Source organism: Cohnella fermenti (assembly GCF_004801405.1).
GTDB lineage: Bacteria > Bacillota > Bacilli > Paenibacillales > Paenibacillaceae > Cohnella > Cohnella fermenti.
The window spans coordinates 57,672-115,342 of the sequence record NZ_SSOB01000026.1 but is presented as its reverse complement, the minus strand read 5'-3'; the positions used below and the strand labels follow the sequence as shown (position 1 = coordinate 115,342).

The 57,671-nt window shown below is 58.9% G+C and carries 43 protein-coding genes and 1 pseudogene (1 of these 44 only partly in view); 18 read left to right on the top strand and 26 right to left on the bottom strand.

From position 1 onward, the window contains the following. Positions 1–332: 332 nt before the first annotated feature. The 5 genes from E6C55_RS19820 to E6C55_RS19800 form a co-directional block, all read right to left on the bottom strand. Positions 333–557 (bottom strand): hypothetical protein, encoded by a 225-nt coding sequence (locus tag E6C55_RS19820; RefSeq protein WP_136371552.1) that lies wholly within the window; start codon positions 555–557, stop codon positions 333–335. Further along, entirely contained in the window at positions 541–2,451 is a 1,911-nt protein-coding gene (locus E6C55_RS19815) for a methyl-accepting chemotaxis protein (protein WP_168735765.1), read from the bottom strand. Before E6C55_RS19815 ends, E6C55_RS19820 begins: the two co-directional genes overlap by 17 nt. 267 nt (positions 2,452–2,718) lie before the next feature. Further along, positions 2,719–4,923, bottom strand: coding sequence for a carbohydrate-binding domain-containing protein (locus E6C55_RS19810; RefSeq protein ID WP_136371550.1), 2,205 nt, complete (start codon positions 4,921–4,923; stop codon positions 2,719–2,721). A gap of 136 nt (positions 4,924–5,059) precedes the next feature. Next, on the bottom strand, positions 5,060–5,974 hold the full coding sequence (hprK, locus tag E6C55_RS19805) for an HPr(Ser) kinase/phosphatase (protein WP_136371549.1): 915 nt from the start codon (positions 5,972–5,974) through the stop codon (positions 5,060–5,062). A 64-nt stretch (positions 5,975–6,038) separates the two neighbouring features. Then, on the bottom strand, positions 6,039–7,982 hold the full coding sequence (locus E6C55_RS19800; protein ID WP_168735764.1) for a clostripain-related cysteine peptidase: 1,944 nt from the start codon (positions 7,980–7,982) through the stop codon (positions 6,039–6,041). A 190-nt stretch (positions 7,983–8,172) separates the two neighbouring features. Here E6C55_RS19800 and E6C55_RS19795 point away from each other — a divergent pair, with 190 nt between their 5' ends. Further along, on the top strand, positions 8,173–9,009 hold the full coding sequence (locus E6C55_RS19795) for an RMD1 family protein (RefSeq protein ID WP_136371547.1): 837 nt from the start codon (positions 8,173–8,175) through the stop codon (positions 9,007–9,009). Positions 9,010–9,295: 286 nt separating this feature from the next. Beyond that, the gene (locus tag E6C55_RS19790; RefSeq protein ID WP_230986766.1) at positions 9,296–9,775 is read left to right on the top strand and encodes a CAP domain-containing protein; all 480 of its coding nucleotides are present in this window, start codon (positions 9,296–9,298) and stop codon (positions 9,773–9,775) included. 117 nt (positions 9,776–9,892) lie between these two features. On the opposite strand, the gene E6C55_RS19785 is transcribed toward E6C55_RS19790, so the two are convergent. The 8 genes from E6C55_RS19785 to E6C55_RS19750 form a co-directional block, all read right to left on the bottom strand. Then, complete coding sequence (locus E6C55_RS19785; RefSeq protein WP_136371545.1) at positions 9,893–10,444, bottom strand: DUF1697 domain-containing protein; 552 nt, start codon at positions 10,442–10,444, stop codon at positions 9,893–9,895. Positions 10,445–10,547: 103 nt separating this feature from the next. Then, complete coding sequence (locus E6C55_RS19780; protein ID WP_136371544.1) at positions 10,548–13,022, bottom strand: family 16 glycosylhydrolase; 2,475 nt, start codon at positions 13,020–13,022, stop codon at positions 10,548–10,550. 103 nt (positions 13,023–13,125) lie between these two features. Beyond that, positions 13,126–15,330 carry a family 20 glycosylhydrolase gene (locus E6C55_RS19775; RefSeq protein ID WP_168735763.1) on the bottom strand — a complete coding sequence of 735 codons (2,205 nt, stop codon included), beginning with the start codon at positions 15,328–15,330 and terminating at the stop codon, positions 13,126–13,128. Next, a complete protein-coding gene (locus tag E6C55_RS19770; protein ID WP_136371542.1) occupies positions 15,323–17,671 on the bottom strand; it encodes a helix-turn-helix domain-containing protein in 2,349 nt (782 codons plus the stop codon). The genes E6C55_RS19775 and E6C55_RS19770 overlap by 8 nt, the downstream gene beginning before the upstream one ends. Before the next feature lie 16 nt (positions 17,672–17,687). After that, the gene (locus tag E6C55_RS19765; RefSeq protein ID WP_136371541.1) at positions 17,688–19,274 is read right to left on the bottom strand and encodes an extracellular solute-binding protein; all 1,587 of its coding nucleotides are present in this window, start codon (positions 19,272–19,274) and stop codon (positions 17,688–17,690) included. Between the two features lie 106 nt (positions 19,275–19,380). Further along, the gene (locus E6C55_RS19760) at positions 19,381–21,021 is read right to left on the bottom strand and encodes a type 2 periplasmic-binding domain-containing protein (protein WP_168735762.1); all 1,641 of its coding nucleotides are present in this window, start codon (positions 21,019–21,021) and stop codon (positions 19,381–19,383) included. A gap of 59 nt (positions 21,022–21,080) precedes the next feature. Further along, positions 21,081–21,932 (bottom strand): carbohydrate ABC transporter permease, encoded by an 852-nt coding sequence (locus E6C55_RS19755; RefSeq protein ID WP_136371539.1) that lies wholly within the window; start codon positions 21,930–21,932, stop codon positions 21,081–21,083. A gap of 62 nt (positions 21,933–21,994) precedes the next feature. Continuing rightward, the gene (locus tag E6C55_RS19750; protein ID WP_168735761.1) at positions 21,995–22,903 is read right to left on the bottom strand and encodes an ABC transporter permease; all 909 of its coding nucleotides are present in this window, start codon (positions 22,901–22,903) and stop codon (positions 21,995–21,997) included. Positions 22,904–23,257: 354 nt separating this feature from the next. On the opposite strand from E6C55_RS19750, the gene E6C55_RS19745 reads away from it, so the two are divergent. From E6C55_RS19745 to E6C55_RS19735, 3 genes are all read left to right on the top strand, one after another. Then, positions 23,258–23,746, top strand: coding sequence for an HPP family protein (locus tag E6C55_RS19745; protein ID WP_136371537.1), 489 nt, complete (start codon positions 23,258–23,260; stop codon positions 23,744–23,746). Between the two features lie 186 nt (positions 23,747–23,932). Then, positions 23,933–24,520 carry a DoxX family membrane protein gene (locus tag E6C55_RS19740; RefSeq protein ID WP_136371536.1) on the top strand — a complete coding sequence of 196 codons (588 nt, stop codon included), beginning with the start codon at positions 23,933–23,935 and terminating at the stop codon, positions 24,518–24,520. Between the two features lie 582 nt (positions 24,521–25,102). Next, complete coding sequence (locus E6C55_RS19735; protein ID WP_136371535.1) at positions 25,103–25,339, top strand: hypothetical protein; 237 nt, start codon at positions 25,103–25,105, stop codon at positions 25,337–25,339. A 41-nt stretch (positions 25,340–25,380) separates the two neighbouring features. On the opposite strand, the gene E6C55_RS19730 is transcribed toward E6C55_RS19735, so the two are convergent. The 4 genes from E6C55_RS19730 to E6C55_RS19710 all read right to left on the bottom strand — a co-directional run bounded on the left by E6C55_RS19730 (position 25,381) and on the right by E6C55_RS19710 (position 29,171). Then, entirely contained in the window at positions 25,381–26,064 is a 684-nt protein-coding gene (locus E6C55_RS19730) for a hypothetical protein (RefSeq protein ID WP_136371534.1), read from the bottom strand. 427 nt (positions 26,065–26,491) lie between these two features. Beyond that, positions 26,492–27,178 carry a response regulator transcription factor gene (locus E6C55_RS19720; RefSeq protein WP_230986765.1) on the bottom strand — a complete coding sequence of 229 codons (687 nt, stop codon included), beginning with the start codon at positions 27,176–27,178 and terminating at the stop codon, positions 26,492–26,494. After that, positions 27,175–28,335 (bottom strand): sensor histidine kinase, encoded by a 1,161-nt coding sequence (locus E6C55_RS19715; RefSeq protein ID WP_136371532.1) that lies wholly within the window; start codon positions 28,333–28,335, stop codon positions 27,175–27,177. The genes E6C55_RS19720 and E6C55_RS19715 overlap by 4 nt, the downstream gene beginning before the upstream one ends. 23 nt (positions 28,336–28,358) lie before the next feature. Next, positions 28,359–29,171, bottom strand: coding sequence for a CPBP family intramembrane glutamic endopeptidase (locus E6C55_RS19710; protein WP_168735760.1), 813 nt, complete (start codon positions 29,169–29,171; stop codon positions 28,359–28,361). 247 nt (positions 29,172–29,418) lie between these two features. Here E6C55_RS19710 and E6C55_RS19705 point away from each other — a divergent pair, with 247 nt between their 5' ends. Then, on the top strand, positions 29,419–29,703 hold the full coding sequence (locus E6C55_RS19705) for a type II toxin-antitoxin system Phd/YefM family antitoxin (protein WP_136371530.1): 285 nt from the start codon (positions 29,419–29,421) through the stop codon (positions 29,701–29,703). Next, entirely contained in the window at positions 29,681–29,986 is a 306-nt protein-coding gene (locus E6C55_RS19700) for a type II toxin-antitoxin system RelE/ParE family toxin (protein ID WP_136371529.1), read from the top strand. The genes E6C55_RS19705 and E6C55_RS19700 overlap by 23 nt, the downstream gene beginning before the upstream one ends. Before the next feature lie 10 nt (positions 29,987–29,996). Here the strand turns inward: E6C55_RS19700 and E6C55_RS35455 are convergent, their stop codons facing one another. From E6C55_RS35455 to E6C55_RS19685, 3 genes are all read right to left on the bottom strand, one after another. Further along, complete coding sequence (locus E6C55_RS35455) at positions 29,997–30,158, bottom strand: type II toxin-antitoxin system RelE/ParE family toxin (protein ID WP_136371528.1); 162 nt, start codon at positions 30,156–30,158, stop codon at positions 29,997–29,999. Next, positions 30,146–30,328 (bottom strand): hypothetical protein, encoded by a 183-nt coding sequence (locus tag E6C55_RS19690; RefSeq protein WP_136371527.1) that lies wholly within the window; start codon positions 30,326–30,328, stop codon positions 30,146–30,148. The genes E6C55_RS35455 and E6C55_RS19690 overlap by 13 nt, the downstream gene beginning before the upstream one ends. Before the next feature lie 360 nt (positions 30,329–30,688). Beyond that, positions 30,689–32,401 carry an AIPR family protein gene (locus E6C55_RS19685; RefSeq protein ID WP_136371526.1) on the bottom strand — a complete coding sequence of 571 codons (1,713 nt, stop codon included), beginning with the start codon at positions 32,399–32,401 and terminating at the stop codon, positions 30,689–30,691. A gap of 365 nt (positions 32,402–32,766) precedes the next feature. Here E6C55_RS19685 and E6C55_RS19680 point away from each other — a divergent pair, with 365 nt between their 5' ends. The 3 genes from E6C55_RS19680 to E6C55_RS19670 all read left to right on the top strand — a co-directional run bounded on the left by E6C55_RS19680 (position 32,767) and on the right by E6C55_RS19670 (position 37,090). After that, complete coding sequence (locus E6C55_RS19680) at positions 32,767–33,900, top strand: undecaprenyldiphospho-muramoylpentapeptide beta-N-acetylglucosaminyltransferase (protein WP_136371525.1); 1,134 nt, start codon at positions 32,767–32,769, stop codon at positions 33,898–33,900. 150 nt (positions 33,901–34,050) lie between these two features. Then, positions 34,051–35,292, top strand: a complete 1,242-nt coding sequence (locus E6C55_RS19675; RefSeq protein ID WP_136371524.1) for a mechanosensitive ion channel family protein — start codon at positions 34,051–34,053, stop codon at positions 35,290–35,292. An 82-nt stretch (positions 35,293–35,374) separates the two neighbouring features. After that, entirely contained in the window at positions 35,375–37,090 is a 1,716-nt protein-coding gene (locus E6C55_RS19670) for a hypothetical protein (protein WP_136371523.1), read from the top strand. Positions 37,091–37,539: 449 nt separating this feature from the next. Here the strand turns inward: E6C55_RS19670 and E6C55_RS19665 are convergent, their stop codons facing one another. Together E6C55_RS19665 and E6C55_RS19660 are read right to left on the bottom strand one after the other, a co-directional pair. Then, positions 37,540–38,403, bottom strand: coding sequence for an SDR family oxidoreductase (locus E6C55_RS19665; protein WP_136371522.1), 864 nt, complete (start codon positions 38,401–38,403; stop codon positions 37,540–37,542). Between the two features lie 23 nt (positions 38,404–38,426). Further along, positions 38,427–40,220: a glycerophosphodiester phosphodiesterase gene (locus E6C55_RS19660; RefSeq protein ID WP_136371521.1), complete on the bottom strand. Its 1,794-nt coding sequence runs from the start codon at positions 40,218–40,220 to the stop codon at positions 38,427–38,429. A gap of 399 nt (positions 40,221–40,619) precedes the next feature. On the opposite strand from E6C55_RS19660, the pseudogene yidC reads away from it, so the two are divergent. After that, positions 40,620–41,552, top strand: a pseudogene (yidC, locus tag E6C55_RS34790) (membrane protein insertase YidC). A gap of 168 nt (positions 41,553–41,720) precedes the next feature. Next, the gene (gene cysC / locus E6C55_RS19650; RefSeq protein ID WP_136371520.1) at positions 41,721–42,236 is read left to right on the top strand and encodes an adenylyl-sulfate kinase; all 516 of its coding nucleotides are present in this window, start codon (positions 41,721–41,723) and stop codon (positions 42,234–42,236) included. A gap of 376 nt (positions 42,237–42,612) precedes the next feature. On the opposite strand, the gene E6C55_RS19645 is transcribed toward cysC, so the two are convergent. From E6C55_RS19645 to E6C55_RS19635, 3 genes are all read right to left on the bottom strand, one after another. After that, positions 42,613–45,003: a sialidase family protein gene (locus E6C55_RS19645; RefSeq protein ID WP_136371519.1), complete on the bottom strand. Its 2,391-nt coding sequence runs from the start codon at positions 45,001–45,003 to the stop codon at positions 42,613–42,615. A 263-nt stretch (positions 45,004–45,266) separates the two neighbouring features. After that, complete coding sequence (locus E6C55_RS19640; protein ID WP_136371518.1) at positions 45,267–46,862, bottom strand: response regulator; 1,596 nt, start codon at positions 46,860–46,862, stop codon at positions 45,267–45,269. Beyond that, a complete protein-coding gene (locus E6C55_RS19635) occupies positions 46,843–48,693 on the bottom strand; it encodes a cache domain-containing sensor histidine kinase (RefSeq protein WP_168735759.1) in 1,851 nt (616 codons plus the stop codon). Before E6C55_RS19635 ends, E6C55_RS19640 begins: the two co-directional genes overlap by 20 nt. A gap of 208 nt (positions 48,694–48,901) precedes the next feature. Here E6C55_RS19635 and E6C55_RS19630 point away from each other — a divergent pair, with 208 nt between their 5' ends. From E6C55_RS19630 to E6C55_RS19605, 6 genes are all read left to right on the top strand, one after another. Beyond that, positions 48,902–50,281, top strand: coding sequence for an ABC transporter substrate-binding protein (locus E6C55_RS19630; protein WP_168735758.1), 1,380 nt, complete (start codon positions 48,902–48,904; stop codon positions 50,279–50,281). 86 nt (positions 50,282–50,367) lie between these two features. Next, positions 50,368–51,312: a carbohydrate ABC transporter permease gene (locus tag E6C55_RS19625; protein ID WP_168735757.1), complete on the top strand. Its 945-nt coding sequence runs from the start codon at positions 50,368–50,370 to the stop codon at positions 51,310–51,312. A gap of 13 nt (positions 51,313–51,325) precedes the next feature. Beyond that, on the top strand, positions 51,326–52,165 hold the full coding sequence (locus E6C55_RS19620) for a carbohydrate ABC transporter permease (protein ID WP_168735756.1): 840 nt from the start codon (positions 51,326–51,328) through the stop codon (positions 52,163–52,165). A 90-nt stretch (positions 52,166–52,255) separates the two neighbouring features. Continuing rightward, positions 52,256–53,170, top strand: a complete 915-nt coding sequence (locus tag E6C55_RS19615) for a dihydrodipicolinate synthase family protein (RefSeq protein WP_136371513.1) — start codon at positions 52,256–52,258, stop codon at positions 53,168–53,170. Positions 53,171–53,609: 439 nt separating this feature from the next. Continuing rightward, positions 53,610–54,926: a proline--tRNA ligase gene (proS, locus tag E6C55_RS19610; protein WP_136371512.1), complete on the top strand. Its 1,317-nt coding sequence runs from the start codon at positions 53,610–53,612 to the stop codon at positions 54,924–54,926. Next, the gene (locus tag E6C55_RS19605) at positions 54,923–55,477 is read left to right on the top strand and encodes a cupin domain-containing protein (RefSeq protein ID WP_136371511.1); all 555 of its coding nucleotides are present in this window, start codon (positions 54,923–54,925) and stop codon (positions 55,475–55,477) included. The genes proS and E6C55_RS19605 overlap by 4 nt, the downstream gene beginning before the upstream one ends. Before the next feature lie 155 nt (positions 55,478–55,632). On the opposite strand, the gene E6C55_RS19600 is transcribed toward E6C55_RS19605, so the two are convergent. Continuing rightward, positions 55,633–57,671, bottom strand: the 3' portion of a protein-coding gene (locus E6C55_RS19600; RefSeq protein ID WP_136371510.1) for an S-layer homology domain-containing protein. The gene runs 574 nt beyond the window's last position; the window shows 2,039 of its 2,613 coding nt (coding positions 575–2,613); its start codon lies off the right edge, out of view; it ends in the stop codon at positions 55,633–55,635.

The window sequence follows — 57,671 nt, the reverse complement described above, 5'->3', positions numbered from 1 at the left end:
CTCATCTCGGTCCCTCCGCACGCCTATCGCCGCTTCAGTTGGGTCGTGGTTACTCATCTGCCCCCACCATGCCTGCTCGAACGCCTGCACTTGAGTAATGGTGACTCATCTCGGTCCCTCCGCACGCCTATCGCCGCTCCAGTTGACCCGTGGTTACTCTATCTGCACCCACCACGCCTGCTCGAACGCCGCACTTGAGTAATGGCGACTCATCTCGGTCCCTCCGCGCGCCTATCGCCGCTCCAGTTGACCCGTGGTGAGTAACCATGGCGACTCATCTCGGTATCACCACGCACCTATCGCCGCTAGGCATCACCAGAAGACATGCCGCGTCAACGGACGGTAAACCGAGCCAGCGATGTCTCCAGTTGCCTCGACACTTCTTCCAGCCGGCCAGAGAGCTGGACAAGCTGCTCGCCGAGCGCCAGTTGACCGTTGCTGACCGAGGAGACCTCCTGCGTGGAGGCCAGCATCTCCTCCGATACCGCACTGACATGGCTGACCGTCTCCGACAGCTTCACTTGGGATCGATCCAGTCCGTCAAGCGATTCCGTCATGGAGCGACTCGATGAACTGCTCCATGTGATCCTGCACCGTCTCGAAGATGCTCCCGGACTCCCGCACTGAGCCGATCTGGTGCTGCAGCAGCGGATATACCTCGGCGACGGATTGAACCGTGTCCTCGATCTCAAGCTGGATCGAATCGGTCAGCCGTCCGATGTCGTCGATCGACTTCCGGGACTGTTCCGCCAGATTGCGGATCTCGCCGGCCACGACCATGAACGAGCGGCCCGCCTCACCCGCCCGCGCCGCCTCGATGGAGGCATTAAGCGACAGGATGTTTGTCGTCTGGGCCAGTCCGTTGAGAATGTCCAGAATGCGGCGAACGGCGCCCGTGCTGTTCTTCAGATGGTCGATCTTCTCCGTCATGCTTCGGGCCACGCTCTCGGTCTGCCCGGTCCGTTCCAGCATGACGTCCACGGAGGATGCCCCCGCTTCGCTGGCCTCCTTCACGCCGGCGGCAGCCGCCTTCATCTGCGATCCGGCCTCAGCCACGAGGCTTCTCTGCCGGTCGATCGCGCCGACCTGCTCGCTGCCCTTCTCCGCCTCCGTCGCCAGACTGGATGCGCTGCCTGCGATCTCGCCGGTCGCAAGCGACAGCTCCCGCGCCGCGCCGGCCGTATGACTGGATGCGGCCGTCAGCGCCTCGGCCGTATTCAGCACCTCGCGGGCCGAAGCCCCCATCTGCTCGACCAGCGTGGTGATCTGCGCCATCATATCATTGAAGCTCCGGGAGAGCTGGCCGATCTCGTCCTCGGATGCCATGGGGGCCCGCACATGCAGCCGGCCGAGCTGGCCCTCCCGCATCAGGCCTTGAAGCCGACCCAAGGGAAGCGCGACGATCCGGATGACGAACAGGCCGATCCCGAGAGCCAGCAGCGCCGCCGCCGCGACAATTGCCCACGTGACGACGGAGATGCGGTCGGCATCCTTGACGAGGTTGCGGACGGGGACGGTCCCGATCAACTGCCAACCGTTCAGCGCGAACGTGTCGAAGAAGAGCATCGCTTCCCCGCCGTCCGAGCCCGCCGCTTGCAGACTGCCCGTCGCCCAGGCGTTCGGCGGCAACTGCACGTCCATCGCCTGGCCGATTCGCCCGCTATCGGGAGCGTAGACATACTGGCCGCTTCCGTCCGAGATGACGAGCTCGCTTCCCGGCCCCAAGTCGACCCTCTGGAACTGGTCCGCAACATCGCTTAAGCGGATTTGAAGCAGGAGCACGAAGGCATCCGCGTTCTGGGACTTGCTGACGAGCAGCCTGGCAACGCCGATGGTGGGGCCTGCCTGCGAGCTGCTGGACGCGCTCTCTGGTTCGACCGGGGTAGTCGCGATCCACACGGGTTCCCCCTTGGCCGCGAGCACGGCCTGGAACCACGGCTTGGCCGCCGCGTCGTCCCCGACTATGGAAGAGGTGCCGATGACCGAAGAGGAGGTGGCGGCGATCGACTTCTTGGCGTTCTCGTTCACCGGAATGAGATACCCGTCCGTAATCATCGAGTTGCTCGCCGCATAGGTCAGCAGCCTCTCCGTCAGCTTGCTGTAGACTTGATAGACATGGTAGGAACTAAGCTTCGGGGCGAGGAGCGCATCGACTTGCTCCTGCACGACCTGGTCCGTCAGGATCTGGTCCGTGATTCCCTCCAGGCCCGCCAGCAGCAGGTTCAGCTTCTCGGAGGTCTGCTGAACGGTTTGCAGACCGGCGTCCGATACCTTCTCCCGGATAATCTCCTTGGATATATGGCTGGACAGCAAGCCTCCGGCCAGCACGCATATGAGAATGCTGCTCCAAATGATCAGGAACAGCTTCATCCCGATCGATCTTCGCGGGTTTAGCAGCCGAAGCGTGAAGGAGCGGCTCTTGCCGAACAGAAGCAGCGGTGCAGCGAACATAGCAGTCATCACCCTCAAGAGTAGGAAGTTTAAACCAGCAGCGCTTCCAGTCTACCGAGCGAGTGTAAGGAGAGAGTCAGGCCAAGCCCCCGATTACGATAAAGTTTTATCCGTTTTATGATGGTTCGCATAGAGAATGTCTATTCTGCTCGGAAGGCGGGGAGCCTGTCGCATCTCCCTCCATCACGAACACAAAGGGAGCCGGAGCCGCAACAAGCCGGCACTCCCCTTCGCAGGGAAGCGCCGGCTTGCCAATGGTCAATCCGTTCAGAGCAGAGCGGCCAGAAGAACGGCCAGTTCTTTGCGAGTAAGGGCATGGTCTTCGCCAGCGGAAGCGGTGTACGTAATTCCGGTCAATGCCGCATAGCGGCTCAGAATCAAGTTCATCTGCGTGGATGTGATGCTGGCGCTCGGGAGGTAATTGCCGGCCCCATCTCCGAGCACGAGCCCATTATCCGAAGCCCAAGCGACATAACCGGAGTACCAACTGCCTTGCACAACGTCCTGGAACTTCGTCGTATCGGACTGTTCGACGCCAAGCAATCTTCCCAGAGCAGTAATAGCAGTAGCACGCGTTACCGAGCTGTTCGGGGAGAAGGAGGTCGCGCTGGTGCCGATCAAGATGCCTTTATCGTACAGAGCCTTCACCGCGCTATACGCGCTGTCGGAGGAACTGAGGTCGGTGAATGGCAAGGCTCCGATGGTGAATCGCCATTGCGAAGCGCCGGTGTAGTACTCATTATCCGATACCACGGCGACGACGAGCTGGTAGGTGCCGTCCTCCGTCGGCAGTTCAAGCGCGTCCAGTCCTTCGGACAGCAGGATCGAGGAGGAGAAGTTCTCGGATGGAACATCCGTAATGGTCAGTTGAATGTCTTCCTTCGGAATGCTCGCACTGGCTGTAAGCTGCTCCAATGCGACGGTTCCGCCAGAGACGACGTTCGCAATGCCGGAGCCGTTGTTCACGCTGAAGGTCACTGCTGTCTTGCCGGACGCCTCTGTCGAAGCGGAGATTCCGGAGAAGCTGCGAACGGCGGACGTCAGGCTGAACGTAACGGAGCCTTCGCCGCTGGCTTCTGCACCCGTCGTCTCCTGCGGGTTGAAGCCGCCCGGGAATTCGCCGCCGTCTTCAGGTCTGTCCGTCGGAGGAGTTGCGCCCTCGGGAAGCTCCGGCGGAGTGGAGCTCCCGTCCGGAGGAGTGCCGCCGGCACCGCCCATTCCTCCGCCCATTCCGCCACCCATCATGCCGAAGGAGTTGCCTGTATATTGCTGCTGAACGCCGTCCACATAGAGGAAGTAGTCCTTGTCCAGAGCCAGCTCCGGCGAGGAGAAGGTGACGGACTGGAACGCTTTCTCGGCGGTATGCTCCAAGAGGACATTGCCATCGGCATCCTCCAGCGTGATGACGCTGCCGCTCTTCTGCGTAGAGGCGAATGCAAGCTCGATGTAAGGCTGCTTGGAATCGGTGCCTGTCGCATCATTCCGTGTGCCCAATGCAATCAGATTGCCGCCGTTGATGAGGATATCCTTATCGGCGTCGATGCCGCCGTCCGGGCTCTTCTCGTTCGCCATGGTGACGATCGTGCCGCCATTAATCGTTAAGTAGCCGTTCGAGTCGATCCCGTCGCCCTCCGCGCCGAGTCCGGCGTTAACGTGCAGGTAGCCGCCATTGATGGTCGTAACGGAGATGCCATCCTCGTTCGTATTGATGCCGTCGTCCTGGGATTCGATATAGATGTTGCCGCCATTAATGGATAAGTGAAGCTCGGAGTCGAGCCCTTCGTTGTCGGCGTTAATGTGCAGCTCTCCGGTTCCAAGCGTCTCTCCAGAGATGTTCATGGACATCTTGGAGTAGAAGGCACCGTCGTATTTATGCAGCTTCGAGGTGGTTCCCTCTTTGTAGATTTTCGACACATAAGAGCCGTTGACCGTATTGACCGAGCCGTCGGCGAGGATGACCTGCGCTCCCGCCTCCGCCAGATCGGTGACGCCGCCGGTATCTTGGTCCGAGCTGTAAGGTTCATACACGTTGTAGAAAATAACGCCGGGCGCAACCGTTGACGTGATGTCCACGCCGTCGAGAATCAGTGTGACAACGGCGTCCGGGTCCGTCGCTGCATCGCTTCCGAGATCGACCGCGATCTGACCGGCAGACAGCGTGCCCGAGACTCGGTACGTACCGGGCTCCGTGATCGTGACAACCGTATGCTTGTCCGCCTCGGCGCTGTCATGAGCGTCATCGGTGCTGCCTGCGCCATAGCTCGAGTCATGCCCGGACTCGTAATAGACAATATCGGCTCCGACGTAAACATCGCTCGAAGATGAGGTCGAGGCGGCAACGCCGTCGACGGTGACTCCGCTGTCGGACAACACGATGTCCGTATCGCTGACCGTGCTGGCCGCCGATGCGAATGCGGCGGAGGGAAGAAGAAGGGCGAGCGTCAGAAGCGAGGTAACCGATTGCTTCAACATGGAAGTAAAGCACTTCCTTTCGGATTCGATTTTCTTGTATCATAAGCGCTCAAGCTTAAATGAAACTGAAATGAATCCGCAGTTGCTCGCAATCGGTTCAAGCAATCGGTTCGCTGTCGTGCTGGCCCGCCAATCCTCACTGCATATTGCTCTGAATGCGCTGCATGAACTCCTCCGCGGCGCTGTAGCCGAGCTGCTTCAGGTACCAGTTGTTCGCCGCCGCCTCGATCAGGCCGGCGACGTCGCGGCCGGGCTGCAGGGGAATCTGGATATGCGGAATCTGCACGCCCAAATATTCGGTGAACCGGGGCTCGAGCTCAAGCGCGTTGCTCAGATCCCCTTCCCGCCAGGTCGTCAGCTCGATGTCGAGCACGATGCGCGTCTCGTCCTGGAACGCTCGGCGGCCGTATTGGCGAACGACATTGATCAGGCCGACGCTGCGCAGCGCGAGGAACTCGCGGGTCGTCTCGTTGTGCGTTCCGAGCAGCAGCGCCGGTCCGAGCTTCTTCAGCACAACCACGTCGTCCGCCACGAACCGGTGACCCCTGCGAATGAGCGTATGCGCCGTCTCGCTTTTGCCGATGCCGGATTTGCCCCTGAGCAGCACCCCGATGCCCGATACGTTCACGCAGACGCCGTGGATCGACTGCTCGGGCGCCAGCGCCTTCACGAGGAAGCCGTCCAGCTTGGCGATGAACTCCGTCGTCGATTCGTTCGTCCGCAGCAGCGGGATGCCCTCCTCGTCGCAGAACTTCTTCAGGTAGGGCAGCTCCTGCTGGCCTGCCGTCACGATGAAGCAGGGCGGGTGATACTTGACGATGTTGCCGATATGAAGCAAGCGTTCGTCGACGCTGAGCTGCAGCAGATACGTGATCTCCTTGCGGCCGAGCACCTGCACGCGTTCCATCGGGAAGAAGTCGAAGTACCCGACGAACTCCAGCCCCGGCCGATGGGCCCTCGGGCGCGAGACCTCCCGGTCCAGACGGCCGGCCCCCGCCAGCGCCTCCAGCTTGAATTGATCCATGAGCCTCTGCACGGTGATGGACTTCACGCGGGCACCTCCTTCAACACATAATCTCTAGTTACTCTTATTCTCTATTGTACCCGAACCCGAATTAGTCCTCCAGTTCGAACTCGATGAAGTCGGTCAGCGTCTCCTCGCCGGAATAGCTCACGAGAGAGAAGCCGTACAGATACGAACCGTTCGGCAGGTAATCGTATTCGAGATCAATCGTGTCGCCCACGACGAACTCGTCCCCGTCCATGTAGCCGTCTTCCCCGGAATCGTAGTAATAATAGAATTGCGGGACGATGCGGTCGCCTTCCCGGATCGGAATGATGTTCTTGTCGGGCATGCCCGTCTCCGAGCCGAGGCCTTTCCAAGCCCCCAGCACCTCGAATGTCTCTTCTTCGACATCGTAGTGGACCAGAATATCGACGTCCTTGCCGTTCAGCTTGGCCGGAATCGCGTAGCGGATAAACCCGTCCCCCTGGGAGACCAGATCGAGCGTCACGAAGTTGCCGTCCCACATGAGCCATTCGCCGGTGAAGTCGTCGCGGATGATGCCCTCCTCCCAATCGACATCCACGTAGTGATCGTAGCCGAGATAGATGAGGGGGCTGTCCTCGCCCGCGTCTTCATCGGAATACATCGACACGATCGCGTAGATCTGTTCGATCTGCTCCAGCTCTTCCGGATCGACGTACACCTCGTAAGGCGCGTACTCGTCTTCTTCTTCATTGTAAGAGAAGTTCAACTGCCCGCTTGTCGATACCTCGACCGTCTCGGAGTTGCCGAGCAAGCCGCTCACATACCAATGAAGGAATTCGACATACTTGTCCGAGAAGCCGATCGCGGCGAATCGCTGCAGGTTGTCGTCGAAGTTGATCTTATTCCGGTGGGGAAAATAAATCGAGAGACCGCTCGCGTCGGGATGCCCGACGCTGACGATGTTGTACACGACGGCATCCTGCAGCGCGTTCTCCAGTTCCTTCGAAGTATCCGGGTATCGTTCCGCCACATTGCGAACGAACGCCAGCAGATCGACCATGTCGCTCGCTTCTTCCGGCGTGGAGGAGCTGCCGTATTCGTCCGCGCGGCTGCGGCCGTTCGCCAGGCTGAAGAAGCCCGACCGATCCACCGAGATGCCCGAGTCGACCTCTTGGGCGAACGCCTCCAGGGCCGTCACGACCCGTTCCATGCGGCTCATGTCCACGACCGACAGCGTAATGTTCTTCTCCTGATCGTTGTCCTCCGCATGCTGCCGGTAGCCGTCGGCGATCCACCGGCCCAAGGTCGCCCCGTCCGCGTCGGGCTCGTCGGACAAGCGGCTCAGCGCCGCTGTGTAGTCCCAGCCGTGACCCGGCTCCAGCTCTTCCGAAGCGACCAGATAGCGCCCGTAAGGGCTGAGCAGGGATGCCGTCTCCACGTTGGCCATCAGGCAGGCGTCGAAGCCGATCACCTCGAACGAGACATCGGTGCTCATCTGTGCCGTCTTAAGGCCCGCCGCCAGCTCGTCAAGCGTCAGCGAATCGTAGTCGAACCGCTCGTCCGCTCCGAAGCCGAGCACGGAGCCGCCGCCGTGGTTCCAGAAGATCAGCGCATACTTGTCGGCCGGGTATTGCTCGACTCCCCAAGCGACGAAGTCCGCGAGCGTATCCGCCTCTCCGATATTGCGCAAGCCGACGTCCGCCGCATGAGTGAACTGCCCGTCTTCGATCAGCCAACGTTGATTCTGCTCGGCATCGATCCGCTCGTCGGCCCAGGCGAGCGTGCCGCCGGTCTCGACCAGCACGCGCACCCGATCGCCCGACAGCCCGGAGATCATCTCCTCGAGGTCCGAGCTGGCCGCCCCGTAGTAGCTGTCGCTCTCTTCGTCGTATTCGCTCTCCAGATCGGAGCCGTTCATATAGACGAGAATTGTGTAGTCTCCATCGTTCTCCGCAGCTTCCCTCTTCACGTTCGTGTTATCCGTATCCTCGCTTGGGATGAACAGCCATATGACGAACAAAGCGAGGAGGCCGAGCAGGCCGAATCCGATCCATTTTCCCTTGGTCACAGAGTACCCTCCTATAAGGTGTGCGACCATTGTAATACATAATTATCCAAGGAGCTACGACAATTTTCGACTCGCCGCGCAGGATTGGGCCGTAGGGCCGAGTTTACATAAACGAGACATTACCGGACGGGCGTTGTGCTACAATAATGGCTGCAAGCCAATCCCGATTAGGTAAAAGAGAGTGAATATCGTGAAGGACATTCGGTTCAAAGCTTATGCGGTCACGAACGAGATCGATCTCAATAAAATCGCCATCCACTGCGGAATTCCGAAGAAGTTCACCTGGGAGGAGCCGCTTGTCCTGAAGGGCGAGGCGCTGCAGAAGATTCTGAAGAGTCCGATCGACGAGTCGCAGCAGGTGCTTGTCTTCTCGTTCGGCAGCATCGTCCTCGTGAACGATGTGTCCAGGGAAGCGTTCCTGCCGTTCGTTCGCTATCTGCGGACGATCGAGCCGGACATCGACGAGGCCGAGGCCGACCGGTATACGGACGATTACAGCCTCCGCACGGCCGCCGGGGGCATGACGGAGCTGACCGACGAATACGTCGTGGTCGCGGAGATCGAGCCCTTCCATGAAGAGATGATCGCGACGGTGCTGGCGAAGTCGGTGGCGCTCGAGAAGATCGAGGAGCAGCTCGGCAAGATCCATGACAAGTTGGAAAATATGATCGACAGGCTGGACAAGAGCAACCTGAGGCTCGGCAAGAAGGAGCTGGCGCGGACGACGGCGTCGATTATGCGGCATGAGTACAACATGATCTCTTATGTCATGATCCTCGACAAGCCGGATATTACCTGGACGAGCAGCAGCGCGGGCGAGTTCTACGACCGGATGCTGGAGTTCTTCGAGATGAACGACCGCTACGCGATCATGAAGAGCAAGACCGAGATGCTGTACCGGATCATGGACGGCTTCTCGACGATCAGCCACTCGACTCGCGGCCTGTTCGTCGAATGGGTAATCGTCATTCTGATCGTGAGCGAGCTTGCGCTGGCGCTCCTGCAACTGACCGGCTGGATCGATTGAACGCTGCGCCGGGCGTGCGCGCCGACTGCCCTTTTTTCCCCAACGTACAAGCATTGCCGAATCTCTTATCATAGACATACTCGTAGAATCCGATAGGGGAGGCTGCGAGATGAGAGGGAGAACAAGGGCGAGCGCGAAGACGAGGACAACAAGGACAGCGAGGACGGCCAGGACAGTCAGAGCAATCGGAGCAATCAGAACAGCGAGGACGGCCGCTGGGAGTGCGCCGGCCAAGAGGACGCCTGCAAGGCGCCAGGCGACAAGCGGAACGGCGAGGCAAGCGGCGGTGAAGAGACCGGCGGCGGCAAGAACGGCAAGACCGCGGACAGCGAAGAGACCGGCGAGCGCCAAGCCGCGCATCCGGCAATCGAATGCGTATGAGCTGGAAGTGTTCCGCCTCGTCAACGAGGAGCGCACAAGCCGGGGAATCGCCGCGCTGACGCTCAATTCGCGGCTGGCCGAGCTGGCGAGGCTGAAGTCGATCGACATGAGGGACAACAACTACTTCAGCCATACGTCCCCGACATACGGAACGCCGCAGCAGATGCTGGATCGCTTCGGCGTCGAATACCGCGCTTATGCGGAGAACATCGCGGCCGGCCAGCCGACCCCGGCGGACGTCGTGAGGGTGTGGATGAACAGCGCGGGGCACCGCGCCAACATTCTCGACCCCCGGTTCACGGATACCGGTGTCGGCTTCGTCGAAGGGAACTCGACCAGCCGCTACCGGACGTATTGGACACAGTTGTTTATCCAGCGGCCGTAGGCGGGGACTCGGGAGGAGTTCCGAAGCGGGAAGAACCGCGACGAACCTGCGGAAGGGCAGGTTTGTCGCGGTCCTTGGCTTGCGGGTTCCCTGAGCGCGGATGGCGGAGAACGGCGTTCAGGAGAGCGATTCGTTCGCCCGCATCAGCTCGTGCAGCTTGCGTGCGGTGTTGACGTTGCGAACGGTGACCTCGCGGTAGAACTTTGTTCCGATGATTTTGCTCAGGCCGCTTCTGCTCGCGTGGACCCGGTCGTACGACCACAGAATGGCGCCCGGCACATAGATCACCCGATCGATCTCAGGCTTGATGGGCAGCCCCTCCAGCACCGACTCGCGGTCGACCTCTTCCCATAGATAGAGAACGTCGCTTCTCATGTTCGCGTCATTGCTCCATTCGGCAGGAAGCCGGGCCATAATCGTCTCGATCTCGACAAGAGTACGGACCATGACCCTGATTGCAAGGCCATAGTCGGCCAGAATGGCTGCCTCCAGCACGGCGGACAGCTCCTGCGGCGTTCGCACCCCATCCGAGAAAATAATATTGCCGGTATTGATATAAGTCGACACCCGGGACAGCCCTTGGTTCTCGAACGTGCGCTTCAACTGCTTCATGTCGATCTTGTTGTTGCCGCCTACGTTGATTCCTCTCAGCAAGGCCAGGTAGATCATCGTTATCCTCCTCGCGTCCATCCCGTACTCGGACGGACCCTATGGCTATACCTACAGTATAGCGATTCTGAAGCGAGAAGGAAGAAGCGGCAACCAGGGGAGGTCAGATCACTTCGCTAAGAACGAGATTATCCGCGTAGCCGCTTCCCGACTGGTCCTTATAGAACGATGCATAGACCGTAACGGTGCTCGAGCTTGCCGTGAACTGCACCCAGACCTGGGTGGCGGAAGAACTGCTCATGCCGGCTTCGGTATTGGCCGTTCCCTGGCTGTTCGTGACGCCGGTTACCGTTCCTCCGACCCCGAGATAGGTCCAGGACCCGGAGCTGGAATTCCTCAAGTCGCCGCTAAGCCGGTACGTCTTGCCCGGCGTCACGGCGATGTTCGTCTGTTCTCCCCGCGAGGTGACGGAGCCGCCTGTCAGCACCATCTCTCCGGAAGGAGCGGCAACGGTTCCCGCAGCCTGGGTCCATCCGGTCATGCCGGAGGAGAAGTCGCCGTTCGCGAGCAGGTTCGTCTGCGGCGACGGCGATGGAGAAGGCGACGGGCTCGGGGAAGGACTTGGCGACGGACTCGGCGACGGAGAAGGAGTGGGAGAGGGCTCTCCGTTCGGGAACGAGCTGTAGCCCGGGTACTCCTCCCAAGCGGCGAAGCCGTCGAGCGGGTACGACTCGGATTGCACGACCGCTCCGCCCGTGTCGTGCGGCTTGATGCTGACATAATCGATCAACAGCTGCGACGTCGAGAAGTTGGCTTCGCCGCCCCAGTTGCGCGGGAACCAATAGCCGAGCCAGAGCCGTCCCGGCTTATTCGGCACGTAATCGTCGCCGGTCGCGGTCCACTTGAGAACGCCGTCGAGGTAGAACTCAACGCTCGGGAGCACATTGCGCGCGGCATCGCCCGTCTCCCATACGAACTTGAACGTATGCCAGCCGTCATCGGTAATCGCGACGTTCTCGCCCAGCTCGGTGAAGTTGGCATGGTATTCCTCCGGCGATTCCCGTTCCCCCTGCCACGTGTTGAACAGCGCCTTGTCGAACGACATGCCGGTGTGGGCCGGACCCGGTCGGCCGGGAAGCTCGACGTCGATCTCGTGGTTGCTTGCCCAGTAGTCCCCCGTGCCGCCGTTGGCCACGTATTCCGGAGACCCTTCGTCATACTCCTGGTAGTGGAACGTCCAGATGGCCGGAACGGCGCCGTGCGGCGAGCCGTTGTTCACATTCGGCACCTTCATCCGCACCTCGTATTCCCCGGAGCCGAAGTATCGGGTTGTGGCGATGGCGGCTCCGACCCGTTTGCCGTCCTTGCGCGGCGCCCCCGTCTTGTTGATGCCGAGCGGAAGCCCGTTATAGTAGTTGCCGTGCGCTTCGAGCACAAGGTGGCCCTGCCCGTCCAGCTTGACGTTCTCGGGAACGACGCCTCCGTTCCAGCTCTGGCCCGTCTCTCCGTTGCCGAGCTGACCGCCCCAGTTCTTCTTGGCGATCAGCCAATTGCCCGGATCGAGAACGGCGCTGTCGAAGTCGTCGCGCCATTCCCCGTTCGCCGACGGGTCGCGGCTGTCGATCTCCGCGGCCGTCATCGGGCGGAAGTCGCTCGATTCCCATCCGTCGTCCGGGAATGTCTCCGGCATCCAGCGGTCCCCCGGTTCATGATAGGGCGTGAACTCGAACCAATCGACCTCCATGGCTTCCGCATCGAAGTTTGGCGGACCGCCCGCCCAGGCGTCCGGGAACCATACCCCGAGCCACAGGCGTCCTGCGTTGACGGGAATATTCGACGTATTCGTCGCGACCTTGACCCCGTCGATATAATAATCGACCCGCGGCGTCTCCGTGTCGCTGCCGGTGTGCCATTCGAAGCTGAAGTCGTGGAACTGGCCGTCCGCCACGTTCACGGAGCCGAGGCTGCCGTAGGTCGTCTGGTACTCGCCGTCGTTCTCTCCCGTGAACGTATTGAACAGCGCGCGGTTGAACGACTGGCCGGTATGCGCCGCTCCGGGACGTCCCGGCAGCTCGATGTCGATCTCGTGATTGTAGGCATAGTAGTCCGCCGTCGGGGAGACGAGGCCCGCGTTCGCCGCCCGATCGAATTCCGGATCGCCGGGGTAATACTCCGAATAATGGAACGTCCACATGGTGGAAGCGACGCCCAAGCTGCCGATGATCTTGGCGCGCATCGTATACTTGCCCGAACCGAGGTATTCGCGCGAGGCGATGGCCGCTCCGACCCGGGTCGAGCCGCCTTGCTTGACGCCTCCGGGCACGCTGCCGTCCCGCTTCAGGCCGAGCACGGAGCCGGTATAGTTGTCCCCGTGAGCCTCGAGAATCAGCTTGCCATCCTCCAGCTTGACGTTCTCGGGGACGACCCCGTTGTTCGAGCCGCCCCATTGCTTGGCCGCGATCAGCCACTTCCGGGAGTCCAACTGCGTGCCGTTGAACTCCTCGCGGAACGTGCCGGTGTCCGTCTGACCGTACCAATCGAACGCATCGACCGCCTTCGAAGGAGCGATCTGCAGCATGGAAGCGACGAGCAGCGCGCTGAGCGCCGTCGACCATGCCGCCTTGCTTCGCATCTTCATATGTCCACCTTCCCCTTATGGAATGCAGTGCACCCCAACTATTCCATAGAAAAAGCTGGCCAACAAGACGCTTTGGGACCGCATAAACGGAACTGCGACATTTTCACAATAGTGCGACAACTTCCAGCTGGGAGCCCAGCGACAGCTCCCGAGCCAGGCGGCGGATTCTCTCCTTGTACGCATGAAGCTTGCTCAGGACAAGCTCCCGCGCCTCTTCTTCATTCATGAAGGAGCCGCAATAGGCGAGGGCGCTCTTCTCCCATTCCAGCGCATCCGCGAGCGCCGCCCGCAGCCCCTTCAGGTCGCGCGGAACCATGTAGTCCACATCCGGGCGAACATGGATGTCCTTGTAGAACAGCCGCCATTCGTTCTGCTTCAGTCCGTTCTCCAGCGAGAATACAACGCGTTCGAATTCGGCGGCGAGCCGGAGACCCCGGGCGTAGCGGCCGACGGGACCCGGGCGGCGGGACGCGGCTTCGAGCTTGAGGACGGCAGCCGCAAGGTAGCTGCCCCGCCGTCCGAAGTAGGCTTCCTCCCGCGTATCCAACGCGCGAATGAGCCATCCGAGCCCGGCCATCGCATCGGCGTCTCCTTCGAGGAAGCAAGCTTCGAAGAGCGAATCGAACGCTTCGTCTTCCATCTCCGGTCTCCAACCGAAGGCCGCCTGCGCAATCGTCGGGTACCAGCCGGATTCCCAATGCTCGATGGCCGGCGAGAGCGAGTAGAAGCGCGTCCACGCGGAAGCGATCGTGCCCGTCATGTCCGCTTGGACCGCATAGCGCGCCCAATGCTTCACATTGTCGACCCGATCCGGCGGGTAGGCGGACCAGGCATTGATGAAGTCGGCTCCGCGCGCGCACGAGGCCCCGATGACCTCGTAGCCTTGCTCCCGGTAATGGCGCACCCACGGCACCGCCGATACGCCGCGTTCCGGGTATTCCCCGCCGTCCCACCACTTGCGGGCGACCGCTTGATCCGCTTCCGGCAGCTCCTCGAGCCAATTCATTCCCGGCGCCGCGCCGGGGTCCTGCTCCAGCCAGCGGCGCGAAGCGTAATAGCGGCCTCCGTACCAGAACCAACTGCTCGGGCCGCCGAATTCGTAGTAGCTCCACGAACAGACGACGGTGCCGCGAGGAAGCTCGACGATGCGCTCGATGCACTTCTCGAGATGGAACATGTCGTCCCAGACGATCGGCCGCTTCCCCTTCGACAGCACATAGGCCGCAACCTTCCCGACGTAGCCGAGGAACAGGTCGGCCTTCGCCGAGCCCGGCTCGGACGACGCCATGGCGGCCCGGCATCGTTCGCAGCGGCCGAGCGCCCACGTCTCGTCCGCCCCGATATGAATGTAGGCGGAATCCGGATGAGCTTCCGCGATCTCGTCAATCATCGCGGCGACGTGCGCGAACGTGCCGGGATGCGACGGGCAGTATTGCGAGATGAGCCCGTCCTCGCGAAGTTTGGCGTACGCGTCCGATTGCAGCACGTAATCGGCGTGGCCGAGGCATTGCACGACCGGAATCGTCTCCATGCCGTAGCGCCGGGCGCAGCTTATCGCGTCCTCCCGCTGCTTCGCTGTCAACCCCCCGCGCTTGTGAACACCTGCCGCCGCCGAGACGAATTCGAATTGATTCTCGTACTCGATCATCAGCGTATTGATCTTGAACGAGGCCAGCCGGGCGATGGTCTCCATGAGGTACGCCGCGGTCGGCACCGCCCCCTTCAGGTCAAGATGCATGCCGCGTATGGCGTGCGCGGGCTCATCCCGGACGAGAAGGCCCGGAGCTTCCGTGCCTTCATGGGCATCGAGCCATTGCTTCAGCGTGAACCAGGCGTACATCGCCCCGCGATAGCCTCCGGCGCGTACCCGGATGCCTTCCGGACCGACCCCCAGCTCATACGCCTCCTGTCCGAGAGGGGAGGGCGGGGGCAAGGAAGCGGAAGAATGGGCCGCTCTGTTTAAGGGAACGGTCAACTGCCAGCTCCAATCTTCTTCTGCGACCTGGCACTCCGTATGGAGCGGCACGCCGTACTTCCGAACCCAATACGCAGCGATCTCCTCGGCCAGCCAACACAGCGAGGGCGGGAGGCGCAGCTCCAGGCCGGAAGCCGCCGCGGCGAACCTCCCGTGTCTCCGCTCCGCCGCCAGCGGCTGCGGCAGAAGGGGGAGCCGGGGACTCCCCGGACTCTTGGTATTCGCAGTGTTTGCCGCAGTATTCTTCGCAGCATTGCTCATAGCATTATTCGCAGCACTGTTCGCAGCATCGTGCATAGCATTATTCGCAGCCTTGTTCGCGGCATTATCCATGTGTCGTATGCTCTCCTTTGGCACCCAGCAGCGTTCGGTTGCGATAATCCGAAGGCGTGCTGCCAACCTGCGCTTTGAAGATCCGGATGAACGTCGAGCGATTCCCGTATCCGACGCAGGCGGCCACGTCCTGGATCTGCACATTCGGATCGGCCAGCAATTGCTTGGCCCGTTCGATGCGCACCTCGCTCAGGAACTGCAGGAAGGTGCGATTCATCTCTTTCTTGAGCAATTGGCCCAGGTAGGAGGGGTTCATCCCGAACCGCTCGGCCGTGCTCTCCAGGCTCATCTGCGGGTCCCGGTATTCCGTGCGAAGATAGTCGGCGATAGCCGCGACATAGGAGGATTTGGCCGCCGAAGGCTGGGCGTCCAGGCAGGCGATCATCCGCTCGCAGGTCTTGATCAACAGTTGGCGGATCTCCACGATTGTCGGGTTCGACTCCATCAGTGCGACGAAGCTCAGGTCATCTAGGTAGATTGCCGCCCGGTCCATGTTCAGGTCGTAGATCAGCTTCTCGATCTCGGTGAACACCGAATAGCCCGTATAGTAGATTCGGCTCCATTCGATCTGGTTGCGCCGGCCGCGAGGCAGCCGTTCCATCCATTCGCACCATTGCAGCACCGAGTGCCGCGCGGCCTCCGCGTCCCGGGACCGAATCGCCGAGATGATCTTGTCTTTATGCTTCTGCCAGTCGTCCGAAGAGGCCGTCAGCCGGCTGTCGTCGATCTGCAGCTCGTCGAACGGGATGATGCTCCCCTTGCCGCGGTAGATCCGGTATTGCACGGCAAGCTGGGATTCCCGGTAAGACTGGGAGATCCGTTCGTCGTCCGCATAGCGGCGGCCGATGCCGAACGACCAGGCGAATTGCGGATAAGGGCGCAGTTGCTCCTGCAGGAGGCACAGCCATTCGTGCGCTTCTCTCTCCGATAATTCGTCGCCTTCGCCGGGCAAGCCGAAGAGCAGCATGCCGAACGAGTTGTCGTCGATCGTGACGACTTCCATGCCGCACCGTGCGTCCGCTCCGGACGCGGCGAATGTCTCGCGCGCCAGGTTGTGGACCGCATATTGAACGAGTCCCTTATCCCGCTCGTTCAGTTCGGCCGTCTCGTCGCGGACGCAGGCGATTGCCTGATAGAATCGGGCTCCGCGCCTGGCGGCCAGGCCGATCGGCATCTCCGCCGGCCACTCGTTGTTGCGGAGCAGGTCCATCAGCACCGCGTTGCGGATTGTGCCACGATTGGCGTCGATCAGGTTCGCGTAAGAGATCGTGGACCGCACGAGCGACCGGATCGACTCCTGCAGCGAATCCGAAGCGACCTTCGGGTCCGGCGCTCCCCCCGAGCGCCCGCGCCACTGGGCGAGCGCGGCTTCAAGCGGGCGATGGAAGCGCCGGCTGAAGTACAGGGAGACGAGCAGCCCGAACATGAGCACGACGACGGCAAGCACGAACGTCATGCGGCTGATGAACTGCATGGGCGCGAACAGCCATTGCTTCGGCACGATTACCGTGTAGATCCAACTGTTGTAGCCCGACTGCGCGACGGAATATAAATACTGGCTCTCGTTCAGCGAGCCGTTCGAATACGCTTCGACCAGCTTGCCGCCGTCATCCAGCCCGCCCGACTCGGCATAGATGAGCCGGCCGCTCTCGCCGGCGACGAGGAGGGCGAGAGGATAGGAACTGCGGAAGCTCCCGCTCTGCTTAAACAGGTTCATTCGGACGTCGATGAACAGGATCGCATCGCTCGTCAGCCCGTCGTTCGTCAGGCTGCGGTGCAGCGTGACCACCTGTTCCTCGGTCGGATAGCCGCTGACGAGCCTGGCCTTCGAGGTCCGCACCTCGCTCCACGAGGACGACGTCCGGCCCGCCGCCTCCCGGGCGACATAATCGCGGTCGAGGAAGGAGGAGAGCGGCATGACGGCATCGCTCGTCACGATGACGCCGGTAAGGGGGATGTACAGGTAGATGTTGCCGATATTGGCGTAGAACTTCTGCTCGCTCGCAATAACGCCATAGAGCTCCTTCAGGAACAGTTGCCGCTCCTCTTCGCTGTCGAACAACCCATTCTTCTCCAGGAAAATAAACCGGTTCACATTGATGTTCTCGGCCAGACGCACCGACGTGCGGTCAACCTCCTGCAGCAAGCCGTCGTACGTCGACTGGACCTGCTCGATCAACGATTCGTTGATTCGCGTAATCTGGTTCTTCAGCCGGTCGGAATAGATCCAGTAGATCGGCAGAATGAGCATCAGGACAACGAGCAGCACGACAAGCGAGAAATAAACGGGCAATCGGCTGCGGGACAATCGGTCGTACGCCTTCGTTCTCCACTTGGCCATGCCGTGCCTCCTCCGGTTAGCCGTGCGCGTCGGCCATCGCGTCGCTCATCTCTTGCATCGCTTCCGCTCCGCCCGATTCCATCCACTTCTTCACGAACCTGTCGAAGCCCGCGTCGACGTCCATCTCTCCCATGATGATCTTGCTGAAGTATTCGGCCGTGAGCTCGTCGGAATTCGACTTGAACGATACCCACTTGGAGGTCGCCAAGCTGTAGGAGGCCGGCTCGATCAGGTATCGGTTGATGCGGGCAAGATTGTCCTTCACAGTATCCGCGAAGCCCGGCGTCACCGTCTCCCGGAACCGGACATAATCGCCCTCGGTCATCCGCGACCAACTGGCGAGGCCCCAATTGAGTTCATGAGGGGCCTCCGGGTGGACCGGGCCGAAGCCGATGTCCTTCTTCCGTTCCTCCAGATTCAGGACGACCTTGCCGTTCTCCTCCGTATAATGGACCCCGGGGACGCCGTACAGAGTCAGCCGGTTGCCCTCGTCGGAGAGCAGGAAGTCGAGGAGCCTTGCGGCGGCCCGCGGGTTGGCGGCTTTGTCGGTAATGACCGTGTAGCCCCAGAAGCCGGCGCCTGCGCTGTAGCCCCGCTTGCCCTCCGGTCCGGCCGGAGCGGACAGCTCGATCAGCTTCGCTTCCGGGAAGTTCAGGCGCAGCAGCTCCTGCTTCTTGAGCAGCTCTTCGAAGTTGGCGTTATCGAACAGCGCGCCGACCCGGCCTTCCATGAACTTCGGACGCACCTGCACGTTCGTCGCTGCGGACAGCGTGAACGGCTGAATCAACCCTTCGGCGTAGAGATCCTTCACATACCGAAGAGCTTCCTTGACCTCCGGCTGTATGGCCCAATATTCGTAATGGTCGCCCTTCTTCAGGAAGCCGGTGCTTCGTACATCGGTCGGCAGTCCCCAAGCTCCGATCAGGTCGCGAACGATCGACGGCAATCCGTCGGAGATGAGGCCGTACGTATCCTGGACGCCGTTGCCGTCGGGATCTTCGTCGCGGAAGGCGATCAGTGTCCGCCGCAGCTCTTCCAGCGTCTCGGGCAGAGGCAGTCCAAGCCGGTCCAGCCAATCCTGGCGCAGGATGAGCACATGCTGCCCGACGCTGCCCTGCGGCAGTTCGTCCTGCAGGGGAATGCCGTAGAACTGGCCGTTCACGCGAAGCTCTTGGTAACGGGGCTCGTCAAGCAGCTTGCGAAGATGGGGCAGCCCTTCCGTCAGCTCGTCCGTGAACGGAATGATCTTCCCTTCCTTGACCCACTTGTTGAAGCGGCCGGTCTTCTCGTTGTCCACGATGGTCAGCACGTCGGGGTAGCCGCCGGTCGCAATCAGGATATCGAGCTGGGTGTCCTCCCAGGCGCCGGTCTGCAGCGAGATTCGGGTGTTCGTCGCCGCTTCGATCGCTTCCAGCACCCGATCGGGGCGGCTGCCGTAATCTTGGCGATCGAAGCTGTAGATGCTGACGGCGTCCGCCCCCGCGTCGGCCTTCGCATTCGCGGCGAGCGGGTCCCCCCGATCCAGGAGCCCGCAGCCCGCGAGCAGAACGACTCCCGCGAGCGGAGCGGTCCAACGCGCCGCTCTTCCGAATTTGCTGACCATGACCGGCACCCCCTTTGCTCGTAGTATGATTGTCCACAATGGATTGTTGGATGAAATGGAAGAGAAGGAGAGAGTCCTCCCCTTCCGTCATTGCCGCTATTCCTGCTTACCCCTTGCTTGCTGCGATCGCGTCGCTCATCGCCTTCATCGCTTCCGCGCCCCCGGCCGCCTTCCAGCTCTTCACGAAGCTGTCGAAGCCCTTGTCGATGTCGACCTTGCCCATGACCGCCTTGATGAAGAATTCGTTCTCGAGCGTCTTGCCGGTGCCGATGAACTTGGACCATTCTTCGTTGCTCGTGTTGTAGGAGGCCGGCTCGATCAGGTACTTGTTGACGCGGTCGAGGTTCTCTTGGACCATCTGACTATAATTCGGCACGACCGTCTCCGATGCCTTCATATAGAATTCGCTGACCATCGGCGACCAGCGCACAATGCCCCAGTTCAGCTCGTGGAATTGGCCCGACGTGTTCACGTTGAAGCCGGGGTCCTTCTTCTTCTCCTCTTCGTTCCAGACGAGCTTGTCGCCGTCCATCGTATAGTGCACGCCTTCGATGCCGACGGTGCTCAGCTTCGTGCCTTCGTCCGAGAGGAGGAAGTCGAGCAGCTTCGCGCTCTCCAGCGGATTCTTGTTCTGGCTCGACAGCGCCGTGTACGCCCAGTGGCCGTTGCCCTTGGAATATCCGTAGGCTCCTTCGGTTCCCTTCAGAGCGGACATCTGGATCACGCTTGCGTCCGGCACGTTCGCTTGCAGGGCGGTGATGCGGTTGACGAGCTGGTCGAAGTTCATGTTCTCGACCGTGACGCCGATGCGGCCCTCGGCGAACACCGGGCGCGTCTTGGTGATGTTCGTCTGCGTCAGCGTGTCGGGATGGATGAGCCCGCTATCGTACAATTGCTTGACCCAGCGAAGGGTATCCTTCACCTGCGGTTGGATGGCCCAGTATTCGTAGCCGTCCCCGACCTTCAGGAAGCCTGTGCTCCGCTCGTCGTGCGGCAGGCCGAAGAAGCCGGCGCTATAGCTGACGAGCTTGTCGAGGCCGTTCGTAATCAGCCCGTAGGTGTCTTCCTTGCCGTTGCCGTCGGGGTCCATCGTTTTGAACTTTATCAGCGTGTCGAGGAATTCGTCCGTTGTCGTCGGAACCGGAAGCTGGAGCTTGTCGAGCCAATCCTGGCGAATCTGGAAGACGAATTGACCGGCCGAGCCGAGCGGAGGCTCATCGCGCATCGGCAGCAGATAGTACTTGCCGTCAACCTTCAGGTCTTCGAATTCCGGCTGCGTCAGCAGGCTCTTCAGATTCGGCGTCTGCTCGAGAATCTCGTCGGTGAACGGCTGCAGAATGCCGGTCTTGATCCATTGCCCGGTCCGGTCGAACGTGTCGTTGTCGATAATCGTGATGACGTCCGGGTACTTGCCGGTGGCGGTCATGACGTTGAGTTGCTCGGGGTCCCACGGAATGCCGGGCTGGATCGTGAGCTTCGTGTTGGTGCGCTTCTCGATCTCCTGGACGACCCGATCGTTCGCGTAGTCCGTACGGTCGTAGCTGTAGATCGAGATCGGCGTCGGCTCCTTGGCCGGCTCGGGCGAAGTGGAAGCGCTCTCGCTTGTGCTTGCGCTCGGGCTGACCGCGGGGGTCGACGAGGCGGACGGCGAAGCCCCTTCGTTGTTGTTGCCGCAAGCCGTGGCGGTCATCGCCAGAAGCACGGCCGCGATTCCGAGAGATCCTGCTTTCGTTGCGTTCCTGAACATTGAATCCTCTCCCCTTCGGTGGCGTTTTTTTATAATCACAATCATGTGGCCGTTCGTTCCTACGATTTGACCGCGCCGAGCACCATACCCTTGACGAAAAAGCGTTGGATCAGCGGGGAGATCGCCAGAATCGGAACGATCATCACGATAATGATGGCGGAAGTGAGCGACATGGGAATGAGCCCTGGAAGCTGGACCTGCATCTGGGTGTCGGCTCGGCGGATCAACTGACGTAGCAGCACCATCATCGGGTATTTGTCAGGAGCGACGAGGATGCCGGACCAGAAGAACTCATTCCAATGGAAAACCCCGTAGAAAAGCGTCATGACGGCCAGAATCGGCTTGGACAGCGGAAGCACGATGCGGCTGAACGTCTTGATCTCCTTCGCTCCGTCGATATAGGCGGCCTCTTCGAGCTCGCCCGGCAGGGAGGAGAAGAAGTTCTTCATCAGCACGACGTAGAACGAATTGCAGAGGAACGGAATGATGAGGCCCCAGACGTTATTCGTCAGATGCAGCGCCCGAATGACGAGATACAGGGGGATCATGCCGCCGCCGAACATCAGCGGGACAATGACCATCAGGTTCAGCGCGCCGTGCAGCCTCAGATGCGACTTGGTCAGCACATAAGCGCCGGCGCCCGTCACGATGACGTTAAGCAGCGTGCCGACAAGAGTAACGAATACCGACACGCCGAGCGCGTGAACGAGCCGGGCATCGCCGAAGACGAGCCGGTAGTAGTCGAGCGTGAAGCCGTCCGGCAGCAGGTGGTAAGCGCGGGTGACGTAATTCTCGTTCGGCATGACCGAGATCGTGACGACATAGTAGAACGGGAACAGAATAAGCAGCATGAAGCCTAGCAGGATGGCGCAGATGATCGTCTGTGCGTACCAAGGGCTGCGGGAAGTCATGGGAAGCCGCGTCCTCCTTCGGGTGCTCGGCGACCGGCGATCGGCGTTCGGGCGCGGAGCGCTTAGAACAGACCGGCCGACCCGATTTTTTGGGCAATCTTGTTCACCGTGAACAGCAGCGTCAAGCCGATGATGCCCTGGAACAGGCCGGCGGCCGCCGCGAAGCTGTAATCTCCTTGCTCGATGCCGATCCGATAGACGAACGTATCCAGAATGTCGGCGACGTCGTAAACAATCGGAGAATACAACGAGAAGATCTGCTCGAAGCCGGCGAACATCAGGTATCCGACGCGAAGGATGAGCAGCACGACAATCGTGTTGGCGAGCCCCGGCAGCGTAATATGGAACGTCTGCTTCCAACGGTTCGCTCCGTCGACTTGAGCGGCTTCGTACAGGTGAGGATCAATGCCGGTCAGGGCAGCCAGGTAGATGACCGTCTCCCAGCCCGCGCTCTTGACGATGTCGGTAATGAACACAATGCCGAGGAACCAGTCTCCTTCCGCGAGGAACGAGATGACGTCGAGATTCTGATTGACGCGAATCCCATTGATCAGGCCGGAGCCGTTGAACAGGTTCTCGATAATGCCGGCGAACACGATCCAGGAGAGGAAGTACGGAATAAACATGATGTTCTGGAACAGCCCCTTGAACCAGCGGCTTCTCAGCTCGTTGAGCAGCAGTGCCAGCGCAATCGGCACCGGGAAGCCGAACACGATTTTGCCCAGACTGATGAGCAGCGTATTGACGAACGCCCGCTGGAAGAAGACGTTGTCGAATACTTCGCGAACGCGGTCGAGCCCCACCCACGGGCTGCCGGTAATGCCGGTGACGACGGAATAATCCTTGAAGGCGATCGTGATCCCGTACATCGGAATGTAAATGAACAGGATATAGAAGATCACCATGGGCAGAGCGAGCAGGTACATCTGGCGGTAACGCCGCAAGTCCTTCCTTAGCGGCAGTCGGTTCACGTCTTCACCCCCTGTCGGAATCGAATGGGCTGATGCGGATGCGATGCGGATGTCGGCGAGCGGCCGGTCCATGGCCCGGTCTCGCATAGGCCAATCTTAGGGGGAGAGGGGCCGTGCGAGAAAGAAGCAGATCTGTGAATGTGTCTCAAATCTGTCGCTCCGGGCCCAAAACATGCGTTGCAGGCAAGTCCGGCCCCGTGCGGAGACGCTTGTTCCGGGTCCTTGCGCAGCGGGCGGGCTGACGAACGGGTTGACGCAAAAGATGAAAGTGGTAGAATTAAGCAGGCATAAAGCAAGATCGGAAGCGGTCGCGCGGGCAAGATCGGATATCGGCAGGGGGCTTATGGATTTACAATGAAAGTGAAGACGATTGCGATTGGCGTTTATATCATGTTGATTTACTGGTGTTCGCTGCATTTTTCTTTTCTGGACACGTTGTTCTTCCCGACGCTCGGGGCTTTCAGCTTCTTGTTCATCTCGCGTTCGTTCCGCTTCGCGGAGCTGACCCGAATTACAATCGGAGCGTTCGCGACTTCCATGATCGGAACCGGGTTGTACTTCCTGTACCCGAGCGCAATCTCGGTATTCGCCAACGTCCTGATCGCCATCTGGATGATCAAGAAGTTCCAATGGAACGCGCCGCCGATTGTGGCTGTCTCGCTTATCCCGTTCTTCTCCCATTCCGAGCACCACTGGCTGATTCCGCTGTCGGCCGTTGCGGCGCTGCTCGGATTGATGTTGACGCTGTACATCGCGGAGTTCGTCGACAGCCGCTTCGGGCATCTGCTCGCTTCTGCGGGCGAGAAGAGACTGCGGGAATCCGCTTCGCAGATCGCATCCTAGAACTAACCAGACGACAAGGCCATCCGGAGACGGGTGGCTTTGTTCGTCTTGGCCGGCGATGGGTAAGGGATTTAAGCAGGGAACTGTAAGGGAATTCCCTGATTTTCCATATGAGATATTTACATGACGCGCGATGTCACTTATTATCAGGGTTAGACTGACCATCCCACGATGAGGTGATGACCAATGACAATCAAAGACGAGCTTCATGGCAAGAGAATTCTTATTCCCGAGAACCCGGTCTCGAACTTCCTGTTTAACGACACGAGATCCGGCCTGATCTGGCTGGTCATCCGCCTGTACCTGGGCTATGCATGGGTCAATGCGGGCTGGCATAAGATCACGAACGAGAACTGGGTCGGCAGCAATGCTGGCGCGGGCCTCACCGGATTCATCAAGGGAGCGCTGGGGAAGGCGAACGAAGGCGGCGACGTGACGGGCTGGTATGCATCCTTCTTGGAAAATATGGTGCTGCCGCACGCCAAAGTGTTCTCGTATTGCGTGGCATTCGGCGAGACGCTCGTGGGACTGGGGCTGATTCTCGGCCTGCTGACGGGAGTCGCCGCCTTCTTCGGCGCATTCATGAATGCGTGCTTCCTGTTCGCCGGTACGCTGAGCACGAACCCGCTGCTGTTCATCCTGGCCACCTGGATTGTCCTCGGCTGGAAGGTCGCTGGCTGGTACGGCCTCGACCGCTGGGCACTGCCGCTTCTGGGCACGCCATGGAACCGGAAGCGCGCGTCGAAGGACGGCGGACCCTCGGCAACGGCATAACCCGGCCGCGCTCGAAGCCTTGCGGCGCTAAGCGCAATCGCCAGAGGGTCGGGCGACAATGAGTGGAAGCCTGGGGCTGTGCGACAACGAGCGTAATAGTGTGATAACAATAGAAATAGCGGAGAGGGGGGCGCAATTCGCGTCCCTCTCTTGCTGTAGCGTCGTCATGCCCGTCTTGCCAACCTCTGCTTCGCCTCTCCCTCGCTATCCCGCACCCACTCCCGCCATTCCCCTGCGGCTCGCGTCTGTTGTTCGCGGTCCGCCCCCGCATCGCAACTATCGCGCCGCCATCCTCTCTCGCAACTGCCGCTCCTCCGCCTCAATCGCACCGCCATCCCCTCTCGCAATTGCCGCGCCCCTCCGCAACGAATGCGATTTTTCACATATAAATCTCCCAGAGGAGGCGGAAACGAGCATTTTATGCGAAAAGCCGCATATATAGAGGATTCCGCCCCGCGGTTCGAATGATATATGTGAAAAACCGCATAAAACCATGCAACCCCCCCATTCGCGACCAGTATGAATGTGAAAAATAGCATAAAATTGAGAGTGACGATGTTGCTTCAGGAGGCTAAGGCTAAGTTGGACGCCCCCTTTGCGCTGACGAATATCGATCTGGATGAAGCAAGCATCCTTGAACTGCAAGCCGCGATGGAGCGCGGGGAGCTTACCTCTCTGGCGCTGGTACGCGCTTGCCTGTCCCGCATTGCGGCATACGACCAGGACGGCCTTCGGATGCCGGCTCGGACCCGTCCGCTCGGGCCGGCTATCCGACCGTTGCCGTTCCCGCCGGGTACCGGGCGAACGGGGAGCCGTTAGGCATTACGCCTGACCGGCGAGCACCTCTGGGTGCGACGCGATCAAACCAGTTCCGGGCTTTGGAGCATTCCCATATATTCGTACGAATGGACTCGCCCGGAAGTCCCGCTCGGCACGGCGCGGAACTTGCCTTTATCCGCCAGGAGGCGGCAGTACTTGATCACCGTGGCGATATGCAGTTCAAGCTCCTTCGCCGCCTCGGCGGGGCGAACGATCCGGTCATGGCGGATGGCGCAGCGCATCAGTTCTCTCTCGATTCTTGAATGCGAACGGGACTCCACGCGCACACTTCGAGCCTCGGCGGCCAGATAAGGAGCAAGCGCGCTTCGCAAGGCGGCGAGGATAAATTCGGGATTCTCCCTCAGCTCGTCGAGAGAGATGTAGAAGACGATGCAGCCCTGCGTCTGCAAGTAGAGGCCACGGTTCAGATCGAGCCGGAACTTGCTCCGGTCGGTTCCGTGCGAGCCGTAGTCCATAATCTCGAACGCGATGCGCAGAGCGCCGACGATCCACATAAAGTCGACGAAGTAGGGGCGTCCGCGCCAATCCCTCACTTCGTACTCGGGGTGAAGACCGCCGAAGTGCCCGACAAGCAGCCACCATACCTTCTCCGCGAATAGTTGGTTGCCGAAGCCGTGCCCGCGCTTCAAGGCGTCCAGGCGTTCTCCGGTTCTTCTCTTGAGATGCCTCTTGATCCAGCGTTCTTGCTCCGATGCGAAACTCATGGGCCTCCACCTCTCCTTGGCATAAGGGTAAACGCACAAAGCCCCGCCTCCATTCCGAATCGGAAGGAAGCGGGGCGTTCTTCGCCGCGCGATTAATGCGTTCTACTCGTAGTTTGCCACATTGCGTCCGAGTCTGCAAGGGGGGAATAGCTTGTTGCGGAGACGCGGGCCGAACGAATGTGATTTTTCACATATAAATCTCGTTGTGAGGCCGGATGCGACGGTTTTATGCGAAAAATCACATTTATAGCGACTTCGCCCCCGGTGCGTGAACGATATATGTGAAAAACCACATAAAACCACGAGAAACCCCCGCTCAAGGGCATCGCGAATGTGAAAAATCACATAAAATGCGCTAGCTGCGGTACCATTGTTCTCGCCATCTCGCCATCTCGCCATCTCGCCATCTCGCCATCTCGCCATCTCGCTACTCCCGCTGTCTTCGCGTCTCCACGAGCTCCCGCAAGGCGAGCAGAGCCTTCGCCCGGTCGTTCGTGCCGATCTTGGAGTAGATGCTGCTGAGGTAGTTCTTGACCGTGCCCCGCGTCAGGAACAGGCGGTCCGCCATCTCCTTGCTCGTGTTGCCTTCCGCGAGCAGATTCGCGATCTCGAGCTCCCTCGCCGTGAGCTCGAACCGATCGCGCGGCGGCGGGAACGAGCCTCCCGCCGCCCCGTCGCCGCCTCTCGCGCTCAACGCCAGCTTGCGGGCGACCTTCCCCGTCAGCAGCAGGCTGCCGGCCATCGCCTCGTAGATCGAGTCGATCAACTTCTTGCTGCCGATATCCTTGAGCAGGTAGCCGGCTGCGCCATGGCTAAGCGCTTCGATGATGTAATCGTCGTCGTCGAAGGTCGTCAGAATGAGGACGACAATTCCGGGATGGCGCTCTGCGAGCGCCCGGGTCGCCGCCACGCCGCCCATGCCCGGCATCCGGATGTCCATCAGCACGACATCCGGCGCCAGCTCGGCCGCCAGCGTTAGAGCTTCCTCCCCGCTGCCGGCCATCCCGACGACTTCGACCTCGGACTTATAGGTCAGCAGCGTCTCCAAGCCTTCCCGCATAATCGTCTGATCGTCCACGATCAGGACGCGCGCCTTGACCGTTCGCTCCATCATTCTTCCCCCCTCGCTCTGGGCAGTCTCACCCTGACTTCGAAGCCTCCGCTCAATCCGCCCGCCGCGCACAATTGGCCCCCGACGGCCTGCACCCGATCCCGCATCGAGGCAAGGCCGAACCCGTATTCGACCGCGTCCGCGCCGCTTCCGTCGTCCTTCACCGTCAGCAGGACGGTATCCTCCGCCGCCTCGACCGCGACCTCGATCGTCTTCGCGCCCCCGTGCTTGATCGCATTGGTGACCGACTCCTTAACGGCGCCTGCCAGCACATATTCCTGCAGCGACAGCAGCTTCAGGCCGTTCTCCATGCGGAGCCGCCAGGAGATTCCTGTCTGCCGCGCGACTTCCGCCATCATCCGCCGCACCGTCGCCTCCAGCCCGGCATCCGGCGAAGCGCCGCGCTCGGCCTTCATCGCCTTGACGACATGGCGAACGTCGTGCAGGCCCGCCTTGAGCTGATCCCGGGCGGTCGCGATCTTGCCGCGGGCCTCGTCCGGCCGGGAGCCGACGAGAAGCTGCGCTCCCTCGAGGGCGACGATGGCGACGGTCAGCGTGTGGCCGATCGTGTCGTGAACCTCCTCCGCGATCCGGTACCGTTCCCGCAGCGCCGCCGTCTCTTCCTTGGCCCGCGATTCCTCCCGCAGCGCTTCGTTCAGCCGGAGGATGGTGTCCCGCTGGTTCAGCAGCAGCTTCGTCCCCCATAGGCCAAGCACAAGCAGCGAATAGCCGAGCAGGTCGACCGCATCGCCCACATAGCCCTCCCCCGGTGCGGGCCAATGCGTCATATATGCCACATAACCTCCATACGCCAGAGGCAGCGCATACCGCGAACGATAATGAAGGATAAGATCGGCGACGAAGAGGAGGAAAACGATATTTTCCAAGGTGGTATCGCTCTGCCAGAACAGAACGAACAGCAGCACGGTCTCGATCGGCGGGGACAGCAACGAAAGCAGGCGGAGCGGCTTGCTGTCTCCGGCTAGTGCGAGCTGCCGCAGCAGGAACAGCGCGATCAGCAGCGCCGCAGCGGCAACGCCCTTGAAGCGGTCAAGGAACAGATAGAGCAGCAGAAGGGCCGCGTAAGCGGAGGTCAGCCCGAAGACGGCGAGGTTGCGCAGGCGCGGATGGCTTAGCGGTTGAATCCAGGGAAGGCTCATGTCGGCACGTCCGTTCCGAATCGTTAAGATGGTCTCAGGATGACGAGCAGCACGATGACCAGCAGCGGGATGGCTTCCACACCGTGCATGATGACGGCCGGCCAGTAGCTGCGGTATCTCTTGTTCAGGTAAGCGATGAAGAAGGAGCCGACGAGGAACACCGGGACCTCCGTGAGCTTGTGCACGTGATAGAGGCTGAACAGGGCGCCGTTGGCCACCCAATCCCACCGCCCGAACACGCCGTTCATCTTCGGCAGCAGCACGCCGCGGAAGAATAGCTCCTCGCCGAGCAGATAGTTGAACAGACAACTGGCGAGCGCGATGCCCAGCAGGTACCACGCTCCCGAGAATTCCGGAGAATTCAGCGATTCGATCTGCACATATTCGGGCGGCGCGAGCCACGGCAACGCTTTATTCAAAGCTTCTGCAACGAAGTCCAGAACTCCTGCATCCTCGATCAGGAACGTATAGACAATAAACGGGATCGTGAGCAGATAGGCCAGCCGGAACCTTCTTCCCGTCTTCGGACGGATCGGATCGTTCAGCCACAGCCGCGCCTTCAGCCTGCTCCATCCGAGCGTCCCGAGCTCGCTCCGCAGCACGAGCAGCGACAGCACGAGTTGCCACGCCATGCCAGCGATCATGAGCAGCCAGTAGGCCACGCCGGGATTGAAGTCGATCCGATCCTTCAGGAACGGAATCGCCGCGAATCGGAACAAACCCATCGGCAGCACGACAAGCGCCCATAACCCGAGGATTTTCCCCAGACTGTATTGTGAATCGTATTGCGAATTGTGGTGCGGTTCGTAGTGCGATTCTGCAGCGCGAACGTCCATCGCCGCTTCACTCCTCTCTATGCGAATGAGCAGAGTGTAAGCGAGCGGGGCGTCATATGAGAAGTGACGGTGGTCATGTGATGGGGACGGCATTCTTGGAGTGTGGGACGTCAGAATATGACGCGAAAATTCCTTGTTAGATGATGTATGTGGTGTTATCCTCAAGTGTTTAAAATCTGTTGTTTGGGATATCATAATTATGATAAAATCTACTCTATAGACTTAATTTAAAAATGAGGTGATCTCTTTGCCCATTATCAAACCTATTTCTGACCTGAGAAATAATTTTAATTACATTTCTGAAATCTGTCATAAGGAGGGAGAACCTGTATTCATAACAAAAAATGGCCATGAGGATTTGGTTGTTATGAGTCATGCATTCTATGAGAAGCAACAGGCTGTTATTGAATTGTACCAGAAGTTGGCCATGGCGGAGAAAGAAAGCTCCGACCCATCCACTCAAAAAATAGATCACATTGATCTGATGAGTAAATTAAGGAGTCGCATCAATGGAGAAAAAACTGCCGATTAAATATCTGCCGTCAGCCGCGCAGGATATTACGGAAATCATTGATTATATCTCCCTTGATAATCCCCCTGCTGCTTTAGATCTTCTCAATCAATTTGATGAATCCATTTCTATTCTTGCCTATTTTCCATTTAGCGGTCCGATTCCCAAGGACCCTAGGCTTCAATTATTAAATTATCGTATGTTGGTCATTCAAAGTTATCTTGTGTTTTATGTTGTTGGAGATGATTTTGTTGAAATTCGTAGAATTCTTCACGGCAAACGAAAATATGACTTCTTGATTTAGAGCTTGAATTTCAATGCTCCGGATTTATATAAGGAAAATCAATAAGTGTACTTGATTCATAAATCAATTCATTCACAAACCTTCTGGCTTGTTCTATTGAATCTTGTTTAATATATTCATAAATAATTTCAAGATCCTTTAGTGACCTCGGGGACCAGACTAATTCAACCATTTTTTTATGTGCTCCAATGCTTCTGTATGAGGTACTCCTTTGCCAGCATCTAATTCATTAATGCCCTCTTCAATTTTTGCTCGAGCATACAGCTTATAAAGAATATCTTCAACAGTTGCATTCTCAGGAAGGTCTTGAATCAATTTTATGACTTCGTCCTTAACGCTCATCCGTGATCACCTCAATCGGTCTTTTTAGTTTCCTTTTAAAATACACAAATCCATAAGTTGTTAGACGATTATTGATTTTCATTCTTACTTCGTGTTTCGTATAACGTTCCTGTATCCACGACGTCCCACCGACTTAAGGCTCCGCCAGGAGCCGGGCGCGACTGCGCTTAGTCGGTGCGGATGTGTCCGCCTGATTCCACTTCCTTGCTTAATCTCCTTCGGGCGGACCGAGGAGCCGCCAGGCTCCGAAGCGTGGATATGATGTTATACGACGATCTTGCCTACCTCGATATACTTACATATTCATCTAAAATAAACCACATATATAAAATAAGGCCGGTATGCCGGCCTTATTTTAAGCTAAATATTTTGAATTGATTTTATATTCTTAAGATACTCTTCATTAAGATATTGTCTCTTTGAAGCCTCACTGTCCTTAAGATCTGAAACAACGTCATTTATTATACTCGTTACGTCTTTAATCGCTTCAAGAAATTTATTCTGGTCGTTTAAAACTACATTAATCTTCTCACAATAAGAGTTGATTTTTTTTGAATTTAGAGAAGGCATATCTTCACCGTTTATCAAATATCTCAGCATCATTAACATTTGGAATCTAAACTTTCGATATATACCATCAATACTTTTATTTCTAAAATAAAACTCAAGTTTATATAATGCGTATGCACCAGTATAGTATGGGAGTAATTCGTGGTTTTCATTAAATGTCTTTCCAGTCATATCTTTAACTAAGATGCCATAGAATCTACTTGCAATATGGGGCTGATCTAAGAACATTGACGCAAAACTCTTCAATTGCGTTGGTATAGTTACAATTCTTACTTTCTCAATTTCCGATACAGAATTATATTGTTTAGAACGTCTTTCATAATACAGTTTACTTGGTCCTTCAAAGGTTTGATAAAATGATTCTAGCTTTTTATGAAAATCTAATAGTGCTATGAGCTGCTCATCAGTTACCTCAGTTTGTCTATTAGTTGCTTTTATAATTTTGTTAATTATGTCTTCATTTTTTGTAGATATTAACTTAATAGGAAGATGTACATTCTTCTCATTAATGTTTTCTCTATTGTTGTATAGCACATGGCTTGTCTGACATCCGTTTACCACTTGGTAGTCCTCTAGGGTGAATTTATTCCTAATATTTGTCAAGGTCTTTGCCACCAAAGTAACTCCGTTATTAAGAACCACAAAGGAGCTCGCATCTGAAGACTGTAATGTATCATTTATCTCTTGATTAACTGCGTTTTCTCCTTGAAAATCCCTAACATTGTCATAAAAGATTGATTTTCTTATCTTTTCCGATTCATCTATAATAAGCTTAAAATATTCTTCTAACGGTAATGTTCCAAGATATGCTTGTTCAATGCCTTCGATTTCAGGTAATAACACCTTATTTTCAAAGTTAATCTCTTTAATAATATTATCTTTTGTACTTCTATAAAACCTTTGAATTGTATCAGCATCTATTGAATGAAACTCGACTTCTTTAAATAAATTAAGATCCATAATATCTCTCTTTATTATATCTATTCTTGCAGTTAGATTTGTGTCATTTAACCATTTCCCAGTAGTAACGTAATACATAATGCAACTTGGTTTTTCCTTCATTTGCGGGAACTTACTGATAATATACTCTATAATTTTAGATTTCTCTTTTATAAACTCATTCCGCACTAATTGTGGTGTTTCAGAGAAAAAATCGTTGACACCAAAACCAAAAGTACCAATTTCTCCACCATCAAAACTTTGAGAAGTTTTTGATTGGATCATTATGTACTTTACTTCCTGTAGAGACTTATTCATCTCAATGAGACCATCTATTTCCTCAACGGAAGAAATCAACTTACCATTTGCTATAATAGCAATACCATCTATTCCACAATCTCCTCCATCACCAACAGAGATATCTTGAATTTCAAAACTATCATCATATTCTCTAGATACAATGCTGTAATTAACAAAATGTTCGAATAGCTTGCTAGTGTCGGCTGTATTTATTTGCTGAGATTTAGAAAAATCGTCTAAGAAACTCTTGGTTATTCTATCCATGGATTTCACACCTTTTTTAATAGAGCTAATTACCAAAAATTATAATGTAAGTTTGTTTCAATATAAAGAAAATGTTTTGTTGTTACTTAACTTCAGCAAGATTGTCGTATAACGTATTAATCCCGAACTTCGTAAATTCCCCGAACTACCATTGCTGCGGGATTTCAATAAGTCCTAATCCATTTATGATAGCATAAGATGGGAATATATGGTGTGATGTTTGAACTTGAATTTATTCCGCAGCTTTGACATCGCGAGAACGCCGAATGAATTTTACTTGTATCACGGAATCGACAGGAACAAGCATTTTTATTAAAATCGTTAAATTAGCAAGGAGAATCCATTGCCCAGCCAAGGAGGCCGTAATGAGCAATTCCCATGTTCAAACGCGAGTCGATGCCGCGAACCGAATTCTCTTCACCGGAGGAGGATCGGCCGGTCACGTTACCGTGAATCTAGCCTTGATTCCGCAGTTCCTTAGCGACGGATGGGAGGTCGAATACATCGGCTCCGAGACCGGCATCGAACGCGAGCTAATCGCTTCGAGTCTTCCGATTCCGTATTATCCCATAGCGACGGGCAAGCTCAGGCGCTATCTCTCGAAGGACAATATCAAAGATCCGTTCCGCGTCATTAAGGGAGTAACTCAAGCCTATCGGCACATCCGTGCTCGGCGTCCCGACGTTGTTTTCTCCAAGGGGGGCTTCGTGTCTGTCCCGGTTGTCATTGGCGCATGGCTGAACAGGGTTCCTGTTGTCCTCCACGAATCGGACCTGACGCCGGGCTTGGCGAACAAGATTGCCAGCCGCTTCGCGGTCGGAATCTGTACGACGTTCCCGGAGACGGAAGCCTACATCGGCGGTGGGAAGTGCCATTATGTTGGTCCCGTGCTTCGGGAAGAGATCGGGATGGGCGGTGCCGAGCGGGGATTGGCGTTCTCGGGATTCTCCGATGGGGGATTGTCCGGGGACAGGAAGCCGGTGATTCTGGTCATGGGAGGCAGCTTGGGGTCCATGAGCATCAACACTGCGGTGAGGCAAGCCCTTCCGGAGTTGACCCAACGCTTCCGGGTGGTGCATCTATGCGGTAGAGGCCACCTTGACCCTGCAGCGGACAACCCGGACTATCGACAATTCGAGTATATCGATAAGGAGCTGCCGGACCTGCTTGCCATGAGTGACCTCATCGTCTCCCGAGCCGGCTCCAACTCTCTGTTCGAGTTCTTGTCGCTCAAGAAGCCCATGCTTCTGATTCCGCTGACCAAGCAGCAGAGCAGAGGCGATCAGTTGCTCAATGCGGCTTCGTTCGAGCGAAGCGGGTATGCCAAGGTTCTCCAGGAAGAACGACTGGATGCGGCCCAACTGGTACGGGCGGTAGCGGACCTCTACAGCGACAAGGAATCCTATATTCGGAGGATGGGCGACACCCCTATAGGCGACGCGCGGGGCAGGCTGCAGCGGCTGATCGTCCAAGCGGCGGGGAAGGAAGCGGAAGGTTGACTCAAGGTTAGTTTAATCCCTGCCCAATCCCTGCTCAATCCCCGCCCAAGGTTGACTCCCCCGCCCCCGTCCGGTACCATTTAGCTAAAAGCTCTCTTGGCGCACGAGTCATCGCGTCAGGCGGGCCTTTGTTAGTTGAAGGAGACGTTCATGAACGAAATCAAGGAATTGCTGACCAACCTCGGAATCTCATCCGCGGCGGCCGTCTATCTGGCGAATATCGTCATGATCGTCGGAATCGCCGTCATCTGTGTGCTGGCCAACTTCGTGACCAAACAAGTCGTGCTGAGAATCGTCACTCATTACATCCGGAACAATCGATTCACCTGGGACAACTACATCCTCGAACGGAAGGTCATTCAGAGGCTCTGCCACCTTGTTCCTGCGATCATCATCTCCTACTTCTCCCGCAGCTTCCCGGCGTATGAGGATCTGATCCTCCAGGGCGTCGCCATCTATCTGATCGTCGTGGCGATTCTTGTGCTCGATGCCCTGCTGAGCGCCGCGAACGACATCTATTCGACCTATGAGATCTCCAAGAGCCGTCCGATCAAGGGATACATCCAAGTGGTCAAAATCTTCGTGTTCATCATCGGCGGCATTCTCGTGGTCTCGAGCCTGATCGGTCGGAGTCCGCTGATTCTGCTCAGCGGCATCGGCGCGTTGTCGGCGGTCATGCTGCTCATCTTCAAGGACTCGCTGCTCGGCCTCGTCGCCGGCGTCCAATTGACGTCCAACGACATGGTGCGGGTCGGCGACTGGATCGAGATGTCCAAGTACGGCGCGGACGGCGACGTCATCGACATCTCGCTGAACACCGTCAAGGTGCAGAACTGGGACAAGACGATCACGATGATTCCCTCGTATGCGCTCATCTCCGACTCGTTCCGGAATTGGCGGGGCATGCAGAACTCGGGCGGCCGGCGCATCAAGCGCTCGCTCTACATCGACATGAACAGCATCGGCTTCTGCACGCCGGACATGATCGAGAGGTTCAAGAAGATCCATCTTCTAGAGGAGTACCTTCTGGACAAGGAACGGGACATCGAACGCCACAATGTGGAAAATGAGGTTGACCGGACGGTGCCCGTGAACGGTCGGGCGATGACGAACATCGGGGTTTTCCGCGCGTATGTGGAACGGTATCTGGAGCAGCACCCGGCGATTCACCAGAGCATGACGCGAATGGTTCGCCAGCTCGCCCCCGGGGAGACCGGGCTGCCGCTGGAGATCTACGCGTTCACCAATACGATCGTCTGGGCCGTCTACGAGGGGGCGCAGTCCGACATCTTCGATCACCTGCTCGCGGTCGCCCCGGAATTCGGCCTGCGCGTGTTCCAGAACCCGACGGGCGGGGACATGCGGGAGATGCTGGGGACGCTGAAGTCCTAAAGACCAACTCGAAAATCATGGACAAAATTCCCTTCTAATGGTAAAAAGGAGGAAACATCCGGATGGGGAGGTCGATGATAAGGTGCAGAAGCTCGCGCTTATCTCGGTTATCCTGCTGGCTCTGCTGGCGATGGTGCTCGCGGCGTGCAGCGGGAAGGCGGCCGATGGGACGGGCGGGCTGCCGACGAGCCTGCCCATGATCGAAGACGTCCAGTCGCTTGCCTTGTTCGATCAGGAAGGCCGCCTCGTCGCGGAGCATCGGGACTCTGCCGACTTGAACGAGCTGTTAGAGGGAATGAAGGCTGCGAGCCCTTCGTATATTGGAGATCCCGAGCAAAGCGGCACGCTCTACGAGCTCGTGGCTACCGGAGGGAAGACGTCTCGCACGTATTCCGTCAACGATCTGCGGGCGACGAATTCCCGGGATGTCAGCGTTAAACTTTACGCGGAGGATGGGGAGCGCTCCTCGGCTTGGACGCTGAACAGCGAATGGATCGATCGGCTGCTCGACCCCGTCTCGGACGAAGAGGAGCCCGAGCTTCAGGCGATCGTGGATGAGAACGACGACAGCGTGACGCTCGTAGCCAATCGCGATATCGACCGGCAATCGCTGGAGGAAGCCGTCCGGTCCGCGCTCTCGATCCGAACGGACGAGTCGGAAGTGTCTGCGGAGCTTGCGGAATATACGGAATTTACCCTCAAGGTGACGGACTCGCGCCGGGCTATCCTGCTTCTCCCCAATCTGCCGCAGGGGGCGGCTGCCCGGTTCACGCTGGAGGGCGCGAAGACCGCCGAAGGGGAGCCCTTCCGCATCGTCTCGTCGCAGGGCGGCGTTGAGATCGTTGTCCGCCAGGGCCTCGCGTGGAGCGGGCTTCGCTGGGTCGATACGGCAGGACGGACCGTGCGTGAGCATGGCTTCGATTCGGCCGTGCTCATCCAGGTTGCCAATGATGGAGCGAACGACCCGGAGCTGACGATCTACAACAGCCGGGACGGCATCGTGTATCGCTTGAACCCGAATACGGACGAGATCGAGGACGGCGCCGTTCCCGGCCTGGAGGACGACGGGACGGGCTACCGCAGCGACAGCGGCATCGACCGGCTTTATTCGTACCCGGCGCGGGCGGACGATCGTTATCGCTATGCCGCACTGGGGCTGCGAACGGTCAGCCGCGTCGACTCGGCGAAGGGAACGGCGCACCCGATCTACGAGTCGGAGCGCCCGCTCTATGGCATGGCTGCTTCTCCGGACGGCAGTTATATCGCGCTGTTGGCGGCTTCGGACGACTTCCTCGGCTCCTATGCCGATCTTGTCGTGATCGACTCGGAAGGGAAGGGCGTCTCGACGTTTAAGCAAGCCGCGTACATGGGGCACAGCGATGGTTGGCACTTTATCTACCCCATCGACTGGGTGGACGACAAGACGATCTCGGTCCCTCTGGTCGGGAGCTCGGAGCAGCCTTTCGATAGGGGGACGGCGCTGTACGATTATAAGGAAGGCTTCATGTCGAAGGAGGAGAACGCGAAGTTGCCGGAGGACGCTTACGGATTGCTTGAGGAAGCGATCGGCAAGCCGGGCGAAGCGGAGATCCTGAGCGTCCTTCCGAAGCCGAATGACGAACGCTCGCGTTATTATGCGGTAACCGTGGCTGGAGAGGGCAGCTACCTGCTCGATCGGGAAGAGAAGCGGGCGATGCGGATCGGCACCGGGGCTTCGATTCTGTGGACGTCGGGCGGGGAGATCGTCGCCTGGGATTCGACGGAAGGGAAGTCCGTGGAGCTGGCAAGCCTCGGTTGACACGAGAAGCCGGCAGGCCCCGGGATGCGGGCTGATTGTCGCCTCGATTCCACTCGGGGGAGCCTCCTGGCGCTGTTACTCAGACGGACAAGTGTGAAAAGCCACATACAATCGTACCGAAGCAGCCCTAAACGCCGAATGAATGCGAAAAACCACATATAATCGCCCCGAAGCAGCTCCAAGCGCCGAATGAATGCGAAAAACCACATATAATCGCCCCGAAGCAGCTCCAAACGCCAAATGAATGCGAAAAACCACATACAATCGGCGGCTGGAGGGGCTTTGGAGCATGATGAATGTGAAAAATCACATAAAAACGGCGAACGGAGGGGTTTCGGGAAATCGGCGGACCGAGGGGCTTCGGGGACAGAGGGCGTCAATGCGGCGCTTGTCGATGGCGAAGGGGCGTTGAGAGGCGCACAGCCGCAGCCTCCTGCTTGCGATAAGCTTCAGCGCTTCCGAGGGCGCAGCGCGCGCCGGATTGTCGCTTCGAGCAGCGCCCACGGGAGCAGAGCGGAGCCTGGCCGCAGCAGGCGGGCTCCGCGGCCGACGGGGTAGCGCAGCCTGCGGAGCTTGCGGCTGTCCGCGAGGCGGCCGACCAGGTCGGCGACCTGCTGCGGGTCGGGGGCGGTGTCGGCCGTTCGCTTCACGTAGGCGAGCAGAGCGTCCAGCTCTGCCCGATATGGGGACTCCGGCCCCGGACGGGAGTGCATGGCGGACAGGCCCTTGTCCCAGATCGCCGTGCGGAACGAGCCGGGCTCGACAAGCGCCACGCCGATGCCGTATCTCGCGACCTCGTGGCGGAGGCTCTCGCTGAATCCCTCGACCGCGAACTTGGAGGCGGCATACGGGCCGAAGCCGGGCATTCCCATCAGGCCGCTGACGCTGCCGATCTGAATGATTCGGCCCCCGGCCTGCAGCCGCATGGCGGGCAGGAAGGCGCGGGTGACGGCGACGAGTCCGAAGAAGTTCGTCTCGAGCTGCTCCCGCCAGGCTTCCGTCGGAACCTCCTCGATGAAGCCGCCCACGGCCGTCCCGGCGTTGTTGACCAGAACGTCGAGACGGCCGCCGCAGCGGGCCAGAACGGCTTGCGCAGCCGCCGCGACGGATGCCGGGTCCGTGACGTCCAGCCGCACGATCTCGATCTGCGGCCGCAAGCCCTCTTGCTCCGCCAGCCGCAGCAGCTCCGTCCCCTTCTCGGGGCTCCTCATGGATGCGGCGACCCGATAGCCTCTCCGCGCCAGCTCAAGGGCGATCAGCAGGCCGAAGCCGCTCGATGCTCCCGTGACCAGCGCCGTCTTGCCTCTATTCATCCGCTTATCCTCCTCTCACGTCCTCACGGTTGGTCTGCCCAGAGCTCGACGTTGACATCGACCAGAGATTGCGCCTTCTCGGGATAGTCGGTAATGAGGCCGTCGATCTCGAACTTCAGCACCTCCCGCATGTCCCGCTTCTCGTTGACTGTCCACACCCACACCTCGCGGCCGGCTTTGTGCGCCCGGTTAACGAACGCTTCGGTCAGCATGACCTGCTCGATCGTATAGAAGTCGACGTCGAGAGCCGTCAAGTCTCCCAACGCAAAGTACAGGATGCGTCCGATCTTGAGCTCCGGATCGATCTCGCGAATGCGGGAGAGCGACGCGGCGTCGAACGATTGGATGCGCACGTCCTGCTCGATCTCGGCCTCCTTGACGAGGCGAACGACCTCCTCGGCCAATTCATCGCTCGTGCCGTACGGCTTCAGGTCGAGAAGCAGCTTGATGTGCCCTTTGGCCGTGGCCAACACTTCGGCGAGGGAAGGGATGCGGACCGTGTTGCCCTCCGGGTCGAGGCCGATGGACAACTGCTCCAGCTCCGCATAGGTCAGGTCGACAACCCGGGAGGATACGCCGGCCATTCGCCGAAGATCCGAATCATGGCTGAGCACCGCCACTCCGTCCTTCGTCAGTTGAATGTCCAACTCGGCCACCTGAACGTCCTTCTCGATCGCCGCGACCAAGGCGGGCAGCGAATTCTCCGGCAGATCCGGCGAATCCGCCCGATGCGCGGCGATCAAGACGTTCCACTTCGCGTAGACAAGGCTGTCGCTGGCCCGGAAGCCGACGATCGCGGTCAGCGCGATGTAGAGAGCGGCGACGGCGATATAGAGAGCCTTCTTGCGCTGCAAGCCCTTCAGCCAGCGCGAGACGCGAAGCTCGAGACGGCCGAGACGGCTGCGGTTGACCTTCAGCCGATCCTGCGCCTTCCTCCCATCGGTGCGTCCGAAGCTGTAGAAAAGCCGGGTCAACACAAACATGTTGATCGGAAGGAGAAGGAGCGCGAGCAAGTACGTCAGCAGGGTGGACAAGGTCAGCGAGTAAGGCTGGGAGACAAGGGCGAGCACGTCCAGGTTCAGCCAGGCGGGCAGATAGCTGAGCGCCGACAGAGCCGAGGAGCCGGCGGCCAGAACGACGATATTGAAGACGAGCAGCCAGAAGAACAACTGCAAGCGATGCCCCTTCGTCAAGGCGAGGCTGCTGCGAATCGCTCGCCGGATCGGCATATCCTCCAGCAAGATAAAGTGCAGCACGAAGATCCAGCGAAGCAGCGTATACAGCGCACCGATCAGAAGCAGCACGTACACGAACGTCAGCGTATATGAGGCTCCAAGAACCCGGTGGTTCAGGAAGATCGGCACGTTAAAGAGTGCGTAGAAGGACGCCGACATCGGAGAGTCGATGAACGGGATCAGGAGAACCAGCAGGAACAACAGTTGGAAAATCCCGAATCCGATCAGCCGGGGCGTCTTCCTCAGAGCTGTCGCGAATGCGTCCACGATGGCGATGTCCTTGCCGAAGTAGCGCTGCTGGACCAGTGCGATCAGCACGAACAATTCGATCAGGACGGCGAACGAGGCGACGAATCCGATCAGGAAGAGACCGATCATGCCTTCGTAGCTGAGCCCGAGCCGGTAAACCTCCCCGTTGAGCAGCGAGCCGGAACCGATAACCCGGAGAATCCGGTTGAACACATAAGTGATGATCGGAATAATGATGGCGCTGGTGATCAGCATGTAGAGAAACTCAAAGAACAATACTTTGGCGGCCGCGGCGCGGAATTCGCGCAAGCTCCGTTCAATCAGTTTAAGCATCGTATATCATCCTAATTCAGCATAGCGAGTCTTCTCCGATTATAGCCGATAGCGGATGTTTTCGCCGCAAGTTGACGGATATTTTCGGCAATAACTTGTATTAGGGTTTCCCGAACCCGCGTGGTATAATGAGGCCATTATTGCGGTGCGCGGACAAGGCGCCATGGAGGTGGAAGCGAATGGAGCAATGGATCGATGCGGTTCACTTGTTGTTCTCGTTCGGGCTTATCTACTCCATGGCGCTTCTGCCGTTCTCGTTCCTCTCCTCGCAGAGCAGGAGTTGGAGCCATTCGGCTGCCGCCCCGGTCGACGCTGCGTACACGCCCATCCGGGCGGCTCCGCAGACGAATATCCAACGGTGGATCGCGCGAACGGTGCGGCGCAAGGAAGCGCCGGACGATGATGCGGATTGCCATGCCCTCCTTGAAGCGAAGCTTACTTCAATTCATAGGGAGGGCAACATTCATCGTGTCAATCGAGACAACCGCAACGAACCCCCGCAGACGGGCCAGACGGATTCTTGCGCTGGCGGTCCTGGCCGTGCTGACGCTTATGCTCGCAGGCTGCTCGCCGTCCGCCCAGGCGAACCCGATCGATTCGGATACGCCGGGGCTTTTTAACCACTACTTGATCTATCCGTTCTCGGTGTGCATTCAAGCCATCGCGAACCTGTTCCACGGCGATTACGGGCTGTCGATCGTGCTTATGACGTTCCTGATCCGGCTCGCGATCATGCCGCTTATGATGAACCAGATGAAGAAGCAGGCGGCTATGCGGGAGAAGATGGCCGTTCTTCAGCCGGAGCTGAACGCGCTCAAGGAGAAGTATAAGGATTCGACCGGCGCGGAGGCGAAGCAGAAGCACCAGTCGGAGATGATGCAGCTCTATCAGAAGCATTAGGTCAATCCGCTGAACGTGGGCTGCCTGCCGATGCTGCTTCAGATGCCGATTACGCTCGCGTTCTACTATGCGATTCGCCGCACGCCGGAGATCGCGGCCCACAACTTCCTCTGGTTCAGCCTCGGGAAGCCGGATGTCGTGCTGCCGTTCATCGCCGCGGCCGTCTACTTCGTTCAATTCCGCGTGTCGCAGGCGGCGGCCAAGAAGGTGCAGACAACCCCGGCGCCGCCGCAACTGGCGTTCATCGGTCTGCTGTCCCCGCTGATGATGGGCGTGTTCGCCTTCGCGATGCCGGCTGCGCTTCCGCTCTATTGGGCGGTTGGCGGCACCTTCATCATCGTGCAGACGATTCTGCTTAACAAGCGCTACGTGAAGCCGATCCGGACGGAGACGCAAGGCACTTCCGACTCTGCCGCGCTGGCCAAGTCGTAGTGCATTGGCCATACGTCAATCGCGCAATGCGTCGACCTTCCTGATGAGGAGGGCCGGCGCTTTGTTTTTTTGGGACGATGTGCGGACGGAATCGCGACGGTCGCCCCTATTGGCGGGGCCGGAATTCCGATACGCTGTAACTATAACCGATAACGGGAGGGATGAGCGATGAATCGTCGAATGATTTGGCTGACCGGGCTGTCCGGCGCGGGCAAGACGACGATCGCGGAGGAGCTGGCCAGGCGAATCCCGAACAGCTATGTGCTGGACGGAGATGTTCTGCGGAGAGGAATCAACGGCGATCTCGGCTTCTCGGAGGAAGATCGATTGGAGGTCGGCCGCCGGACGGGAGAGATCGGACGAATTCTGCTGGATGCGGGCCTGAACGTCATCGTTGCCTCGATCTCCCCGTTCCGTGCCGTGCGCAACAGGGTTCGTTCCCTCGTGGGGGACGCCTTCGTCGAAGTGTACGTGCGCTGCTCCCTGGAGGAGTGCGAGCGTCGGGACCCGAAGGGTCTGTACAAGCGCGCCAGAGCGGGAGAGATCCGATCGTTCACCGGGATCGATTCCCCCTATGAGGAGCCGGAGCATCCGCATGTGATCGTCGACACGGACAAGAGCACCCTGGAAGAGTGCGTGGAGGGCATCGTTCGCGTGTGGTCCGGCCGGTCTTCATACTCGTAACGGACGGGTGTGTTGCTATGGGCTATGGGGTGTCGCAACGGGGGCTGTGCGGATTTTATGTGAAAAACCACATTGGCGAGGGGCGGAAACGGGTACTTTGCACGGTTATATGCGAAAAATCGCATTCATGGCGAAATTCCCGGCCCGAAGTGTCGGATATATGCGAAAAACCGCATAAAACGCCGCGGTTGCCTCCAATCCAAGCCGATGAATGTGACAAACCGCATAGATTGGCGCTCGCGAACGGAAGAAAGAGGGGGAGAAGAGGCGGAGGAGGAAGACGGAGGGCAAGCCGGAGCGGAGGAAGGCTGAAGGCAACAAGCCGGAGCGGGGGATATCCCCGCCCGGCTTGCCGCAGAGGCTGCGGGAGCCCAATCTACCGGGCTTCCTGCGCCGTCAGCGCGTATCGGTACAGCCTGACGTCATCGATGAAGCCGTTCATGGTCGAAGAGGAATTGTGGCCGACGGTAAGGGACAGCTTGCTGGAGATGCTGCCCCCGAGCAGCGACGTGTTCTCCGCCGTCAGCACGCCGTCCACGTACAGCCGCAGCCCGGCATCCCGATCCGCGACGGCGACGGCATGATGCCACTGCCCATCCGTATAGGAAGCGGTCGACTGCGCGATGTCGGCGGTGCTGCCGTAGTCGAGCCAGAACCGCAGCGTGCCGTTGCTCTCGATTCGCAGGGCATACGAGGCGTTCGTGTCTCCCTTGTTCAGAATGTATTTGGCCGATCCGACGGTACTCGTCTTGAACCATGCGCTTAAGCTGAAGTCCTGATCGACTCCGAAGTCGTACGATCCGGAGTCCGGGTCGCCCAGCTTGACGAATTGGTTGCCGCCCGTGAATTGGACGGCTCCCCCGGCATGTCCGGCGGCGCTTCGCGAAGCTCCGTTAAGCAGCATGCCGTATTCGTAATCGCTCACGTCGTTCGCCGCAACGATCCCGGCAGCCGTGGCCGGCTCGTCGAAGCTCCAACGGCCGACAAGGCCGCTAAGCCCGAGCGCTTCCCGCTCGTCCAGAGCATAATTGTACAGCTTGACCTCGTCTATGCTGCCCTTCATGGTCGAAGCGGACGGGAAGCCGATGGTGAGCGGGAGGGAATTGGATATGTTGCCGCCGAGCAGCCCCGTCTTCTGTGCGGCAAGCGCTCCGTCGACGTACAGGCGCAAGTCCGCATCCCGATCCGCTGCCGCGAGGACATGATGCCATGCCCCGTCCGCCAGGGAGAAGGAGGATTGAACGGCATCGTAGGTGCTGCCGTAGTCGAGAAGGAACCTCAGCTTGCCGTCCGCTTCGAGACGAAGCCAGTACGCGGCGTTCGTGTCCCCCTTGTTGACGATGTATTGGATGGAGCCGGAATGGCTCGTGCGAATCCAGGCCGAGACGGTAAAGTCCTGCGAGCTGCCGAAGTCGAAGGAGCCGTCGGCCGGACTGCCGAGATCGACGCGGTCGCCGGAGGAAGAGAAGCCGAACGCGGTGCCGAACCGGCCCTCCGAATCGGTCGCGGCGCCGACGATCGCACCGTTGTGCCCGGCACCCGAAGCATCGGAGGCGACGGAGCCCGACGTCTCGTCAAGCGGCCAACTGCCGAGCAGCGAGCGATTCCACCAGATCCGCGAGACGATGGTGCTGTTGGGCAGGAGCGACTTCCATTCGTTGCTCGTCACAATGCTCAGCTCCGGAGAGATGTCCAGCGTGCCGAAGTTGCCGAGCTGGGCCCGATCCGTCGTGTTCGGCATCACGTTGCGTTCGGTATCCTTCTGCAGACGCAGCGTGGCGGGATCGATTCTCGCCATCCAGAGCGGAGCCCGATAGCGGAACAAGTCCGAATTGACTTCATCCTGCCGCGTATAGACGAGGTACAGCCCATCCGGCCGCGTCAGCCAGTGCATCTGCGTGTTCATGCTGCCGGCCACGGAGGTGCCGTCTTCCCAGAGCAGATCGACGGCAGGCTGCCAGACGAGACCGTCCGCGCTCTTGGTCAGACGGTTATTCGTATCGTCTCTGCTGGTCATGAAGTATTGCCCGCCGAACTTCGCGAGAGAAGCCTCGATGCCCGACCGATTGCCGTTCGAGCCGGTATTGGAGACCGTTCCGCTTGCGCTCTTGTACACAAGCGAAGTCCCGTCGAAGGAGGCGGTCACCACCTGCAAGGCGCCCGATCCGGAGATGGAATGGATCGGCCACAGAACGTCGCCCGTCGATTCCTCGATGTAGGGATAGGAGCTTCCGGCATGGCCGTATACCGGCGGCCAGCCGAACAATTGCCAATCGTCGCTCCACGTGCCGGTTGACGGGTCGTAGACGGCGTAGGCGGGATACGTCTGTTTCTTGGCGAAGTTCGCATCGTAGCTCTGGGCCATGCCGAGCAGCAGCACCTTGCCCGATAGCGCGTGATACACGGGCACAGGGTCGATCAGCATCCCATCGTACCCGTTGGGGAGCGTCTTCCAATCGAATTGCGGAATGACGGCGTACGGCGACCAACTATCCCCAAGGTCGGTGCTGATCGTGTAAGCAATGTCGTAGAAGACGTCGGTCAGGTTGTCGTCCGGGTCCTGGGAAGCGGTGCACAGGATCGCCGGGCCTCCGTTATCTCCTTGGTCGGGGATGGAAGCGCACCGGGTATGGGACCACCAGAAATGATTGCTGCCGTCGTTCTCGTAAATCCGAATCGGATCGATCCGATAGTCGGCGGCGGAAGCGGGCCAGGCATGGATCGTTATGAGGCAGACAAACAGGATGCAGGCAACGGCACGATTCAAGGAAGATCAGCTCCTATGCAAGGGATATAAAGCGCTTACATAAGGGATCTTACCAGATCCGATTGCCCTGAACTATTGGACGGAATCTAGATTTGGTAGACGAATTCAATGATTCGGCTGGCCGAACCGTTCCGCTCGGGCCGGAATGGCCCGAAGCCGCCCGAAGCCGCCCGAAGCCGCCCGAAGCCGCCCGAAGCCGCCCGAAGCTGCCGGAAGTTGCCGGAAGTTGCCCGAAGTTGCCCGCTTCCGGGGCGTTCCGCTTCTCAGGCCTGCAGATTCCGGTATTCGGTCGGCGTCATTCCGATTTTCTTCTTGAACAGACGGCTGAAGTACTTCTCGTCCTGGTAGCCGGAGCGGACTGCGACCTCGTACGTCTTGAGGGAAGAGCCGGCGAGCAGGCGCTTGGCCTCGGCCAGCCGAATCTCGGTCAGGTAATCGGACAGATTGACGCCTTCGACCTGCTTAAACAGAAAGCTGAGATAAACAGGGGACAGGAACACCTCCTGGGCGATCGTATCCAGCGTGATATTCCCGCGGTAATGCTCGGCGATGAACAGCTTCGTCTTCTCGACGACCGCATTCTTGCCGACTTTGCGCAGGTCGAGCGTCCGTTCCAGCAGGCCGTTCAGGTAGCTCCGCAGCGACGCGGCCAGTTGCTCCAGCGTCGCCGCCTCGAAGAACTGGGCGATCTGCGACGCCGGCAGCAGCTCGTCGAGAGCCAGCTTCGGGTGCATGACGGACAGCGAGCCGGCGGCCGCGACCATGTGCTGCAAGGCGATCGACTTCGTGACCTGCGCCGGATAATCGCTGCTCTTCAGTTGAGCAACGAAGTCATCGAGCCATTGTTCGAGCTGCTCGATGCTGCCGATCTTGAGCGCGAGCCGCAGCGCCTCGTCCACGGGAGCGGCGTCCGGCGTCTCCAGGTCGGGGGCAAGCTCTCTCTCCCATTCGAGGTCCTCGACGAATACGACCTGGTTGGGCCCGGTGTAATACTTGTATTCCAGCGCCGTCCGCGCCGACTGACAGAGGCTCTTGCCTTCCGTGTTCAAGCTCGAGCCGCGCGCGGAGACGCCGATCATGACCGAATAACGCAGCGTAGTCTGGAGGTTGTCCGCCAGCCGCCTCAGGTCGTCCCGGAACCGGCTCGTGTCGGAGTCGGCAACATGGACAATAAGCACGAATTGATTGTGGCCCGGACAGAGGATAAACTTCTCGTCCCAAGCCTCAAGCGTCTCCTCGGCGATATTCTGCACGGCGAAGTTCATCAATTGCTGATCCTCGTACGAATAGTTCCGCGGGTCGTCCGGCTCCTCCTCCAGCTCGACAAGGACGGCATACACGGGACCGATTCGCAGCGGGATGCCGAGGAACCCGGTCTTCTCCAGGAACAGCTCCTCGTTGAATCGCGCCCCCTCCAGCAGCGAAGACAGGAAGCGGAAGCGAATAAGCGGCAGATGGTCCTTCAACTGGTGCTTAAGCTTCTGTTCCTCCTCCCATTGCTCCTTGACCGACAGGACGACGCCGAGAAGCTGGTCGATATCCGGCGGCTTCAGAAGGTAGTCGAGAGCGCCCAGCTTGATCGCCTGCTGAGCATAGACGAATTCATCGTGTCCGCTCAGAATGACCGACTTCACCGGAAGCTCGCGGGAGGCCAGCTCCTCGAGCAGCTCGAGGCCGGTCAGGCCGGGCATCCGGCAATCGAGCAGCAGCAGGTCCGGCTTGTTCCGTTCGATTCCTTCGAGCGCGTCAAGCCCGTTGTCGGCCGGCGGAAGCCAGGTGAAGCCGTGCTCCTCCCAAGGGATTAGAGCCCGAAGCGCCTCGGGCACGATCGGCTCGTCGTCAATGACCATGATTCTCATAGAGCAGCCTCCATTCTTGATCGTCGCGGATAAGCGGAATGCGCAGCCGAATCCGGGTTCCGGCCCCGGGGGCGCTCTCGATGCGCAGCGAGAATTCGGGACCGAACAGCATCGTCAAGCGCTCGTTGACATTGCGGATTCCGTAGCCGGTGCCGCCGGATGCGGAGGCTCCGGCGGGCGCGGCTTCCGGCGGAGGCCCCTTGCCCGGAAGCGGCTCGTTCAGCAGCGAGGCGGCGAGCTCTGCGCTCATGCCGCAGCCGTTGTCTTCGACGATAAACTCGAGGCGCTGCTCGTCCAATCGGCTCCCGCTCAGCTTGAGAACCCCGGGTCCCTCTTTTTTCCCGTTGAACGCGTGCAGAATGGCATTTTCCACAAGGGGTTGGAGCAGAAGCTTCATGGTATAGAAGGGCAGAAGGTCCGGATCGATGTCGTAGTGGGGAACGAACCGGTTCGGGAAGCGTGCGTGCTGAATCTGGATATACGCCTTCACTTGGCCGAGCTCCTGGCGAATCGTGTAGTAATCCTTGCCCTTGTTGAGGGACAAGCGGAACAGCTCGGTCAACGCATGCGTCACCTTGGCGGTCTTCTCGTCGCCGTTGATCTTGGAGTTGAGGTAAATATAGTCCAGCGTATTGTATAGAAAATGCGGTTCGATCTGCGTCTGCAGCGTCTTGAGCTCAATCATCTTCTGGTTCGTCTGGCTGACGTACACCTTCTGGATGAGGTTGTTCGTCTCGGTGACCATCTCGTTGTACTTATGGGTGAGCAGCCCGATCTCATCGCGGGAAGTGACCTCCACCTTCTGATTGAAGTCGCCGCGTTTAAAGTTGCTCATCGAGCGAAGAAGCTTCTTGACCGGCCTCGTGATGCTTCGGGACAGGAATCCCGAGACAAGCCCGACCAGGGCAAGCAGCGACAGAGACAGAGCCAGCGTGACGTTAAGCACGATCCGATGCTCGCTGCGAATGATCTCCAGGGGGGTCAGGCTGACGATGTTCCAGTCGTAGGGATCGACGACGGCGCTGGCAACCGAATAGCTTCGGCCGCCGATCTCGTATACTTCCGAATGCGTCTTGAGCAGCAATTGCCGCTTCAACGGAAGGTCGTTCGTCAGCGTTCGCTCCAGCTCTTTGTTCTGGGTTTTGCTCGTGACGAGATTAAAGTTATCGTCGAAGATAAAGATGTTCGTCGAGCGGACGATCTCGATATCTTGAATGATGTTGCCGATCGAATCCCGGTTAACGCCCATGAACAGCAGCCCGAGCTTGTTGTCATGGTCGTACAGATCGTTGATGCGGCGGCCGACCATGATCTCGTCGTAGCTGTGGCCGTAGGTGAAGAGAGGGGTGCTGGAGTACGCCCAGAAGGGTTCTCCGTCCCGGGCGGCGACGGCGGTGTAGAGCGGCATCTCGATGAAGTCGTTATAAGAGATCACCTGACGGAAGAACTCGCTGAAATCGCGATAAAGAAAGCCGTTCCTGCCATAGATGACGATAAAGCTGACGTACTTCTTGGCCGTCTTGATGTTATCGAGGTAGGCGAGGGCGGCAGCTTGCTCGACGTTGACCGATTCGGTGTCCGCCTGGCTGAGCAGGCTCTGGAGGCTGACGTTGTTCATGATGTAGGAGGTCATGTCTCCCGCGTCTTCGAGCATCAGCTTGATGTTGTTGCCGATGAGCCGGACCGTCTGAATCTGGTTCTGCTCCGTCTCCTTCTCCAGCGACCCGGTGGCCGCGCGGAACGAGAAGAAGCCGAGCGTTAGAAGCGGGACAAGCACGAGCAGCAGGAAGGAGACGAATAGCTTGGTTTGAAGCTGTCGGAATAGGGGCATCGTTGCGCCTCGCTCTCTCGGGTCTCTGCTGATGTCTACATTAGCAAACGCTTTCTCGGGGATCAATACGCAGACGGGAAGTGGCGGACACTTCCTTGATTCCGTCCACCAAACCTTGAGATTAACGCATTGTTGGCCTGTTGGGCAGCGGGTAAGATGGGATTGTGCACAGGCAAGGCAAGCCGATAACGAGAGGGTGGAACCAGTCATGAGCAGGGGGAAAAAGCGATTCGCCATCGGAACGGCCCTGATGGCATTGGCACTCGCGGTCAGCGGGTGCGGGTCTTCCGGGGAGAGCGGGAACGCGAATCGGGCAAGCGGCGGAAGCGCCGAAGCTTCGGCGGCGGCAACCGGCGGGGACGCGATCGATTGGAGCACGGTCAAAGCCGACATCCGGTTCGTCTATCCGGGCACGTCGGAGGCGGAGAAGGAGCTGGCCGAGCAATTCAAGGCGCGGATGAAGGAGAAGTACCCGAATATCAACATCGAATACATGTACCTGTCGTGGACGGACATGGAGAAGAAGCTGTCCGTCATGCTGAACTCCGGCGACGTTCCGGACTTGACGCAGACGCAGGACGTGACGAACCTGGTCCGGCTTAACGGACTGGAGGACTTGAATCCCTACTTCGAGAGGGAAGGCGAGACGCTGAAGAAGGAAGACTTCCTGCCGGGCACGATGGAGTACGCCCAGGAGGACGGCAAGCTGTATGCCGTTCCGAATCTGGCCAACTCGTTCACGCTTATCGTCAACGAGAAGATGCTGAACGAAGCGGGAATGAAGCTGGAGGAACTGCAGACCTGGGAGGATGTCGAGAGAGCGGCGGCGGCGATGACGAAGGACGGCAAGTACGGCTTCGGCTATCCGCTCGGCACGGCCCGCTTCGCGTTCCGTGTGCCGTTCACGGCGGCGTACAGCAACGATCTGCTGCTCAGCGACACGTCGGAGGGCAGCAAGAGCAAGTACCTGGAGACGCTGCAGCACTTCAAGAACCTGGAAGCCTACCAACCGAAGGCGCATCTGACCTGGGGCTATCCGGAGATGTTCCGCGCGTACAGCAACGGCGAGGTCGGCATGATCGCGGCCGGAACCTTCTTCACCGCCAACGTGTACAGCATCAACCCGGACATCGTGAACGTCTCCCGGACGATCGCGTATCCGAAGGGACCTTCCGGAACGGCGGCCAAGGCGCCGGTATCCAATGTCGGCATCGCGATGTTCAAGGACGGCAAGAACAAGGAGATCGCTTGGCGACTGATGCAGGAATGGTCGTCCCAGGAGTTCAACAGCACGATGGCGGCGGTCGTCAACGTGACGGCGATCAAGAGCACCAGCCTGGACGAGATCATCAGCAAGGCGGAGAAGGCGTACCCGAAGGCGATCGAAGGGCACAAGACGCTGCTGAACGACTTCAGCAAGCTGCTCGGCGAATCCGGCGTTCCGATGGACAAGATTCCGGGGCAGAGCGAGATGGAGGTTGTCGTTCAGGAGCAGATGGTTAAGCTGCTGACGGACAAGGAGACGGTCGAAGAGGCGTATGCCAACATCAAGGAAGGCATCGACAAAATCAAGGCCAAGCTGGAATAGGCCGGACTCCGGGGAGCCGTGTGCCGACGCATGCGGCTCCCCGTGCGTTCGCAATACAGATGCGATACAGAAAGGAAGCGAGAGATATGTCCGACCTGCTGGAGCTTCGCCGTCCAAGTTCGCCGCTTATCCGGCGGAGAGGACGCGCTTCGGCGTTCTTGAAGGAATTCGGCTTCGGGTACGTTCTGCTGGCGCCCGTCGTCCTGTACATCGTGGCGTTCCAGTTCTATCCGCTGGCGGAGACGATTCGATTGAGTCTGTTCGATTATTCGCTTATCTCCGGGCGAGGGATGTCGTTTAACGGCTTCGGCAACTACAAGGAGCTGCTCCTGAACGACAGCAACTTCTGGTCCATCTTCTGGAACAGCCTTGTCTGGGTGCTCGGCTCCACCGTGCTGCAATTCGCGATTGCGATTCCGGCCGCGCTTGTTCTGTTCAACAAGATCAGGCTTCGCGGCTTGTGGCGGGGGCTGATGATGGTGCCGTGGGTGTCCCCCGTCGTCATTATCGGCATCGTCTGGAAGTGGATCTACGACGGTCATTACGGGTTGTTCAACCATTACCTGAAGGCGCTTGGAATCATCTCGGAAAATATCGTTTGGCTGGGAGACGAGAAGTGGGTGTGGCCCGCTCTTCTGCTGACTTCGGCTTGGAAGGGCTTCCCGTACATTACGCTGATGATGCTGTCGGGACTGACCGGCATCTCCCGCGAGATGATCGAGGCGGCCCATATGGACGGAGCATCGGCATGGCAGAGGTTCGTCCGCATCACGCTTCCGATGCTGAAGCCGATCATGTACGCGACCGGACTGGTCAGCATCGTCTCCTCATGGACCAAGTTCGAGATGATCTGGGCGCTCACGAACGGAGGCCCCGGCTACTCGACGAGCATTCTGCCGACTTATCTATATACGAATTCGTTCGTTTACTTCGATCTGGGCAGAGGGTCGGCGATCGCGACGCTCTCGATGGCGATCGTGCTCATTCTGGTGGGCGTCTATGCCAGGACGTTCGGACGGAATCTGGAGTAGGAGGAGGAGCATCATGAAGGAATCGATTGTGCGGAAGACGTCGAATTACCTCTGGCTGGCGTTGCTGATGGTCTTCACGCTGCTGCCGTTCGCCTGGCTGATCGACACGACCCTGAAGCCGGACTCGGAGATGTTCTCTACCGTACCGACCTGGATCGTGAGCAGCCTGACCTGGGACAATTACCGCTGGGCGTTGGGAGACACGGGCTTGCAGTTGCCACGCCTGCTGCTCAATTCGATCGCCGCTTGCGGCATGACCGCGCTCGTCACGGGGGTCATCGCCTGTATCAGCGGTTATGGCCTGGCCCGCTACAAGGTGCCGGGAGCCGGCCTGGTCGTTGTGCTGATCGTGCTCGCCCAGATGATTCAGGGGCCGCTGATCATGATTCCGTGGTACAAGATGGCGGCGGCATTCTCGCTTCTCAATACGAAGACCATTCTTGTGATGATCTACGGCACGCTGACGATTCCGGTCGGGGTGTGGATCATGAGCGGGTTTTTCCGTACGCTTCCGAACGAGCTGGAGGAGGCGGCTGCAATCGACGGAGCCGGCAAGTGGCGCACCCTGCTCACGGTCATGATTCCGCTGAGCTTGCCGGGACTGGTGTCGATCTCGCTGTATGCGTTCATCCTTGGCTGGAACGACTATCAATATTCGCTTATTCTGACCAGCTCCATCAGTGCCAAGACCGTTCAGGTCGGGATAGCGGAGCTGATGGAGAGCATGGGCTCGACCAACTGGGGCGGGCTGCTGGCCAGCGGCGTGATCGTGATTCTGCCGATTGTCGTCATCTTCGCTTTTATCCAGAAGTATCTGATCGAGGGGATGACGGCGGGAGGTGTGAAGGGCTGAACGGTTGATCGGGGCGGACGAGGAAGGCTGGAAAGACGGGAAAGACGGGAAAGACGGGAAAGACGCGGGAGACCAAAGGAGACGGGAACGATGACGAATTCCGAACATTATAGAGGCGTGTATACCGCATTGGTGACTCCGATGCATGAAGGCGGAGCGATCGACCACGAATCGCTGGAGCGACTCGTACGGCATCTGCAAGCTCAGGGGGTCAAAGGATTCTATGTCGGAGGAAGCACGGGAGAGGGCTTCATTCTGAGCACGGAAGAGCGGCGGGCGGTGCTGGAGACGGTCGTGCGTGCGGCAGACGGCAAGTCGACGCTGATCGCCCATATCGGGGCGATCAGCACGGAGACTTCGATCGAGCTGGCGCGGCACGCTCATGGGCTGGGAGTCGATGCGATGTCCGCGGTCGTTCCGTTCTACTACAAGACGACGCTCGACCAGATCAAGCGGCACTACCTGGCGATTATGTACGCCGTACCGCTGCCGATGATTGTCTACCATTATCCGGGTGCGACGGGCGTCAGCCTCTCGCTGGACTTCTACGAGGAGATGGCGCGGCATCCGCAGTGCATCGGGGTCAAGTTCACCTCGCTGAACCTGTTCGAGCTGCAGCAGATTCGCGCCCGCTGCGGCCGCGACTTCCTGATCTTCAACGGGCATGACGAGGTATACGCCGCCGGAGCGCTGAGCGGTGCGGACGGCGCGGTCGGCAGCACGTACAACATGATGGCTCCGCCGTTCGTCGCGATGTTCCGGGAGGCGGAACGGGGGCATTGGGGGGCGCTCCCCTCGCTGCAGGCGGAGGCCAACGAAGCGATTGCCCACATGATCCGATTCGACGTCATCCCATACGAGAAGTATGTCTGCTATGCCCAGGGCATCATCCGTTCTCCCTACGCGAGGCAACCGCTTAAGCAGTTGACGGAGGCGGAGGCGGCGGAGATTCGGGTTTTCTACGAAGGGAATTCGCTGCTCAAGGCTTCGGCTTGGAGAGAGTAGGGGCGGGGTTCCGGTGGCGGACAGGCTGGCGGAACGCGATTACGCGTTATACCGCGATGTCGGTCCGGAGAGCCGATTGACGCGGACGCCAAGATTCCCAAGGAAGAGCTTGACTCGCCGCACTTCTTCCATTATGATCGTTAACAATAGTTGCAACTGCACGGACCGAGGGCATGCCGATTCGGGTGAAGGCGCTTCAGAGAAGGAATCCCTGGCTGAGAGATTCCCGCGCCGAACGACCGGCCCCGCCTCGCGAGCAGTGACGGAGAGCTTGTCGTCTGACAGGCGAACCGTTGCCGGACCCGGCCGTTATCCGGATCGAGGATCGCCTTGCGGGGCGATCGAATTAGGGTGGTACCGCGAGCGCATTCGTCCCTGACGAGTGCGTTTTTTTGTTGTTTATTCGTTGTGTCTCAGAGAAAGCGCGGAGGTGATCGGAATGAGGCAATCGACGTTATTCGGAAGCACGCTGAGAGACGTACCGGCCGAAGCGGAGGCGGCAAGCCACCGGCTGCTGCTTCGCGGAGGGTATATCCGGCAGTTGGCCGCGGGAGTGTATTCGTATCTGCCGCTCGGGTGGCGCGTGTTGCGCCGGATCGAGCGCATTGTCCGCGAGGAGCTGGACCGGGCGGGGGCGCAGGAGCTGCTGATGCCGGCGCTGCAGCCGGCCGAATTGTGGCGGCAGTCCGGCCGCTACGAGGCGTACGGTCCGGAGCTGGTTCGTCTTCGCGACCGGCACGACCGCGAGTTCGCACTGGGGCCTACTCACGAGGAGGTCATTACCTCTCTGGTTGCGAGCGAGATCGGGAGCTATCGGAAGCTGCCCGTTACGCTGTATCAGATCCAGACGAAGTTCCGGGACGAGCGTCGTCCGCGATTCGGGCTGCTGCGAGGGCGGGAGTTCCTGATGAAGGACGCCTACTCCTTCGATCTGTCCGAGGAGGGGCTCGAGCGGTCGTATGAAGCGATGCGGCAGGCGTACAACCGGATTCTCTCCCGATGCGGGCTTGCCTTCAAGCTGGTCGAAGCCGACGGCGGGACGATCGGAGACGCCGGAGGCACACATGAATTCATCGCGCTCGCTTCGATCGGCGAGGACACGGTCGTCTCTTGCGAAAGTTGCGATTACGCGGCCAACCTGGAGCAAGCGCAGGCGCGCGACTTTCCCCTGGCTCAAACGGAGAACTTCGGCACCGTTGCGGATAACGACGCTTGCCCCCGCTGCGCGGAAGGGAAGCTGAGGTTGACCCGCGGCATCGAGGTTGGCCATGTGTTCAGGCTGGGCACGAAGTACAGCGAGGCGCTGCAGGCGCGAGCGACCGACTCGTCCGGCGAGGAACGAACCCTGCTCATGGGCTGCTACGGCATCGGTCTCTCCCGTCTTCTCGCTGCCATCGCTGAACAGAGGCATGACGAGAGGGGGCTGGTCTGGCCGCAATCCCTCGCTCCTTATCACGCGCATATTATTCCCGTCTCTGCCAAGAATGAGGTGCAGCGGCACATTGCAGAGCAGTTGTATGACAGGTTGACCGACTTCGGATTCGAGGCTCTGCTGGATGATCGGGAGGAACGCGCCGGGGTGAAGTTCAACGATTCCGATCTGCTCGGCATTCCTGTCAGGCTTGTCGTCGGCAAGGAAGCGGAGCAAGGCAAGGTAGAGCTCGTCTTCCGGGATGGTCGGGGCGGCGGCGTGTATTCGACTGAAGAAGCCGTGAATCGGCTTCAGGACTACTACGGAGAGGGGACAGAAGCATGAGTATGAACGCGAGAACCGTGAAGCATCGATATACCGGGGAGCAGATTACGTTCGTAGAGACGGCAGCGGAGACGGGAGGCAAGCACCTGCTGATCGAGGTCGAGCTGCCGCCGAATGGTGACGGGCCGCCGCTGCATTATCACCGCAAGTTCACGGAAGAGTTCGAGGTGCTGCGCGGCCGGCTGACGGTAAGTCTGGGCGGGGAGGAGCGGGTGCTGGAGCCCGGGCAGACGCTGACGGCACCGATCGGGACGGCGCATACGTTCCGGAACGCGCACGGCGAGGAGGTTGCCTTCCGGGTGAAGCTGACGCCCCCGAGCGGCTTCGAGCAGTCGGTCCGTATCCACTACGGGCTCATGGACGATGGCCTTACGGACGGGAAGGGCACTCCGAAGAATCCGCTGCATACGGCGCTTGTCCTCTCGCTTCAGGATACGCTGGTGGCCGGAATTCCCCTCTGGCTGCAACGCGCGCTGTTCGGCGGGTTGAACGGAATCGGGCGATTGACGGGCGTTCATCGGAAGCTGCTGAAGTATACGGACGAGAGGTAGGCTGTTACGAAGCTGTGTCCGGCGAAGGTCTAACATCGGCCTATTGAATCCTCTTTATGTTTATGTCCCCCATTAGAATACCTCGGAAGCCTCTGTCCGGTTGTCCGGACAGAGGCTTCCGAGGTGTCTTGCCGGTCATTCAAGAGCTTGCTCCGTTAGATCAGTTCGGACTCCCGAAGCAGGTTCTGAACGAGGACGGCGGCTTCGGCTCTCGTGATCGAGGCTTGAGGAGCGAGGGTGTTGTCGTTGCGGCCGGATATGACACCGGCTTGCAGACAGTCCGCGAAGCCGCTTATTGCCCAAGTCGAGACCTGATCGGAATCGGCGAACGGGCGCAACAGCGAATCGGCATTCCCGGACAGAATTCGTTCCTTCAGTCCGGTTGTCTCCATCGCCTTGGCGATGATCGCGATCGCCTGTTCGCGCGTGATCTTGTCGCCGGGACGGAAGGTGCCGTCTTCGAATCCGTTGATCAGGCCGTAGGCAGACAGCGTGAGAACCGAATCGTTGTACCAGGCGGAGGCGTTCACATCAGTGAATGAGGTCTGGCCGCTCTCCGACTTCAGCCCGAGCGCCCGGACGAGGATCGCCGCGAACTCCGCGCGGGTGATGTCTCGATTCGGGTAGAACAAGCCGTCTTCGACTCCTGTCACAATCAATCGCGAGCCCATGTCGTTCACGGCTTCCTTCGCCCAGTCCGACGTTACGTCTTCAAACTTGAGAGGATGCCAGACGAGGGCATACACGCTGTTCGTCAAGCTGTTCACCTCCGCGTAGACCTGACCGTCGACGTCGACGATTCTCGTCGGTACATGGCGAACGGTTCCGTCCGAGTCCACGACGACCGCCGTCGTAATCCGGCCCCTGTCAACCTCTAACGGAACGGATATCCTTCTCTTCACGTAGGAGTCGAAGGCCGAGACTTCGATGGATCGGTCCCCGTAGAAGGCATGAATGGAGAATTCGACAGGAGAGGCGACAAGCGCCAGTCCGTCCCGATCGACAGCATCTTGGATCAGCCGATCGGCATTCGTCGTCGGAGCGGCGATCTCGATCTGAAGCTTGACCTCCTCCAGTGCGACATTGTCGCCGAACTGCTTCCGAAGCTCGTCGAGGTCGATCAGTTGCGTTGGAATCGTATAGACGGCGTTCTTCGTCTTCAGTTCCAGGATTGCCTGCCGCTGCTCCATCTCCAGCAGCATCCGGCCGTCGAGCTCGCCGATCGAGATGTCTTGATCCGATGCGAACGGAAGGGTAATGGTCGGCATCTGTCCTTCTTGGGCAAGAAGCTCGGACAGCTTCGTCGAATCGACGATGACGGTCGTTACCGATTGGCCGTTCCGTGTGCTTGTTCTCACCGTGCCTGCACTCTGCGATTTGCCGTTAACGAGCACGTCCACTCCTTCATTCGTCGCCTCCGGTTCAGATGTGACGACGGACGAGCCTGTCCCTGTTCCCGATGTCCTGACCGTCTGGGTAACGGTGAAGGATACGCTGGTCATATGGTCGGCTGATACAGTGACCGTCGCCTTATGCGTGCCCGTCGATAATCCGGGCTTCGGCTTCACGGTGAAGAGAGTAGAGGACGAGTTGTCGTCCAGAGTCGTGGATTCCGGCTGAGTGACGGTGAAGTCGTCGGCATTCGTTCCGCCCAGAACGGTTGTCACATTCGTTAACGTCCCCGTTCCCGTTCTGATGACCGCGATGGTCTTCGTCTCTTCGGCTCCCGCCGCGTAACCGACCGTCAATGCCGTCAATGTCTGATTCTCGATGGGGGCGATCGAATACGTCCACGACGTTGGCTCGCTCTGCATCACGGTGATCTTGCCCTCGACCAGCGTCTTCTCCAGCTCGATTGCCGAGGCGTCCGTGAGGGTGAAGCTGAGAAGATCTTCCTCGGCGACCGTCAGCGGCGAGTCTCCCGATGCGACATCTTCCTTAATCGTGAACGTAAGGAGGAATAACCGGCTTCCCGCATCCAGAGGCTCGTCGCCTCCGGATGCATCAGCCCAAGCTGCTTGGACATAGCCGCTATTATTGTTAATGATCGAAGAGAAATAATCTCCCGATTCTCCCTGGACGGATTGCGCTTCAAGCACGTTGGTGTCGAAGTCGATCCGAATTCCGTAGGAGGCGACGCCGTCCGACGATTCGGAGAGAACAACGGGGACGGTCACGTTCTCACCCGCGACGC

Coding starts and splice junctions, on each gene's coding strand:
- E6C55_RS19820 (WP_136371552.1), bottom strand. CDS start 557: ATGACGGAATCGCTTGACGGACTGGATCGATCCCAAGTGAAGCTGTCG.
- E6C55_RS19815 (WP_168735765.1), bottom strand. CDS start 2,451: ATGTTCGCTGCACCGCTGCTTCTGTTCGGCAAGAGCCGCTCCTTCACG.
- E6C55_RS19810 (WP_136371550.1), bottom strand. CDS start 4,923: ATGTTGAAGCAATCGGTTACCTCGCTTCTGACGCTCGCCCTTCTTCTT.
- E6C55_RS19785 (WP_136371545.1), bottom strand. CDS start 10,444: ATGATCTACCTGGCCTTGCTGAGAGGAATCAACGTAGGCGGCAACAAC.
- E6C55_RS19780 (WP_136371544.1), bottom strand. CDS start 13,022: ATGAAGATGCGAAGCAAGGCGGCATGGTCGACGGCGCTCAGCGCGCTG.
- E6C55_RS19775 (WP_168735763.1), bottom strand. CDS start 15,330: ATGGATAATGCCGCGAACAAGGCTGCGAATAATGCTATGCACGATGCT.
- E6C55_RS19770 (WP_136371542.1), bottom strand. CDS start 17,671: ATGGCCAAGTGGAGAACGAAGGCGTACGACCGATTGTCCCGCAGCCGA.
- E6C55_RS19765 (WP_136371541.1), bottom strand. CDS start 19,274: ATGGTCAGCAAATTCGGAAGAGCGGCGCGTTGGACCGCTCCGCTCGCG.
- E6C55_RS19760 (WP_168735762.1), bottom strand. CDS start 21,021: ATGTTCAGGAACGCAACGAAAGCAGGATCTCTCGGAATCGCGGCCGTG.
- E6C55_RS19755 (WP_136371539.1), bottom strand. CDS start 21,932: ATGACTTCCCGCAGCCCTTGGTACGCACAGACGATCATCTGCGCCATC.
- E6C55_RS19745 (WP_136371537.1), top strand. CDS start 23,258: ATGAAAGTGAAGACGATTGCGATTGGCGTTTATATCATGTTGATTTAC.
- E6C55_RS19740 (WP_136371536.1), top strand. CDS start 23,933: ATGACAATCAAAGACGAGCTTCATGGCAAGAGAATTCTTATTCCCGAG.
- E6C55_RS19730 (WP_136371534.1), bottom strand. CDS start 26,064: ATGAGTTTCGCATCGGAGCAAGAACGCTGGATCAAGAGGCATCTCAAG.
- E6C55_RS19720 (WP_230986765.1), bottom strand. CDS start 27,178: ATGATGGAGCGAACGGTCAAGGCGCGCGTCCTGATCGTGGACGATCAG.
- E6C55_RS19715 (WP_136371532.1), bottom strand. CDS start 28,335: ATGAGCCTTCCCTGGATTCAACCGCTAAGCCATCCGCGCCTGCGCAAC.
- E6C55_RS19710 (WP_168735760.1), bottom strand. CDS start 29,171: ATGGACGTTCGCGCTGCAGAATCGCACTACGAACCGCACCACAATTCG.
- E6C55_RS19700 (WP_136371529.1), top strand. CDS start 29,681: ATGGAGAAAAAACTGCCGATTAAATATCTGCCGTCAGCCGCGCAGGAT.
- E6C55_RS35455 (WP_136371528.1), bottom strand. CDS start 30,158: ATGGTTGAATTAGTCTGGTCCCCGAGGTCACTAAAGGATCTTGAAATT.
- E6C55_RS19690 (WP_136371527.1), bottom strand. CDS start 30,328: ATGAGCGTTAAGGACGAAGTCATAAAATTGATTCAAGACCTTCCTGAG.
- E6C55_RS19685 (WP_136371526.1), bottom strand. CDS start 32,401: ATGGATAGAATAACCAAGAGTTTCTTAGACGATTTTTCTAAATCTCAG.
- E6C55_RS19680 (WP_136371525.1), top strand. CDS start 32,767: ATGAGCAATTCCCATGTTCAAACGCGAGTCGATGCCGCGAACCGAATT.
- E6C55_RS19675 (WP_136371524.1), top strand. CDS start 34,051: ATGAACGAAATCAAGGAATTGCTGACCAACCTCGGAATCTCATCCGCG.
- E6C55_RS19665 (WP_136371522.1), bottom strand. CDS start 38,403: ATGAATAGAGGCAAGACGGCGCTGGTCACGGGAGCATCGAGCGGCTTC.
- E6C55_RS19660 (WP_136371521.1), bottom strand. CDS start 40,220: ATGCTTAAACTGATTGAACGGAGCTTGCGCGAATTCCGCGCCGCGGCC.
- cysC (WP_136371520.1), top strand. CDS start 41,721: ATGAATCGTCGAATGATTTGGCTGACCGGGCTGTCCGGCGCGGGCAAG.
- E6C55_RS19640 (WP_136371518.1), bottom strand. CDS start 46,862: ATGAGAATCATGGTCATTGACGACGAGCCGATCGTGCCCGAGGCGCTT.
- E6C55_RS19635 (WP_168735759.1), bottom strand. CDS start 48,693: ATGCCCCTATTCCGACAGCTTCAAACCAAGCTATTCGTCTCCTTCCTG.
- E6C55_RS19630 (WP_168735758.1), top strand. CDS start 48,902: ATGAGCAGGGGGAAAAAGCGATTCGCCATCGGAACGGCCCTGATGGCA.
- E6C55_RS19625 (WP_168735757.1), top strand. CDS start 50,368: ATGTCCGACCTGCTGGAGCTTCGCCGTCCAAGTTCGCCGCTTATCCGG.
- E6C55_RS19620 (WP_168735756.1), top strand. CDS start 51,326: ATGAAGGAATCGATTGTGCGGAAGACGTCGAATTACCTCTGGCTGGCG.
- E6C55_RS19615 (WP_136371513.1), top strand. CDS start 52,256: ATGACGAATTCCGAACATTATAGAGGCGTGTATACCGCATTGGTGACT.
- proS (WP_136371512.1), top strand. CDS start 53,610: ATGAGGCAATCGACGTTATTCGGAAGCACGCTGAGAGACGTACCGGCC.
- E6C55_RS19605 (WP_136371511.1), top strand. CDS start 54,923: ATGAGTATGAACGCGAGAACCGTGAAGCATCGATATACCGGGGAGCAG.